This is a genomic window from Janthinobacterium sp. SUN026 (genome assembly GCF_030397625.1).
GTDB lineage: Bacteria > Pseudomonadota > Gammaproteobacteria > Burkholderiales > Burkholderiaceae_D > Janthinobacterium > Janthinobacterium kumbetense.
In genome coordinates, this window is sequence record NZ_JAPQNU010000001.1 from 1,077,801 (window position 1) to 1,127,881 (window position 50,081).

The window sequence follows — 50,081 nt, forward strand, 5'->3', positions numbered from 1 at the left end:
CTGCCTGCCTCGCGCCATGTTTCAAAGCTGTTACAAAACGCTGGCCCGGCGGGGCGCCCCATGTATTGACTTAATAAATGATAATCATTATCATTTGTTTGAAAATGAGGCATGAACTTTGATTGAAGGATGGGAATGAAGCACACTGACTTGTCGCGCCACCTGGCCCGCTCCTTGCCGGGAGCGCTCGATGGGTAATGCGGGCGCAGCAGACAAGGCCAAGAACAACGCCAGCCGCGCCGTCTGGCTGAAGAACTTGCATCAATGGCACTGGATCAGCTCAGCGCTTTGCCTGCTGGGCATGTTTCTGTTCGCCATTACCGGCATCACCTTGAACCACGCCGGCCAGATCGAAGCCAAGCCGGCGATCACGCGCCAGAAGGCGGCGTTGCCGGCACCCCTCGTCACGCAGCTGGCCGCGTATGCCGCCAAGCACGATGGCGCCAATGCGCCCATGCCGGCCGACGCCGAAGCCTGGCTCAAGCAGCAGTGGTCGCTCAATGCGGGCGGCCGTCCCGCCGAATGGTCGATCGACGAAGTCTACCTGCCGCTGCCCAGGGCGGGTGGCGACGCCTGGGTGCGCATCGGCCTGGAAGACGGGGCTGCCGAATACGAATTGACGGATCGGGGCTGGGTGTCCTGGCTCAACGATGTCCACAAGGGCCGCAACACGGGCGTGGCGTGGAGTTGGTTCATCGACATCTTTGCCGGCGCCTGCATCGTGTTTTGCCTGACGGGCTTATTGATTTTGAAGTTCCACGCGGCCAACCGGCCATTTACCTGGCCGATGGTTGGCCTCGGTATCTTGATACCCTGCGCGATCGCCTTGCTGTTTATTCACTGATCGTTTTTACTCTTACTTTTTTACAGGCACACCATGAAATTACGCTACACCCTGGCGCTTGGCCTTCCCCTGATCGGTACGTCGGCGATGGCGGCCGACCTGTCCCTCAAGCTTGAACTCCCGCAATTGAACGTGGCGGAATACCACCGTCCCTACGTGGCGGCGTGGCTGGAAACGGCGGACCAGAAGGTGGTTGGCAACCTGGCCGTGCTGTACGACGTGAAAAAGAAAGACAAGGTCGGCGAGAAGTGGCTGAAGGACATGCGCCAATGGTGGCGCAAGAGCGGCCGCGACCTGGCCATGCCCGTGGACGGCGTCAGCGGCGCCACGCGTGCGCCGGGCGAACATACCTTGACCTTCCCTGGCGCCAAGGCCTTGCTTGACAAGTTGCCGGCCGGCGAATACCAGGTGGTGGTGGAAGCGGCGCGCGAAGCGGGCGGACGCGAACTGGTGCGCGTGCCGTTCCAGTGGCCGCTGAAATCGGCCCAGTCCGTGCCAGCCAAAGGCAAGGAAGAACTCGGTAATGTCGTCGTCCAACTCAAACCATAAGGCGCACCCCATGTTCAAGCAATTCAACAAACCCCTGATCGCCCTGGCCCTGGCCGGCCTGGCCATGAACGCCCACGCCCACCGCGGCTGGATGGTGCCATCGAGCACGATGGTGGAAAGCAAGGACGCCTGGGTGACGGTGGATGCCGCCGTCTCCGACGGCCTGTTCGAGATCGACCACCAGCCGCTGCGCCTGGACGCGCTGCAAGTCATCGGCCCGGACGGTGCCAAGGTCGCGCCAGCAAATACGCTGACGGGCCGTTTGCGCAGCGTCTTCGACGTGAAAATGGAAAAGCCGGGCACGTATAAAGCGGCCATCGTGTCGCAAAACGTGATGGGCAGCTACACCGTGAACGGCGAGCAGAAGCGTTTCCGCGGCAACGAGGAAACCTTCAAGAAAGACGTGCCGGCCGACGCGAAAGACGTGAAAATCACGCGCACGGCAGCGCGCCTGGAAACTTTCTTTAGCAATGGCGAAACCAGCACGGAAGTGTTCAAACCGACGGGCGTGGGCCTGGAATTCGTGCCGGTGACGCACCCGAACGACTTGCGCGCGGGCGAGAAAGCCACCTGGCGTTTCTTGATCGACGGCAAGCCGGCGGCGAACCAGGCGTTCAGCCTGGTGCCAGGCGGCGTGCGCTATCGTGGCGTGCTCGGTGAAATCCGCCAGAGCACGGATGCCAAGGGCGAGATCACGTTCACCGTGCCGGCCGCCGGCATGTATTACCTGAGCAGCACCTGGCCAGCGGCCGCCCCAGCCGTGGCCGGCCAGCCGCCCGTGATGCCGGAGCGCCGCGCCACCTACGCGGCTTCCGTGGAAGTGCTGCCGCAGTAAGCGGCGGCATCTTCGCGAGCGAGAGCGCCGATGCGCCGGGTCCTGCTGCCGCAGCATATTTCCGATCAGGTCGCGCCGCCCGGCGCCGCGATCCGGGACTTGCGCGGCCTGTCGATGGGCACCAGCTGGTCGGTGCGCTTGCTGGAGTCCTCCATGCCGGGACGCGCGGGCAGCGCCGACCTGCAGCAGGGCTTGCAGCAGCAGCTGGATCTTGTTGTAGCGCAAATGAGCCACTGGGACGAGGACTCGGACCTGGGCCGCTTCAACCGGGCCGAGCCCGGCAGCTGGCACAGCCTGCCCGCCGCCTTTTGCGAGGTGCTGGGCTTTGCCATGCACGTGTCGCAGGCGTCCGGCGGCGCGTATGACCCGTGCGCCGGTACCCTCGTCAACCTGTGGGGCTTCGGCCCCCGCAACCGCTACGACGAGCCCGGCTTCCTGCCGCCGAAAGACGATACCGTGGCGCTGCTGCTGGCGCAGCGCCAGCGCCGCCGCCTGGAACTGGACTTGCCGGCCCGCCGCGCGCGCCAGCCGGGCGGCTTGCAGCTGGATTTGTCCGCCGTGGCCAAGGGCTATGGCGTGGACCGCCTGGCCCGCTACCTGGACAGCCAAGGCATCCATCATTACCTGGTCGAAGTGGGCGGCGAGCTGCGCGGCGCCGGCAGCAAGCCCGACGGTCAGCCGTGGTGGGTGATGCTGGAACAGGTCGATGGCGTTGCCGATAATGCACAGCATCCGCCGGAAATGCTGCTGGCGCTGCACGGCTTGTCCGTGGCGACGTCGGGCGATTACCGGCGTTTCTTCGAAGATGGCACGGTGCGTTTCTCGCACACCATCGATCCGCGCAGCGGCATGCCGATCGCCAATCAACTCGCTTCCGTCACCGTCGTGCACGCCGAATGCATGGCGGCCGATGCCTGGTCGACGGCCTTGACGGTGCTGGGCCCGGAAGCCGGCATGGCGCTGGCCGAAGAGCAGGGCCTGGCCGCGCGCTTCCTGCAGCGCGACGGCGATGGTTACCATGAAACGCTGAGCAGCCACATGCTGGCCATGCTCGACGAATGAACGATTGATTCCATGATTTTTACGCACGATACGACGCGGCTGGCCTTGCTGGCCGCCCTGTCCCTCAGTTATGCGGGCGTATGCCTGGCGCCCTGGTTGCGCGCGCGCGCCAGGCGCCGCGCGTCCGACGCCGCGAAGGCGGCGCTGGCCAACAGTCCCGCCTGGCTGGTGGCGTATGCGAGCCAGACGGGCAATGCCGAGGAACTGGCCACGCAAACGGCGCAGAGCCTGCAACTGGCCGGCATTCCCGTGCGCCTGTGTGCGCTGGCCGACCTCACGGCCATTGATCTGCAACAAGCGGAGCGGGCCTTGTTTTTGGTCAGCACCTATGGCGAAGGCGATGCGCCCGACAATGCGGCCGCCTTCATGGGCCGTTTGATGACGGGCGAACTGGCGCTGCCGCAATTGCACTACGCCGTGCTGGCCCTGGGCGACCGCAGCTATGGCCAGTTCTGCGGCTTCGGCCGCGCGCTCGATGCCTGGCTGGCGGAGCAGGGCGCCTCGCGCCTGTTCGAGCGCATCGAAGTCGACCGCAGCGCCAGCGCCACCATCGAGCAATGGTTCCAGCACCTGAGCCACCTGGCCGGTACCAGCGACGCGCCCGACTGGAGCGCGCCCGCATTCGGCGACTGGCGCCTGACACGTCGGCAGTTGCTCAATCCCGGCAGCGCCGGCGGCCCCATCTATCACGTGGAACTGGCGCCCGTGGCAGGCAGCCTGCCTGACTGGCAGTCGGGCGACCTGGTGCAGGTGGCCGCGCCGCTTGATCCTGCGCAACCGCGCGAATATTCGATCGCCTCGATTCCACACGACGGCGGCGTGCACTTGCTGGTGCGCCAGCATGCGCATCCCGACGGCAGCCTGGGCCTGGCCTCGGGCTGGCTCACGGCGCAGGCCGCTGTCGGCGACGTGGTGCAACTGCGCTTGCGCCAGCATCGGCGTTTCCGCCTGGAAGACAATGCCCAGCGTCCCCTGATTTTAATTGGCAACGGCAGCGGCATCGCCGGCTTGCGCGGCCATTTGAAAAGCCGCGTGCTGGCAGGGCAGCGGCGCAATTGGCTGATCTTTGGCGAACGCAATGCGGCCCATGATTTCCATTATCGCGAGGAAATTGAGCACTGGCATGCCAGCGGTGACTTGCCGCGCCTGGACCTGGCGTTTTCGCGCGACCAGGCCGAGCGGACCTACGTGCAGGACCGCTTGCGCGGCAATGCCGATGAAATCAAATTGTGGCTGCAGCAGGGCGCGGCCATCTACATTTGCGGCAGCCTGGCCGGCATGGCGGGCGGCGTCGACCAGGCCCTGCAGGACATGCTGGGACGGCCCGCGCTCGACGCGCTGGCAGCGGAAGGGCGCTACCGGCGCGACGTCTACTGAGTTTTTGACGCCGCCAGCGCGTTCGCGCACACACGGCTATCATGATTGTTTTATCCGCCGAGGAGATACATCATGAGCGACAGTATTTACGACATTCCCTTGCGCCGCATCAATGGCGAACCCACCAGCCTGGACGCCTATCGCGGCAAGGTCGTGCTGGTGGTCAATGTCGCCTCCGCCTGCGGTTTGACGCCGCAGTACGAAGGACTGGAAAAGCTCTACGCCGACAAGCAGGCCGAGGGCCTGGTGGTGGCCGGTTTTCCCGCGAATGAATTCGGCGCGCAGGAGCCGGGCAGCAATGCCGAGATCGCCGATTTCTGCCGCGGCACCTTTGGCGTGCAATTTCCCATGTTTGAAAAGATCGTCGTCAAGGGGCCGGGCCAGCATCCGCTGTACCAGCGCCTGGTGCAAGAGCAGCCGCGGGCGCAGGAAAAGCCGGGCAGCGATTTCCGCGCCAAGCTGGCCGGCTACGGCATCACGCAGGAGCAGCCCGGCGACGTGCTGTGGAATTTCGAGAAGTTTTTGATCAGCAAGGACGGCAAGGTGGTGGGGCGTTTCGCGCCCGACACCACGGTCGACGATGCGCTCTTGCGCGAAGCGATCGCGCGCGAGTTGCAGGCCTAGGTTTAGGCCTGGCTCAGTCGGCGGCGTCCAGCGCGGCCGGCTCCATCTCGCCACTGACTTCCTGCAAGCCCCGTGCCAGGCTGGAAATGCTGGGGTTGTCGATGAAGACGCAGCGCTTGCCCGTGCGCTTGCAATAATCCTTCACGCGCCAGTAGGCGCTGTGGCTGATGCAGCCCGTCTGGCAAATCACCAGGTCGGCCGCCGCCAGGCTCGAATCGAGCAGGTTGGCATTGTCTTCCAGGCCGCCGTCGTGGTGGGCGAATTGCGCGCCGACCCGCTCGATCAGGGCGCGGTAGGTGGCGACATTGCCGCTGCGTCCGCCCACGCACAGGACGCTTTGATCGACGAGGCGGATCGGCATTTTCAGCTTGCCGCCCGTCGGCACTTCCAGCTTCGGCGCCGGTGGCGGCACGGCCGTGCCCGGACGAGGCTGGGCTTGCTTCAAATCCGCGATTTGCTGGCGCAATTCCTTTTCGCGCTCATCCATTTGCGCCAGGCGTTCGACCAGGCGCGTGCGCGATTCCAGCGCCGGGATGGCCGCCTGCAATTGCGCCAGTTCCGCGCGCAAACCGTCGATCACGCTGTCCTTGCCGATCGCCTCGGCACGCGTGCGCAGCAGCACGGCTTCCTGGCGTTCCAGTTCGCCCGTTTTTTCCATCAGTGCGGCCTGGCTGCGCTGTTGCAGCTTGGCCAGTTCGTGCGTCAGGCGCGCATTTTCTTCCTGCAAGGCCGTAAACTTGCCCATGTCGGCGCGCACGCAGGCGCCGGCCTGGTGCTGGATCATGTGCAAGTCTCTGCACATCTGCTCTTCCAGCTCGGCGTCGCAGCGCGGGTGCGTCAGGCCGGCCCAGAAAGCGCCCGACACGTCGCCGTTGGCGACGGCCGTGCGCCACAGTTCGGCCACTTGTTCCGTCGTCTTGGCGCCGCGAAAGCGCAGGATCACGGGGGCGTAGCGGCGTTCGAGTTCCTTTTGCAGCGCTTCGGACAGGCGGTTGCGCGCGCCGCATTCCGTCACGGCGCCCACGTGCACTTCGTAATCGTCGGCCAGCACGCGCCCGCCCGTCATCTTGCCTACCAGCTTGCGCAAGTATCCCAGGGGCAAGCCCACGCCGACCAGCGGGCAATGACAGGTATGCGACAGTTCCCACAGCCGACGGCGGCGTGAAGCGAGCGCGGCCGGTTCGGCCCCGCCGCTGGAACAATTGCTGATGACGGGCAGGGACTGGTCTTTGTCACACATGGCGATATCCTGTTGGACGATGGGGATGGAAAAGAAATTATTGCGGCAGGGGCGAGGCGGGGCGCTTGGCGCTCAGCATGCGTGCCACGCGCTCAAGCCAGGTGCTCCTGGGTGGCGCGGGCCGGTGCAGCGCCACCAGGGCAGCCCATTGCTGCGACAGTTGCTGGCAGGTCGCTTGCAGCACGGGGCCCAGGCCGGGCGAGTTTGACAGCACTTGCAGATGGCGTTCGATGACACCCGCCAGTTTCTCGCAGGGACTGCCCGCATGGTAGTGCGACATCAGGTGCAGCACGGCCGACAGCAGCAATTCGGGCTGTTGGCCTTGCGGGGGAGGAAACATCGGGGAAGGTCGGTCATTCGCCATCAAACACTCCTGTGCGGTGGTTTGGCTGGCTGCGCGCACGGGGCGCGACTGGCTGGCGAGTGTGGTGACTGGCTGCCGTGCTGCTTCAGGCAGTCAGGATCAGCTTGTTCAATTGGGTGACGCGCAGGCGATAGATCTTGCCGCTGTGCTCAATCTCCACTTCGCGGCCCTGCTGCAGCAGCGCTTCGCTGGTGATGCGGCGCGCCGGCTGGGCCATGCTGACGGGAGGACGGACGTGGGCGGTAGCGGCATCCTGGATCAAGGCTGGTTTTGAGCTTTGCATGTTGGGCTTTCTTTGTCTCAGTTGAGAATGATTCGTATTTGCATTATTGTTGAATGTGGCCCGAAAAGCAAGGCTTATTTGTGCGGAATCCGCGCTTTTTTACGGTGGGATGGCAGCGTGGGAGCGAGTGCTGCGCAAAGGCGGCCGCTGGCGCGGCGTGGATGGGGGCGGCAGCAAAAAAGACCCGGCAAGGCAGTGCGCCTTGGCCGGGTCAAGCCTGTGCCAAGCTTGAGGAAATCGGGATGGGGCTAGATGGTGGCCAGCAATTGCGCCGAGGCGCTGGCGGCCGCGGTGGTATCGGCCTTGAGCTTGGCGGCGGCCAGCTGCTTGGCGCGCGAACGCGACGGCGGCAGGCGGCGCAGGGTTTTCAGGGCGTCCGGATCCTTGATGCCGATGGTGCGTTGGTCAACCGTGATCAGGCCGATTTCATTGAAGGCGGAAAGGGTGCGGCTGACCGTTTCCAGGGTCAGGCCCAGGTAGCTGCCGATTTCATGGCGCGTCATGCGCAGGTTGAACAGCTTGCTCGAATAGCCCATCTGCGCAAAGCGGTCGGCCAGCGAGACGAGGAAGCGCGCCACGCGGGCTTCGGCGCTGAGGGCGCCCAGCATGCCGATCATGGCTTGCTCGCGCACCAGTTCGCGGCTCATCACGCCGTACATGACATTTTCCAGTTCCAGGTGGACACGACCCAGCGCCGTGAGTTTCTTGAACGGCAGCAGGATCAGGTCGCAGTCGGACAGGGCCACCGCTTCCGAGGAATAGTGGCGCGAGTGGATACCGTCGACGCCCAGCATGTCGCCCTTCATGGGAAAGCTGAGCACCTGCTCATTGCCGAATTCATCGATGAGCACGGTTTTCAGGAAGCCCGAATTGACGATGTACAGGGTGTCGAACGGCTGGCCGATCGTATGCACGCGCTGGCCCGTCTTGAATTGCACGTGCTGGAACAGCAGTTCGTCGGCGGCGATGGTGCAGGCGCTGGAGATATGCAGCAGGTCGCACACCTCCTTCAGGTTCGACCAGAGCCGGCCCTGGCGCTGGCGTCCCGCTTCCATCGGAGCGGAGGGGGCCAGCGATGGTGAGGCGGCGCGGGTGTCGGGCATTTGCGTGGACAGCATGTTCATCTCCTGGTGACAGGTAGTTCAGAGTTGAATGACGGGGTGCACGGGACGGCGGGCAGGCGTGGGCCGGCGGCGCGCGTTCGGGCAGGTAATGCTCAATTCGCTGAAGACTTGCTGTGTGATGAAATAACTTTCCAGCAACTTGATTACTGGTTTCAGTATGCCAACAAGCGTATGCAATTAATATCAGCAGTGGCTGAATATGGCAGTAGGAGCTGTGGTAGATGAAGTAGGATTGTTCCTACAGTCGACGCGCGGGCGCGCGCCGCCGTATTCAGGTCTTGAAGGGGGAGAGCAGGCGGTGCGCCACGGCATACTGGACCATTTCAGACAGCGAACTCATGCCCATCTTTTGCATGATGCGCGTCTTGTGCGTACTCACCGTCTTGACGCTCAGATGCAGGTTGTTGGCAATTTCCGTGATCGACTTGCCTGCCACCAGCAGGGAAAAGACTTCGAATTCGCGGTCCGACAACTGTTTATGCAGCAAGCTTTCATTCGGCATCATGATGTTGAGCACGAGTTGCTCCGCCACCTCGGCGCTGATGTAGGGACGACCCGACGCCACCTTGTGGATGGCGCCCACGAGCTGGGTGCCCGCGCTTTCCTTGGTCAGATAGCCTTGCGCGCCGGCACGGATGGCGCGCACCGCATATTGCTCTTCCTCGTGCATGGTGAGGATCAGGATGGACAGCTTGGGCGCCTCGCTGCGGATTTGCCGGATCAGGTCGACGCCGCTGCGGCCCGGCATCGACAGGTCGAGCAGCAACAGGTCGAAGCCGCCCTGGCGCACATGGTTGAGTACTTCAAAACCGTCGATGGCTTCACCCACGATGTCGATATCCGGCGCGCCGTCAAGGATGCGCTTCAATCCTTCACGCATGATGGTGTGGTCGTCGGCAATCACAATACGTATCATAGGCGGGCAATCTGGTGGCGTGTAATCTGCTCTGTCCGTCACCGGACAATCAAATGTTGAGAAACGAGAAACGTTGTCATTTTAACTGAAGCGGCCGCACTGTGCCTTTTCTTGCGATGTGCCGGTGCGGCGGCCCCCGTGGCCATGTGACCCCTTATTTCGTCAGGGGTTCCTTGATCAGCCTATGCACCAGTACGGGCAATTTCGAGTGCGACAGCACCTTGTTGGTCACGCTGCCCAGCAGCAACTGACCCCAGCCGCTGCGGCCATGCGAACCCATGAAAATCAGGTCGCATTGCTGCAATTGCGCCACTTCCACGATTTTCAGGGCGGGGCTGTCGGAAAAGGCCGTCAATCCCGTCGCTTGCAAGCCCCGCTTGGCAGCCGCGTCGAGCACGGGTTGCCAGTGGTCGGCGCCCGCCTTGCGCATGGCGACGCGGTATTCCTCTTCGCTGGGATAGCTCGGCGGAATGATTTCGATGTACACCGGGTACTGGTACTCGGGCGCCACATACACGGCAAGGATGTCGGCGTGCATTTGTTCGGCAAAGGCAACGCCGGCACAGGCCGTCAAGTTGGAGACGGTGGAGCCGTCCGTGGCGATCAGAATTTTCTTATACATGGCAGGTCCTTTGGCAGTGACTCAGCGCGCGCAACGCCTCTTATTGTAGACGTGGCGGCAGCATTGTATTCATGTAAAGACTTGATAATTATCAATACTACTGCACCTTCAGTATAGACAACATTGGCAGAAAGATCGTGTTTAGCTGCGGCAGGGTCCGCCTGGCGCCGTTGTACAGGCGCTTGAGAGCAGGATTTCTTGTGTCGCGCGTGGTCTTGCACGCACGCCAATGGTAGTATTTCAAAATACAACAGCAGGAACACTTATTTCCTGGCGGAAAAGCTCTTGCGGACCCGCTTTGCACCAGGAAGCGCGTTTTGAGATTTACCAACAGGGCGGCGCCCTGCTACACTCGCACCATCGCAGCGGTATTGCCTCAAATCATCTTAATCGAGAAATTGTGGGTATCAGTCTGTAAAACGCACAGTTCAGGCGGAATTTTGACAAATTATGGAGAAGCAGGGATATGACCAACGCCGCTGATGATTTCGATGCATTATTCGATGAAGTATCCGCGCAAAGCGCGGCCGCAGCCACGCCGGCGCCTGCCGCCGCGCCCGCTCCCGCCGTGATCGCGGATGATGATTTTGACGCGCTGTTCGACTCCGTGTCGGCCAGCGCCGCCGTACCGGCAGCCGCAGCGGAAGCTGCCCCCGTGGCTGGCGCCGACGCGCCTGGCGAAGCGGCCGACCCGGTCGACCAGTCCGACAAGCCGATGTTCGAGCGCCTGGGTGGCATCGTGCGCCTGCTGCACGATTCGCTGCGCGAACTGGGCTACGACAAGGCGTTGACGGAAGCGTCGTCGCAGATCGTCGACGCCCAGGATCGCCTGGAATATGTCGCCACCCTGACGGAACAGGCCGCCAACAAGGTCTTGAACACGCTCGACGAAGGCATGCCGGCGCAGGACGTGCTGTCGAAGAAAGCCAAGGACATGGACGGCCGCTGGACGGCGCTGTTCGACGGCAAGCTGAGCCTGGAAGAATTCAAGGCCCTGGCCGGCGATTCGCGCCAGTTCGCGCAAGCCGTTGCCGAAGCGACGGAAGCGGAAAAAGCCCGCTTGCTGGAAATCATGATGGCCCAGGACTTCCAGGACATCACGGGCCAGCTGATCAAAAAAGTGGTCAACATCACCAAGACGGTGGAAAACGAGCTGGCTCAGCTGCTGCGCGACAACGCGCCGGCCGAGGTGCGCGAAAAACTGGCGCAAAAGCCGGTGCCGCTGATGCAGGGCCCGTCCGTGCCGTCGGTGGCGCTGGACCAGGATAATGTAGACGACCTTCTTGCGGATTTGGGATTCTAATGGACGATATGCTCAAGGATTTCGTCGTTGAGGCGATGGATCTTGCGGTTAATGTTGAAGAGCACTTATTGCGCCTCGAGCGTGATCCTGACAACAAGGAAACACTGAATGCCGTGTTTCGTTCCTTCCACACCATCAAGGGTGGCGCCGGTTTCATGGGCCTGCCTGCGCTGGTGGCGGCCTGCCACCTGACGGAAAACCTGTTCGACGCCTTGCGCACGGGCGCCGCGCCCGTGACGCCGATCGCCATCGAGGCGGCGCTGCAAGCGTCCGGTTTCGTGGCCGACCAGCTGACGGAGCTGGCGAACGGCGCCGCGCCGGAAAGCTTGCCGGCCATGCCGGAAGAGCTGGAACACATCCTGACGAACGCCATCGAAGGCAAGGGCATGGACGCGCCTGCGCCTGCCGCCGCCGTGGCGGCGGAAGCGGCCGCGCCTGTTGCCGAGGTCGCTGAAGTGGTTACAGCCGCGCCTGCCGCTGTCGCGGCCACTGCCAGCGCCGATGGCCTGGACTGGGAAGGCATGTATAACGCCGTCGTGCCCGAGGGCAGCCGCGTCGCTGCCGCACCGGTGTCCGCCGTCGCCGCTGCGCCTACCGTCGTGGCCGCCGCGCCTGCCGCTGCCGCCGCCGCCAAACCGGCCGCCAAGGCCTGGGATGGCGCCGAACGCCGCGAAGAGCGTCCGGAAGTGCGCCATGCCGCGCCCGTCAAGGAGGACAGCATCCGCGTCGACGCCGTCAAGCTCGACGCATTGCTGGAAGTGGCCGGCGAATCCGTGCAGGCCGCCAACCAGGCTGCCGTGCTGCTCGAGCGCTTGCTGCAATTCAAATTCGAAGGCCAGGCCGCTACCTTGATGGCGACCCTGGCGGAAACCCTGGAACGCGCTTCGCGTTACTCGACGGAACTGCAGCGGGCCACCCTGGCCACGCGCATGCAGCCCGTCGGCCGCCTGTTCCAGAAATTCCCGCGCCTGGTGCGCGAACTGGCCAAGGATCTGGGCAAGGATGTCGAACTGACCATCGAAGGCGCGGAGACGGAAGTCGACCGCGTGGTGGTCGACAGCCTGTACGATCCGCTCGTGCACATGCTGCGCAACTCGCTCGACCATGGCGTCGAATCGCCGGAAGCGCGCCTGGCTGCCGGCAAGCCCGCCAAATCGTATATTTCACTGAAGGCATGGCAGGAAGCCAACAGTGTCATGATCGTGCTGCAGGATGACGGCAAGGGCATGGACCCGGCCTTCCTGCGCAGCAAGGCCCAGCAAAAGGGCTTGATCAGCGAAAACGCGCAGTTGAGCAACGATGAATGCTTCCAGCTGGTGTTCCTGCCGGGCTTCTCGACCAAGGAAGTCGCGTCCAGCGTTTCCGGGCGCGGCGTCGGCATGGACGTGGTGAAAACGGCCGTGGAGAAAAACCGCGGCGCCATCCACATCGAATCGGCGCTGGGCAAGGGCACGAAATTTGCCATCCGCCTGCCGATCGAGCTGTCGATCGTGCCGACCATGCTCGTGTCGACCTCGGGCGCCGCGCTGGCGCTGCCGATGGCCGTGGTGCAGCGCGTCGTCGAATTGCCGGAAACCTTCATGGAAGTGGGCGGCGCGCCCGTGCTGAAAGACCAGGGCCGTCCATTGCCCGTGCGGTCGCTGGCCGGTTCGCTGGGCTACGAATCGTGCAGCGAGCGCGTCGGCATTGTTGTCGCTGCGCCACAGCCGTACATTCTCGCCGTGGAAGCCGTCGATGGCACGGCCGACCTCGTGATCAAGCCGATGACGGCCATCACCGTGGAAGGCATCACGGGCACGGCCCGCTCGGCCGAAGGCGAGCTGGTGCTGGTCGTCGGCCTGTCGTTCCTGATGGACGGTTGCCGCAGCAGCGTGCGTCTGGCGGCCTGAGGACACCTGACCAAACCTGCTGCGCGTCGGCATAGGCGGCCTGCGATGCTCACCGTACCAGAGTACGGTTGCGCTTCTTAGCCACCTCTCCCTTCCGCTCGCGACGGTTTTGTCAGGCGTCGTAAGTATTGCTTTATTCATTAAAAAGCCCGCTATGTGTAGCGGGCTTTTTTTATGGCGCCAGCGGCGTCAAATGTTGTCCGGGCGCAAAGTTCCGCCTTCCAGCCAGCGCTGCACGCGCACGATTTCCTGGGCGCGGCCCGCCTCGTCCTTCGGCGGCGGCAAATAGATGTCGGGCATGATGCCGCCCAGGTCCACCTGCAGCTGCGGCAAGCGGGCAGAGCGGGAGGTAGCGTATTGCAGGTGGCGCTGGCCCGACGGCAGGATGTGCAGGCGCATGTTCGAATAATCGAGCGCGCCGTAACTGTTGCGTCCGATCAATTTCACATGAAAACTTTGCCGCGCCGCCAGCAGAAATTCTTCGCAGGAACTGGCGCAGTCGCGGTCGACCAGCACCGCCACGCGCGCCGGCCGGCGCGGCTCCGGCGTATCCACGCGCGTATAGCTGACGGTGCCGCTGCTTTGCTGCGGCGCGTATTGGCCCGGCTTGACGGTGCGCATCTGCGTCACGGCCTGGGCCGCAAAGGCGGCGCACGCCTGGTCGCCGGGCGCCAGCAGCGCGCAGACTTTTTCCTGGCCGTCGATATTGGCCGGCGTGGACAGCCATTCGGCGCCCATCGTGACTATTTCGTCCGAACTGATCCAGGACAACAGCGGCGCATACGTGCTGTCGCTGCCGCCGCCGTTGCGGCGCACGTCGAGGATCCAGTTGGGACGGGCCGCCAGCGCCGTGCGGTGCGTGTCGAGCAGCTTGGCCACGGCGGCGCGGTAGCTGCCGTGAAAGCTGGGCAAGGTCAGGAGTACGGTCGAGTCCGACAATATCTGCAGCGCCGGCTCCTGCGTTAGCGCTGCCTGTCCCGGCGCGGCGGGCCGCGCCGGCGCCGGTTTGGCGATGTCGAGCGCGCTGCCTGGCTTGATATGCAGGTGGCCCTTGCGCCACATGCGTGCATAGTTTTCCAGGATTGCATCGCAGGCCTTGCCGTCGGCCGCGCCGGCCGCCGCCGTGGTGGCCGTGGCCAGCGCCAGGTCGAAATATGCCTGGCCCTTTTGCTCCAGGTGCTGGCGCGCGCCCGTGTCGTTTTCCAGCAGGAAGGGCGCTATGGCGCGCAAGTCCTGCACGCAGGTGTCTCCCGGCGTAGTAGCCGCCGCATGGCTGGCGGCCAGGGTGATGGCGGCCAGCGCCAACAAGTTCAGTTTCATCGAGGTCTCCAGGTGGGCCAGCGCGTGTGCACCGGTCATTATTGTCGAAATACAATACACGAAAGATTGAGGAAAAAATATCCATTTCGGGTGGCGCCGTGGCTCGTTCGGCAGCCCGCCTGCGGATGGGGCCGGCATGCCGCCAATATGCCGATATCGGCAATTTCCAGCTCATATCCAACAATGCGGCCAAACTTTGTATCGCCAATCCCACGTTTTTGCCTGTTTCGGTTCTGTATTCCCCGATATATGGCATAATCCTTGTGGATCACCGTATGACTTGATATCACTTGATCACTTAAACAGGCTGTGGCAACGCTGCATAAATCATGATGAAGACGCTTTACGACAAACTTTGGGAATCCCACGTTGTTCGGGCCGAAGATGATGGCACGACAATTCTGTACATCGACCGGCACCTGCTGCACGAAGTCACCAGCCCGCAAGCCTTCGATGGCCTCAGCGTGGCGGGCCGCCAGCCGTGGCGCATTTCCGCCAACCTGGCCGTGGCCGACCATAACGTGCCCACCACCAGCCGCGTCGACGGCATTGCCGACCCGGTCTCGCGCCTGCAGGTGGAAACCCTGGACAAGAACGCCCGGCACTATGGCTTGACCTACTTCAACATGAACGACAAGCGTCAGGGTATCGTGCATGTGATCGGCCCCGAGCAGGGCGCGACCTTGCCCGGCATGACGGTCGTCTGCGGCGATTCGCACACGTCCACGCACGGCGCGTTCGGCGCGCTGGCGCACGGCATCGGCACGTCCGAAGTCGAGCACGTGCTGGCCACGCAAACCTTGTTGCAAAAGAAATCCAAATCCATGCTGGTGCAGGTCGACGGCGCCTTGCCTGCTGGCGTGACGGCGAAAGATATCGTGCTGGCCATCATCGGCAAGATCGGCACGGCCGGCGGCACGGGCTACTGTATCGAGTTCGGCGGCTCGGCGATCCGCGCCCTGTCGATGGAAGGCCGCATGACGGTGTGCAACATGGCCATCGAGGCGGGCGCGCGCGCCGGCATCATCGGCGTGGACGACACCACCATCAATTACGTCAAGGGCCGCCCGTTTTCGCCGGCCGGCCCGCACTGGGAACGCGCCGTGGCCTATTGGCGCACCCTGCATTCGGACCCGGGCGCCCGCTTCGACCTCGTCGTCACCCTCAACGCGCAAGACATCGTGCCGCAGGTGACCTGGGGCACGTCGCCCGAGATGGTGATCGGCGTCGATGGCCGCGTGCCGGACCCCGACCAGGAAAAAGACAGCGTCAAGCGCGATGCGATGGAAAAGGCGCTCGTCTACATGAACCTCAAGCCGAACACGGCCATCGAAGATATCCGCATCGACAAGGTCTTCATCGGTTCCTGCACCAATTCGCGCATCGAGGATTTGCGCGCGGCAGCGGCCGTGGTGCGCGGCAAGTACCGTGCCTCGAACGTCTCGCTGGCGCTGGTGGTGCCCGGTTCCGGCCTGGTCAAGGATCAGGCGGAGCGCGAGGGACTCGACCGCATCTTCAAGGATGCCGGTTTCGAGTGGCGCGAGCCGGGCTGCTCCATGTGCCTGGCCATGAATGCGGACCGTCTGGAGCCGGGCGAGCGCTGCGCGTCCACGTCGAACCGCAACTTTGAAGGCCGGCAAGGGCAGGGCGGGCGTACCCACCTGGTGTCGCCCGCGATGGCGGCCGCGGCGGGTATCGCCGGCCACTTTGTCGACGTGCGGGGCTTGCGATGACGGCAGGGACTGGTGCCGCTGGTTTACACTAGCGTTCCCAGTCCCTTACTTATTATCAAGAAATCATCATGAAAAAACTCTTCGCCCTCCTCATCGCCACCGTCATCTTGTCTGGCTGCAACACCGTCTCCGGCATCGGCCGCGATGTGCAGAAAGTCGGCCAGGTTGTCACTGGCGCCGGCGGAAAATAAACCGCGACGTGCCGGCGCCCTGCGCCGCGCGTCTTACCGAGTAGAAACAGCATGGATAAATTTACGATTTACGAAGGCCTGGTCGCCCCGCTGGACCGCGCCAACGTCGACACCGACGCGATTATCCCGAAGCAATTCCTGAAATCGATCCACCGCAGCGGTTTCGGCCCCAACCTGTTCGACGAATGGCGCTACCTCGACCATGGCGAACCGGGCCAGGACAACAGCCGCCGCCCGCTGAACCCGGAGTTCGTGCTCAACGAGCCGCGCTACCAGGGCGCCTCGATCTTGCTGACGCGCAAGAATTTCGGCTGCGGTTCCTCGCGCGAACACGCGCCGTGGGCGCTCGATCAATATGGCTTCCGCGCCATCATCGCGCCCTCGTTCGCCGACATCTTCTTCAATAACTGCTACAAGAACGGCTTGCTGCCCATCGTGCTGTCGGAAAGCCAGGTCGAGCACCTGTTCAATGAAGTCAAGGCGTTCCCCGGCTTCAAGCTGGTGGTGGACCTGGAGCAGCAATGCGTGCGCACCAGCAATGGTTCCGTATCGTATCCGTTCGAGATCGACGCCTTCCGCAAATATTGCCTGATGAATGGGCTCGACGATATCGGCCTGACCCTGCGCCACGCGGACGATATCCGCGCCTTCGAAGAGCGTCATTTGAACAATCAGCCTTGGCTCGCCAACGTCATCTAATCGATAAAAATATGAAAATTGCAATCTTACCCGGCGACGGCATCGGTCCTGAAATCGTCGCGCAAGCCGTCAAGGTCTTGAATGTGCTGGGCGAATCGTTCGAGCTGGAAAGCGCGCCCGTGGGCGGCGCCGGCTATGCGGCCCATGGCCACCCCTTGCCGGAAGGCACGCTGGCGCTGGCCAAGGCAGCCGATGCCGTGCTGTTCGGCGCCGTCGGCGACTACCAGTACGACAATCTGGAGCGCCAGTTCCGTCCCGAGCAGGCGATTTTGGGCTTGCGCAAGAACCTGGGCCTGTTTGCCAACCTGCGTCCGGCCATTTTGTATCCGGAACTGGCGGGTGCCTCGACCCTGAAACCGGAAGTGGTGTCTGGCCTGGACATTTTGATCATCCGCGAATTGACGGGCGACATTTATTTCGGCCAGCCCCGCGGCGTGCGCGAGTGCCCGGACGGTCCGTTCAAGGGCCAGCGCGAAGGATTCGACACCATGCGCTATGCGGAAGGCGAAATCCGCCGCATCGCCCACGTGGCTTTCCAGGCGGCGCAAAAGCGCGACAAGCGCCTCACCAGCGTGGACAAGGCGAACGTGCTGGAAACCTTCCAGTTCTGGAAAGACATCGTCATCGACGTGCACAAGGAATACCCGGATGTTGCGCTCGATCATATGTATGTCGATAACGCGGCCATGCAGCTGGTGCGGGCGCCGAAGAAATTCGACGTCATGGTGACCGGCAACATGTTCGGCGACATCTTGTCGGACGCGGCCGCCATGCTGACGGGTTCGATCGGCATGCTGCCGTCGGCCTCGCTGGACGCCAACAACAAGGGCCTGTACGAGCCATCGCACGGTTCGGCGCCCGATATCGCGGGCAAGGGCATCGCCAATCCACTGGCGACGATCCTGTCGGCCGCCATGATGCTGCGCTATTCGCTTAACCGCGAAGAGCAGGCAAACCGCATCGAAACGGCCGTGAAGCAGGTGCTGGCGCAGGGCTTGCGCACGGCCGACATCCACGAAGCGGGCACGATTTTGGTCGGTACCGAGGCCATGGGTGATGCAGTTGTAAAAGCACTGGGATAAAATAGTCTAATGACGGCAGTCGCCGTCTCATCTTGAGGAATGGTAATGAAATTAGTTGGCTTGGTAGGTTGGCGCGGTATGGTCGGTTCGGTCCTGATGCAGCGCATGCAGGAAGAGGGCGATTTCGCCCACATCGAACCGGTGTTTTTCACCACCTCGAACACGGGCGGCGCGGCGCCGGCCATGGCGAAGAATGAAACCATCCTCAAGGATGCCAACAACATCGCCGAACTGTCCAAGTGCGACATCATCATTTCCTGCCAGGGCGGCGACTACACGAGCGCCGTCTTCCCGCAGCTGCGCGCAGCGGGCTGGAATGGCTACTGGATCGATGCGGCCTCGACCTTGCGCATGGAAAAAGACGCCGTCATCGTGCTCGACCCCGTCAACCTGCACGTCATCAAGGATGCGCTGGGCAAGGGCGTCAAGAACTACATCGGCGGCAATTGCACCGTGTCGTGCATGATGATGGGCCTGGGCGGCCTGTTCCAGCACGACCTGATCGACTGGATGACGTCGATGACGTACCAGGCGGCATCGGGCGGCGGCGCGCAGCACATGCGCGAACTGCTGACGCAATTTGGCACCATCAACGGTTCCGTCAAGGCGCTGCTGGACAACCCCGCTTCCGCCATCCTGGAAATCGACCGCCAGGTGCTGGCCACCCAGCACGGCTATTCCCCGGATGAAATCAAGCAATTCGGCGCGCCGCTGGCCGGCAACCTGATCCCGTGGATCGACAAGGACCTGGGCAACGGCCAGTCGAAGGAAGAGTGGAAGGCCGGCGCGGAAACGAACAAGATCCTGGGCCGCGGCGTGGACTTTGGCACGAAGGAAATCCCGGTCGACGGCCTGTGCGTGCGCATCGGCGCCATGCGCTGCCATTCGCAAGCCTTGACCATCAAGCTGAAGAAAGACGTGCCGCTCGATGAAATCAACGACATCATCGCCAGCAACAACGAATGGGTGAAATTCGTGCCGAACACGCGCGAAGCGTCCGTGCGCGACCTGTCGCCGGCCGCCGTCACGGGCAGCCTGACGATTCCCGTCGGCCGCGTGCGCAAGATGAGCATGGGCGGCGAATACCTGTCCGCGTTCACCGTGGGCGACCAATTGCTGTGGGGCGCGGCCGAGCCGCTGCGCCGCATGCTGCGTATTTTGTTGGACGCATAACGGCAATTAATTGCTGATCCAGATCAAGCCGGGGCTGTTTTCCCGGCTTTTTTTTCGTCCTGAGCCCGTCAAGGCTCAACCATGCGGAGCTTGCATAGCTCTGGGCATGATGATATGTTGATACCTCTGGAAAAGTAACAGTTTTCCCATGTCAACTAAGATGCCGCCAACTATGCCTGTACACACTCGTCCCCGGGTCGCCTCCCTTGCCATTAAAACACTCAGCAGCGCTGTCGCCTGTGCGGTGTTATTGTCACCGGCGGTATCCGCAGCCGAGCTGGGCAAGATCACGGTGCTGTCCGCCGCCGGCCAGCCGCTGCGCGCCGAGGTCGAATTATCGGCCGTCAAGCCAGGCGAGGCTTCGAGCCTGCTGGCCAAGCTGGCGCCGCCGGACGCCTACCGCCAGGCCAACGTGGAATTCAATCCCGCCCTGAACGCCTTGACGTTTGCCGTGGAAAACCGCAACGGCAAGTCCTTCATCCGCATCAGCTCGGCGCAACCGGTGGCCGAACCCATGGTCGACCTGCTGCTGGAGCTGAGCAGCAAGAGCGGCCGCCAGGTGCGCGAATATGCGTTCGTACTCGACACGCCCGAAGCGCGCCAGACGCGCGGCGCGCAAGTGACGGCGCCGGTCGAGCCGGGCAAGGCCAAGCCGGCCGCCGCGGCCGATGCTGCGCCACCAGCCGCGAAAAAGGCGGCAGGCGAATACAAGGTCAAGGCGGGCGACACCCTGAGCCGCATCGCCAGCGAACTGAAACCGTCGGGCGTGTCGCTCGACATGATGCTCGTCGCCCTGTACCGCGCCAATCCCGACGCCTTCAAGGGCGAGAACATGAACCGCATGCAGGCCGGGCGCATCCTGGCCGTGCCGGGTGCAGACACCGTGCGCGCCACCGGCGCGGCCGAAGCGAAGGGCATCGTGACGGCGCACGCCATCGATTTCGACGCCTACCGCAACAAGCTCGCTGGCCAGGTGTCGCAAAGCAAGCCGGCCAAGGCCGCGCAAGCGACGCAAAGCACGGCCGGCAAGATCGGCCCGACCAAGGTACAGGAAAAACCGACGGCCGTGAGCGAGTCGCAAGACAAGCTGAAACTGTCGAAGGCGGAGCCGGCAGCCAAGTCGGCCGGCAAGAGCGCCGTCGCCAGCGAAGAAGACAAGATCGCCAAGGCGAAGCAGGTCGATGAAGCAGCCGCCCGCGTCAAGGAACTGGAAAAGAACGTCAGTGACCTGGAAAAGTTGATGGCGGTCAAGAGCAAGGCCATGGCCGACAAGAGCGCCCCGGCGCCCGCCAAGCCGGCCGAGGCCGCTGCCAGCGCAGCGGCAAACGCAGCGGCCAGCGCCGTTGCCAGCGCACCTGCCGAAGCCCAGCCGCCCGTGCCGAAGGCGAAACCGGTGCCGCTGGTGAAAAAGCCATCGCCGCTGGAACCGACCTTCGCCGACAAGATCAGCGACCACCTGGGCGCCATCGGCATCGGCCTGGCCGCGCTGCTGGCCGCCGTGGCCGCGCTGGTGATCGCGCGCCGCCGCAAGGAGACGCCGCCGCCCGCCGAAGATATCGCCCCCGTGTTCGAGCCGGAAGCGCCAGTGGCGCCGCCGGCCGGCCTGGCGCCGGAAGACCAGCAGTCCGAAGCGAGCAACCACCTGTTCGGCACGGGCGCCGCCGCTGCCGGCGTGGCCGCCGCAGCAGGCGCCAGCATGCTCGACGCGAATGAAACGGACCCCGTCGCCGAAGCGGACGTGTATATCGCCTACGGCCGCGATGGCCAGGCGGAAGATATCCTCAAGGAAGCCTTGCGCATCCACCCCGAGCGCCATGCCGCCCGCTTGAAGTTGCTGGAAATCTATTCGGCCCGCAACGACGTGCGCGCGTTTGAAGACCAGGCCAGCGAGCTGTACAGCCTGACGCGCGGCCAGGGCGAAGAGTGGCCGCAGGCGGCCGCGCTGGGCCTGGCGCTCGACCCTTCCAATCCCCTGTATGGCGATACGGAAGACGACGCCGTCGTCAGTCTGAGCAAGGCTGCCGGCGACGACTTGCATGGCCAGAGCATGGACTTGCCTGACGATTTGTCTACTCCTGCGCCGCTGGCCGACCTGGCGCCGGCCGAACCGGTGTCCTCCGTGGCGGCCCGCGATGCGCGCGATCCCCTCGATTTTGACCTCGACAGCCTCGATTTCGAGCCCGTTTCCACCAGCGACCCGATCGTCATGCCGGGGCCGGACAGCAAGCCTGTTTCTGCCGCGCAGGATGCGCACGATGTGCACTATGACGCCAGCATGGATTTCGGCCTGGACCTGGAGCCGCCAGCCGGTCCCGTGAACGGCGTGGGTGCCGGCCTGACGCCGTTGCCTGATCCGCTGAAGGATGTCGACCTGGCCCATTTCGACCTTGACGAGCCTGTCGCGCCCGCTGCCGCGCCGGTGGTGGCGGCCGAGCCTTCCATCGACAGCCTGTTTGACGATGCGCAAACGCCCGCCACCTTGCCGGAAGCCATACCGCCGGCGCAGGAATTCGACCTGTCCGGCATCGACCTGGACCTCAACGATGGCAAGACGGCCAGCGTGGGCGTGGACGACCCCTTGTCGGCCATCCACATGGAAATGGATACCAAGCTGGACCTGGCGATCGCTTACCAGGAAATCGGCGACAAGGAAGGCGCGCGCGAGCTGATCGATGAGGTCATCAAGGGTGGCAGCGAAGAGCAGGTGAAAAAAGCTAACACGATGCGCGCCCTGCTCAGTTAGCAATACCCGCCGGCGCGGCAGGCTGCTGCGCCGGTATAATGCTTCGATGCAAAATATTACGACAGCAACGCCATTGAAGCGTATCGTCCTCGGCCTGCAGTACGACGGCACGGCCTGGCACGGATACCAGAAGCAGGAAGACGGGCAGACGGTGCAGGACCAGCTGGAAAACGCGCTGGAACAGTTTGCCCGCGTGCGCCTGGCCACCACCTGCGCCGGCCGCACGGACACGGGCGTGCATGCGCTCGAGCAAGTCGTGCATTTCGATACGGAATTGAACCGCGACGTGCACTCGTGGGTGCGCGGCGTCAACGCCTTCCTGCCGAAATCCATCGCCGTACGCTGGGCCAAGGAACTCGAAGGCGATCCGACGGTCAATGACTTCTTCCACGCCCGTTTTAGCGCGCGCGCGCGTACCTATCATTATGTGTTGTATAACAACGCTACCCGTTCGCCGCTGGTGGAAGGGCGTGCCGGTTTCTTTTTCCGTCCGCTGGACGTGGAACTGATGCGGCAAGCCGTGCAACCGCTGCTGGGCTGGCACGATTTCACGGCCTTCCGTGCCGCGCAATGCCAGGCCAAGTCGCCTGTCAAGCTGATGCATGACATCCGCATCGAGCGGCGCGGCGATTGCGTGATTTTTACGATTACGGCCAATGCCTTCCTGCACCACATGGTGCGCAACCTGGTCGGTTCGCTCGTCTACATCGGCACGGGACGCGAAAAACCGGACTGGCTCGGGCACTTGCTTGAAAGCAAGGATCGTCATGCGGCAGCGCCCACGTTCATGCCGGACGGCTTGTACCTGGCGCAGATCGATTACGATCCGAAATGGGCCTTGCCGCAAGACAGCAGCAGCGCCTTGCCCTGGTTTTGATCTGCATCAATAAAGGATAGCCATGCCTCGCACACGCATCAAGATCTGCGGCCTGACCCGCGCCGAAGACATCCAGGCTGTCGTGGCGGCGGGCGCCGACGCCATCGGCTTCGTGTTTTATCCGAAAAGCCCCCGCTATGTCACGCCCGAGCAGGCAGCCAGCCTGATCGCGACCATGCCGCCGTACGTGACGACGGTGGGCCTGTTCGTCAATGCCACGCTGGAAGAAGTGCAGGCGACAAAGGCCGTGGCGCCATTGTCTCTGCTGCAATTTCATGGCGACGAGACGCCCGAACACAGCGCCGCGCTGGCTGGCGCCGTGAATACGCCGTTTACGCAAGTGTTCCGCGTCAAACCCGACACCTCCTTTGAAGATTTGCTAGAATACGAACAGCGCTATCGCGCCGCCAGTCCCTTGTTTTCGAGTCTCTTGCTCGATACCTATGTGGATGCCTACGGTGGCGCAGGAAAGGTATTTGATTGGTCCCTCATTCCAAAAGAACTCGCGCCTCGGGTCGTTTTAAGTGGTGGCTTGAGCGTACAAAACGCGACTGACGCAGTGGTGCGCGTGCGCCCTTACGCCGTCGACATCAGCAGTGGTGTCGAAGCGTCCAAGGGCATCAAGGACGCGTCCCGTGTCCGCGCGTTTATCGCCGCGGTGCAGGATGCCGATGCCATCATTGCCAGAGGAAACAACCATGAATGACCACACCACCGCGCCCGGCGCAGCCGCCGCATTGTTCCACGCCACCGATTACCCGTTTCCCGACCTGCGCGGCCACTTCGGCCCGTACGGCGGTTCCTTCGTTGCCGAAACGCTCACGCATGCGCTGGCCGAGCTGAAGGAAGCCTACGCCCGCTACAGCGTCGATCCGGAATTCCTCGAAGAATTCCGCTACGAGCTGAAACATTTCGTCGGCCGCCCATCGCCGATCTACCACGCCAAGCGCTGGTCCGAACTGGCCGGCGGCGCGCAAATCTATTTCAAGCGCGAAGACTTGAACCACACGGGCGCGCACAAGATCAATAACGTCATCGGCCAGGCCCTGCTGGCCAAGCGCATGGGCAAGCCGCGCATCATCGCCGAGACGGGCGCCGGCCAGCACGGTGTGGCCACGGCCACCATCTGCGCCCGCTTCGGCCTTGAATGCGTGGTCTACATGGGCAGCGAAGACGTCAAGCGCCAGGCGCAGAACGTGTACCGCATGAAATTGCTGGGCGCCACCGTCGTGCCTGTCGAATCCGGCTCCAAGACCCTCAAGGATGCGCTGAACGAAGCCATGCGCGACTGGGTCACGAATATCGAAAACACCTTTTATATCATCGGCACCGTGGCCGGCCCTCATCCATATCCGATGATGGTGCGCGACTTCCAGTCCGTGATCGGCGAGGAATGCCTGGTGCAGATGCCGGAAATGACGGGCCGCCAGCCCGACTACGTGCTGGCCTGCATCGGCGGCGGCTCGAACGCCATGGGTATCTTTTACCCGTATATCGACCAGAAAGACGTGAAACTGATCGGCGTGGAAGCGGCCGGCGAAGGCCTGGACACGGGCAAGCACTCGGCCTCGCTGACAGCCGGTTTTCCGGGCGTGCTGCACGGCAACCGCACCTACCTGCTGCAGGATGAAAATGGCCAGATCATCGAGACGCATTCCGTCTCGGCCGGCCTCGACTATCCCGGCGTAGGCCCGGAACATGCGTGGCTGAAGGATTCGGGCCGCGCGCAGTATGTGTCGATCACGGATGAAGAAGCGCTGCAGGCGTTCCACGATTGCTGCCATATCGAAGGCATCATCCCGGCCCTGGAATCGTCGCACGCGCTGGCTTACGCTGCCAAGCTGGCGGCCACCTTGCCGAAAGATAAAATTGTATTGGCCAACCTGTCGGGCCGCGGCGACAAGGACATGCATACCGTGGCGGAACGCATGGGACTCAATTTCAGCTAAACAGCTGAAAGATCCCGCGCAGGTCGGATGAGCGCATAGCGCGCCATCCGACATCTCTCACCGATAACACGAAAGCTCGCCATGTCCCGTATCTCCGCCACCTTTGCCAACTTAAAATCCAACAACAAGACCGCCCTGGTCACTTTCATTACCGCTGGCGACCCCGGCCCCGACGCCACCGTGCCCCTGATGCACGCGCTCGTCGAGGGCGGCGCCGACGTGCTGGAACTGGGCGTGCCGTTTTCCGACCCCATGGCCGAAGGCCCCGTCATCCAGCGCGCCTGCGAGCGGGCCTTGAAATTCAACGTCGGCATCCACGACGTGTTCGGCTATGTGCGCCAATTCCGCGAAACGAATCAGACGACGCCCGTGGTGCTGATGGGCTATGCGAATCCCATCGAACGCATCGGCAGCGCCGCATTTATTGATGCAGCGCAAGCGGCCGGCGCCGATGGCGCCATCGTCGTCGACTATCCGCCGGAAGAGTGCGAGGAATTCGCGGCCGCCATGCGCGCAGCGGGCCTCGACCTGATTTTTCTCCTGGCGCCCACCTCGACCGAAGAGCGCATCGCGCAAGTGGCCAAGGTTGGCGGCGGCTTCAGCTATTATGTGTCGCTGAAAGGCGTCACGGGTGCCGGCAACATTGATACGGAACAAGTGGCAGAGCGCCTCGCGGCCATCCGCCAGCATGTAAAATTGCCTATCGGCGTGGGCTTCGGCATCCGCGATGGGGCCACGGCCAAGGCCGTTGCCAAGGTGGCCGATGCCGTCGTGATCGGCAGCCGCATCATCCAGGAGATTGAAAATGCCCCGGAAGGCGGCGCCGTCGACGCCGTGCGCAGCTTTACGGCAGGCATCCGCGCCGCACTGGACGCCTGAGCAAGCTTGTTGTTTACGCAAGCTCGGGTGGCGGCAAAGTTCGACAGCCCGGCGATAAACGGCTACACTTCGGCCACTGATTTGCCTGTTATTGTGCAATAGATAAAATTTTTGGTGGCGCCCTGCGGGGCGTCGCCGTTTACCGTCTGCCGGGGGCGTCCACCGACGCTACCCCTACAAGGGCCCAAGGAGAAAATATGAGTTGGTTGGAAAAACTGCTGCCACCGCGCATACAGCGTTCTGATGCTGCCGCGCGCAAGACCATGCCGGAAGGCCTGTGGGTCAAATGCCCGTCGTGCGAAGCCGTGCTGTACCGTACGGACCTGGAATCGAATTTGCACGTGTGCCCGAAATGCGATCACCACATGCGCATCCGCGCGCGTGAACGCCTCGACAGCCTGCTCGACGCGGGCGGCCGCTATGAAATCGGCCAGGAAATCCTGCCTGTCGATACCCTGAAGTTCAAGGACAGCAAGAAATATCCGGACCGCCTGAAATCCGCCATGGAAGCGACGGGCGAGACGGATGCGATGGTCGTCATGGGCGGCGCCATCATGAGCCTGCCGGTTGTCGTGGCGTGCTTCGAGTTCGAATTCATGGGCGGCTCCATGGGTTCCGTCGTGGGCGAGCGCTTCGTGCGCGGCGCGCAAATCGCGCTGGAACAGAAGGTGCCGTTCATTTGCATCACCGCCACCGGTGGCGCGCGCATGCAGGAAGGCTTGCTGTCCCTGATGCAGATGGCGAAAACCACGGCCATGCTGACCAAGCTGTCGGAAAAGAAATTGCCATTCATCAGCGTGCTGACCGACCCGACCATGGGCGGCGTGTCCGCCTCGTTCGCCTTCATGGGCGACGTGGTCATTGCCGAACCGAAAGCGCTGATCGGCTTTGCCGGCCCCCGCGTGATTGAAAACACCGTGCGCGAAAAACTGCCGGAAGGCTTCCAGCGCGCCGAGTTCCTCGTCACCAAGGGCGCCGTCGACATGATCGTCGACCGCCGCAAGATGCGCGAAGAAATCGCCCGTCTGCTGGCCTTGTTGCAAAACCAGGCCGTCGAAGTCTTGGCGTAACGCCAACGTAACAGGCCGGGCGGCGTCCGCAGGACACGCCCGGTTGCCACGCCACACCATCTCCGCGCCTCGCGCACTGTCTCCTCATCAAGAAGTCTCCCATGCTCAAGCTCCCCACCACCTTGCCGGACTGGCTCGCCATGCTGGAAACCCGCCATTCGGAAACCCAGATCAACATGGGCCTGGACCGCGTGCAAGCCGTCAAGGCGCGCATGCAGCTGGCGTTTACTTGCCCCGTGATCATGGTGGCGGGCACGAATGGCAAGGGTTCCACCTGCGCCATGCTGGAATCCGTGCTGTTGCGTGCCGGCTACAAAGTGGGGCTGTACATCAAGCCGCACTTTCTCGATTTTAACGAACGCGCCCGCGTGCTGGGCGAGATGGCCAGCGACGAACAGATCGTCGCCAGCTTCAATGCCGTCGAAGCCGTGCGGGGCGACACGCCGCTGACGTATTTCGAATTCACCACGCTGGCCATCCTGCACCTGCTGTCGCAGGCCAAGCTGGACGTGGCCATCCTGGAAGTGGGCCTGGGCGGGCGCCTCGACGCCGTCAACGTGATCGACGCGGACGTGGCCATCGTCACCAGCGTCGATATCGACCACACGGATTACCTGGGCGACACGCGCGAAGCGATCGGCTTTGAAAAGGCGGGCATCTTCCGCCCGGGCAAGGCGGCCATCTGCAGCGATCCCGTGCCGCCGCAATCCTTGATCGACCATGCCGAGGCCATCGGCGCCGACCTGTGGCTGATGGGCCGCGATTTCAATTATTCGGGCGACAAGCAGCAGTGGAACTACGGCGGACGCGAGCAGCGCCGCAATTCGCTCGCGTATCCAAGCTTGCGCGGCGCCAACCAGATCCTCAACGCGACGGCCGTGCTGGCCGCGCTGGAAGTGCTGAAGCTGAAACTGCCCGTGGGCGCGCAGGAAGTGCGCACGGGCCTCGTGACGGTGGAGCTGCCGGGCCGCTTCCAGGTCTTGCCTGGCCGCCCCAGCGTAATCCTTGATGTAGCGCATAACCCCCACGCGGCGTCGGCGCTGAACCAGAACCTGGGCAATATGGGTTTCCACCCGTACACCTATGCCGTGTTCGGCTCCATGCTGGACAAGGATATCGATGGCGTATTGGCCGCGATGAGCGAACACGTCGACCATTGGTGCCTGACGGGCTTGCCTTCGCCACGCGCGGCCACGGCGTCCGAGCTGGCCGCCAAGGTGCAGATCATGCTGGAAGATAAGCCCGACAGCAGCGAGCATACTGTATCTATTTTCGATGATCCGGCACAAGCTTTTGCAAATGCAATGAGCCGGGCCGGTGAGAATGATAGAATTGTGGTCTTTGGTTCTTTCCTCACCGTTGCCGGCGTGATGAAGGCCCGAAAATCCTCACTTCACTGAAACGCACTCGACTGAAAATCACGCATGGGCTTGTTCTCGAAACTGTTTAAAAACAAGCAAGAATCCTCTGGCGAAGACAGCGGCTTTTATGTCCCTGGCGAAGCACAGTCGCCGACCCGCAAACGCGCCGCCAACACCTCCGGTGGCGGCGGATCGCGCCGTGGCGGCAAGGAAGCGCCGGATCCGGTCTTGCCTGAAAAAAAGCGCGCACGCCGCCGCCTGGTCGGGGCCATCGCCCTGGCCCTGGGCGTGGCTGTCGGCTTGCCGATGCTGCTCGATTCCGAGCCGAAGGCGCCGTTCAACGATATCGCCATCGATATTCCTTCGAAGGAAAAGGCCGTAGCGCCTGCACCGGCACCCGTGCCGGCCATTCCGGCCCGGGCCGCATCGAATGGCCTGGACCAGTCCGAGGAAATCGTCGACGCGCCGCTGCCGCCTGCGGCCAAGCCGACGCAGGCACCGGCACCCGTGCTGGCCGCCGTCCAGCCTGCGCCGGTCAAGCCAGCCTACGTGGAACCGAAACCTGAGCCCAAGCCGGTCAAGGTGGAGCCAAAACCGGAACCGAAGCACGAAACCAAGCCGGAACCCAAGGCCGAGCCGAAACACGAGTCCAAGCCTGAACCCAAGCATGAAGTAAAACCGGAAGCCAAGCCCGAGCCGAAACCTGCCAAGCCGGCGCAATCGGCCGACGATGCCGCGCGCGCGCTGGCCATCCTGGAAGGCAAGCCGCAGGACAAGCCGCAAGAGAAGGTGCAGGACAAGGCGCACGACGCCAGCGGCAAGTTCGTGGTGCAGGTGGCGGCGCTGGCGACGCAGGACAAGGTCGACGAACTGCAGGACAAGCTGCGCGAAGCGGGCATCAAGTCGTACACGCAGAAAGTCTCGAGCCCGGCGGGCGAACGCATCCGCGTGCGCGTGGGACCGTTCGGCAGCCGCGAAGACGCCGAAAAGACCCGCGCCAAGCTGCAAAAGCTGGGCCTGGGCGGCAGCCTGGTACCGGCGTGATGTTGCAAGGCTGAACGGGCGTGACGATCTTCGATTACCTGGTGCTGTTCGTGCTGGTGACGTCCGTGCTGATCAGCATGATGCGCGGCCTGGTCAAGGAAATACTGTCATTGGTCAGCTGGGTCGTGGCTTTCGTCATTGCCAATGCCTATGGCGCCACCCTGGCGAAATTCCTGCCGGAAGCCGTGCCGGGCGAAGCCATCCGCCTGTTGCTGGCTTTCGTGGTGCTGTTCATCGGTGTGCGCATTTTGATGGGATTGCTGTCCATGACGGTCGACGCGCTGGTCAAGGTGACGGGCCTGAGCCTGGCCGACCGCACCCTGGGCAGCCTGTTCGGCGTGGCGCGGGGCCTTGTGATCGTGCTGACCGCCGTCATCTTGTGCGGCATGACGTCCATACCGCAGCAGCCATTCTGGAAAAACGCGCAGCTCAGCCCGCTCGCGGAGCAGGGCGCGCGCGCCATCAAGCCTTATCTGCCTGCCGCTTACGCGCAGCATGTGAAATTTTGAATTTTTTTAAAATCAGTAGCACAGTTTAGGAGCACACCATGTGTGGCATCGTCGGCGTCGTTTCCCATCAACCTGTCAATCAATTGCTCTATGATGCATTGTTGCTCTTGCAACATCGCGGTCAGGACGCGGCAGGGATTGCGACCAATCACAGCAGTATGTTTTCCATGCACAAGGCCAATGGCCTCGTGCGTGACGTCTTCCGTACTCGCAACATGCGTTCGCTGCAAGGCACGACGGGCATCGGCCATTGCCGCTACCCGACGGCCGGTTCGTCGAGCGAAGAGGAAGCACAGCCGTTTTATGTGAATGCGCCGTTCGGCATCACCCTGGCGCACAATGGCAACCTGACCAACTGGGAACAGTTGAAGCTGGAAATGTTCAAGAACGACCGCCGCCACATCAATACCGATTCCGATTCGGAAGTGCTGCTCAACGTGCTGGCGCATGAAATCCAGGAAGCGACGACGGGCCTGAACCTGGACCCGGAAGCCATCTTCAAGGCTGTCACCGTGCTGAACCGCCGCGTCAAGGGCGGCTACGCTGCCGTGGCGCAAATCGCCGGCGTGGGCTTGCTGGCCTTCCGCGACCCGCATGGCATCCGTCCGCTGTGCCTGGGCATCAATGAAACGGAACAGGGTCCCGAATACCTGATCGCTTCCGAATCCGTCGCCCTGGAAGGCATGGGCTTCCGTTTCGTGCGCGATATCGGTCCCGGCGAAGCCGTCTTCATCGATGCTGACAAGCAATTGCACAGCGCCCAATGCGCCGACAATGCCAGCCTGAACCCGTGCGTATTCGAGTTCGTCTACCTGGCCCGCCCCGATTCCGTCATCGACGGCGCCTCCGTGTACGCCACACGCCTGAAAATGGGCGAGTACCTGGCCGAAAAGATCCGCGCCGAATTGCCTGGCGTGCATATCGACGTGGTCATGCCGATTCCCGATTCCTCGCGTCCGGCCGCCATCCAGCTGGCCATGGCGCTGAACATCGAGTACCGCGAAGGCTTCATCAAGAACCGCTACATCGGCCGCACCTTCATCATGCCGGGCCAGGCGGCGCGCAAGAAGTCCGTGCGCCAGAAGCTCAACGCGATTCCGTCCGAATTCAAGGATAAAGTGGTGCTGCTGGTCGACGATTCCATCGTGCGCGGCACAACCAGCCGTGAAATCGTGCAGATGGCGCGCGAAGCGGGCGCGACGAAGGTCATCTTCGCTTCGGCCGCGCCACCGGTGATTTACCCGAACGTGTACGGCATCGACATGCCGACGCGCGACGAACTGATCGCCTACGGCCGCACGACGGAAGAAGTGTGCCGTGAAATCACGGCCGACTACCTCGTGTACCAGGATATCGGCGCGCTGAAACAGGCTATCGCCGACGTCAACCCGGCCCTGACCAACTTCGAGGCTTCGTGCTTCGATGGCGTGTACGTGACGGGCGACGTGTCGCAGGAATACCTGGACCGCCTGGAATATGCGCGTCACCATCCGAAGGCGGCAGCGCCCGAAGATACGCCGCGTTCCCAGCTGAACCTGAACCTGGCGACAACAGAAGCATAAGTAAGCTGCCCGGCCGATGCCGGGCATTTTTTTCTCCGCGATCATGAACGATAAAAAAAACTACGGCTTTACCACCACCATCCTGCATAACGACCGCCGCAAGGGCATCGAACATGGCTCCCTGCACAAGCCCGTGCACACTTCCGTTGCCTTTGGTTACACCGATGCGCGCCAGCTCGCTTCCGTGTTCCAGGGCAAGGAACCGGGTTTCCGCTATGGCCGTCAGGGCAATCCGACCGTTTCCGCGCTGGAAGACAAGGTCAACAAGATGGAAGACGGCGTGGCGACCCTGTGCTTCGCCACCGGCATGGGCGCCATCGGTGCCGTGGTGCAATCCTTGCTGCGCGCGGGCGACCATGTCGTGTCGTCGGCCTTTTTGTTTGGCAACACCAACAGCCTGTGGCAAACGGTGACGGGGCAGGGCATCGCCGTGTCGTTCGTCGACGCCACCGACGTGGCCAATGTGGCTGCCGCCATCACGCCGGCCACGCGGATTGTTTTCGTGGAAACTATTGCCAATCCGCGCACGCAGATCGCCGACCTGAAGAAAATCGGCGACTTGTGCCGCGAGAAGGGCATCCTGTACATCGTCGACAACACCATGACGACGCCATATCTGTTCCGCCCGAAAGCCGTGGGTGCGGGCCTGGTGGTCAATGCCTTGACGAAATCTATCGGCGGCCACGGCAATGCGCTGGGCGGCAGCTTGACGGATACGGGCGTGTTCGACTGGACGCAGTATCCGAACATCTTCGAGAATTACAGGAAGGCGGCGCCCGCGCAGTGGGGCATCGCGCAAATCCGCGCCAAGGCCTTGCGCGACTTTGGCGCCTCCCTGGGGCCGGAAGCGGCGCACCATATCGCCGTCGGCGCGGAAACCATGGCCTTGCGCATGGACCGCACCTGTTCGAACGCCCTGGCGCTGGCCACCATGCTGGCCGCCGACCCGAGAGTGGCGGCCGTGCATTACCCGGGCCTGGCGTCGCACCCGCAGCACGCGCTGGCGACGGACTTGTTCCGCAGCTATGGCTCGCTGTTCAGCTTTGAATTAAAGGACGGCATCGACTGCTTCGATTTCCTCAACCGTCTCAATCTTGCCATTCCAGCGAGCAATCTCGGCGACACGCGCACCCTCGTCATTCCCGTCGCCCACACGATTTTCTATGAGATGGGCGCCGAGCGTCGCGCCAGCATGGGCATCGCCGAGTCGCTGATCCGCGTCTCCGTCGGCATCGAGGATGAGGCCGATTTGCTGGACGACTTCAAAAATGCGCTGGACGCCTAAACAGCCGCGCAGCATGTAAAAAGGGCCGCAACAGCCATGCTGTTGCGGCCCTTTCTTTAGCTGCAGCGATTTAATGCCAGCTGCGCATCAGGCCGACAGCCAGCCCTTCCAGGGCAAACTCATCTTCCGGCGACACGGTAATCACCTTGAAGTCCGGGTTTTCCGGCAGCAATTCGATGACGGAACCCGTCTTCTTGTAGCGCTTGACTGTGACTTCGTCGCCGATGCGGGCCACGACGATCTGGCCGTTCTTGGCGCTGTCGACTTTCTTGACGGCCAGCAAATCGCCATCCATGATGCCGGCGTCGCGCATGGACCAGCCGCGCACCTTCAGCAGGAAGTCGGGCTTGGCCGAAAACAGGGCCGGGTCCACGTTGTAGCTCGCTTCCAGGTTTTCCTGCGCCAGGATGGGCGAACCGGCCGCTACCCGGCCGATCAGGGGCAGCGACATCAGCAGCGCTGCCGGCACCTTCGACGGCAGCGCTTCGGCGGCGGCGCCGATCAGGCGGATGCCGCGCGAGGTGCCGGGCGAAATCTCGATCGCGCCCTTGCGAGCTAGGGCCTGTAAATGCTCTTCGGCCGCATTGGCCGATTTAAAACCCAGTTCATTGGCGATTTCGGCACGGGTGGGAGGAAAGCCCGTGTTTTCAATCGCGTCCTTGATCAGGTTCAGGATTTGTTCTTGTCGTGCTGTCAGCTTGATCATGAGCGGTGGGTGCATACTAAAATGCTGTCTATATGAACAGTCTGTATTTTTGTACAGTATCGCCCACTATGCAAGGGGATTTCCGTGTTTTAGGCGAATTTCGCAAGAAATACTTGTCCACGGGCGGAAAGCACGGCGGCGCGCGGGCTTTTCGGGCCCATGTGGAAGGAATGATTGAAACGTTTGCAAAAGGCGGTTATAATCTTCGGCTGACCTTCCCACACCCGTCTTGACGCCGGGGTGGGCGATTATCAATCCGACCTGAAGGAGTTTGCATGCGTCATTATGAAATAGTCTTTATCGTCCATCCGGACCAAAGCGAGCAAGTGCCCGCGATGATCGAACGCTACAAAGCCAGCGTAACCACCCGCGGCGGTTCGGTTCACCGCGTGGAAGATTGGGGCCGCCGTCAAATGGCTTACTCGATCCAAAAGCTGCCTAAAGCACACTACATCTGCCTGAACATCGAATGCGACAACGAGACCCTGGTCGAGTTGGAAACAGCATTCAAATTCAATGATGCCGTGTTGCGTCACCTGACCGTTAAAATGAAGAAAGCTGAAACAGCTCCTTCGCCGATGATGAAATCGGTACAACGCGAAGACGCGGCCAAAAGCCACCGCACCGAAGCACCAGCAGCCGCTCCAGCCGCAGCAGCAGCTTAATTCTTGACCAGGATCGTGCGCTGAACCAGCTACAAGTAACCGCCATCATTGCCGAGCGCGAAATATTGCGCTATACCCCGGCAGGGCTGCCGATTGTGAATGCAGTATTGCAACACAGTTCGCAGCAGATGGAAGCCGGGATTGCCCGTTTGACCGAGTTTGATGTTGCCGCGCTAGCCGCTGGCGAAATCTCAGGCCGGTTCAGTCAGGCAAGCTTGGGCGGGGTGTATCAGTTCACGGGTTTCCTGGCCAGGAAGAGCCGCAACAGCAAGAGTTTGGTGTTTCACATCATTGATTTTAGTGCAGTCAATTCTGACTAGCGCATTTTAGATACAGGAGCCTGACATGGCATTCGGTAAAAAGTTCGACAAAAATAAGCTCAAGCTTAAAGAAAAACGCAAACAGCAAAACCCGTTGTTCAAACGCAAGAAGTTCTGCCGCTTCACCGCAGCTCACGTTGAGCAAGTCGACTACAAAGACGTCGACACGCTGAAAGACTTCGTCCAAGAAAACGGCAAGATCATGCCAGCACGCCTGACCGGTACCAAAGCGCACTACCAGCGCCAAGTTGACACCGCAATCAAGCGCGCTCGCTTCCTCGCGCTGCTGCCATACACCGATCTGCACCACGCTTAATCGGTCAGATATTCCTGGAGAAGAACTATGCAAATCATTCTGTTAGAAAAAGTTGTTAACGTCGGTAACCTCGGCGAAGTCGTCAAAGTCAAAGACGGTTACGCACGTAACTTCCTGATCCCGCAACGCCTGGCACGTCGTGCTACGGCAACCGCTGTGGCTGAATTCGAAGTCAAGCGCGCCGAACTGGAAAAAGCTGCTGCCGCTAAACTGGCCGCATCGCAAGCCCAGGGCGAAAAACTGAGCGGCCTGACCGTTCAAGTTGCTCAAAAAGCTGGTGTTGATGGCCGCCTGTTCGGTTCCGTCACCAACTTCGACATCGCTGAAGCGCTGACCAAGCAAGGTTTTGCTGTTGAAAAAGCACAAATCCGCATGCCTACCGGCCCGCTGAAGATCGTTGGCGAGCACAACGTTTCGGTTGCTCTGCATACCGACGTGGTTGTGGAAGTTGTTATCGCTGTCGTTCCAGACGCGAACGCGTAATCGTCTGCGGGCCTGGCCCGCAAGCGTTGCCGCACTATGAAAAGCCGGGTTCGCCCGGCTTTTTTGTGGCCTTTTTTTCGCTCAATTTCAGCCCTTTATTTTTGCCAGCACGCCGAAGCGGGTATAATTCGCGCCATGAACGCCCCCTCTGATCCGCAACTGGATTCCCTCCGTATTCCGCCGCATTCGATCGAAGCAGAACAATCCGTTATCGGTGGTCTGCTGCGCGACAATGCCGCATATGACCGCATCGCCGACTTCATGCATGCGGAGGATTTCTATCGCTATGACCATCGCATCATCTTCGAGCAAATCGTCAAGATGGTTAACGCTTCCAAGCCAGCCGATGTCATTACTGTTTTTGAAACCCTGACCCAGCTCGGCAAGGCCGATGATGTGGGCGGACTCGCTTACCTGAACGCCATGGCGCAAAACACGCCATCGGCCGCGAACATCCGGCGCTACGCCGAGATCGTGCGCGACCGCGGCGTGCTGCGTAAACTCATTACCGTCGCCGACGATATCTCCGGCACGGCCTTCAGCCCGCAGGGCAAGGAAGTCAAGCAGATGCTTGACGAGGCCGAATCGAAGATTTTCGCCATCGCCGAAGAGGGCGCGCGCGGCGCCCAGGGCTGGACCGCCATCCAGCCCCTGCTGACGCAAGTAGTCGAGCGCATCGACGAACTGTACAGCCGCGACAACCAGAGTGAAATCACGGGCGTGCCCACCGGTTTCATCGACCTCGACCGCATGACCTCGGGTCTGCAGCCGGGCGACCTGGTGATCGTGGCGGGACGTCCATCGATGGGCAAGACGGCGTTTTCCGTCAACATCGGCGAAAACGTGGCCATCGACAGCGGCTTGCCCGTGGCCGTGTTCTCGATGGAGATGGGCGGCGCCCAGCTGGCCATGCGTATGCTGGGCTCCGTCGGACAGCTCGACCAGCATCGCCTGCGCACGGGCCGCCTGAATGACGAAGACTGGCCGCGCCTGACGAATGCGATCCAGAAGATGAACGACGCGCAGTTGTACATCGATGAAACGCCGGCCTTGAATTCCATCGAGTTGCGCGCCCGCTCGCGCCGTTTGTCGCGTCAATGCGGCAAGCTGGGCCTGATCATCGTCGATTACTTGCAGCTGATGTCGGCCAATACGCCGGGCGACAACCGCGCCACGGAAATTTCCGAGATTTCACGGGGCTTGAAAGGCCTGGCGAAAGAACTCGGTTGCCCCGTGATTGCGCTGTCCCAGCTGAACCGCTCGCTGGAGCAACGCCCGAACAAACGTCCTGTCATGTCCGACTTGCGCGAATCGGGCGCTATTGAGCAGGATGCCGACGTGATCCTGTTCATTTACCGCGACGAGGTGTATAACCCCGACTCGCCGGACAAGGGAACGGCCGAAATCATCATCGGTAAACAACGTAACGGTCCAATCGGCAGCATCCGCCTCACCTTCATGGGGCAGTACACCAAATTTGGCAATTACAGTGGTGGCCTGGCGCTTTACCAAGGCGACTAACACAGCAGCACTGATATTCCATTGGCCGCCCCTTCATCAAAAGGGGCGGCTTTCTGTAGTAAATAACACGACTCAATGCTTAACGGAGAATGACATGTTTGGACGCTTGATGCCCACTGAGGGCAAGTTTTTTGAATTGTTTAACCAGCACGCGGAATTGTGCGTCAAGGGCGCCAAAGAGATGCTCGGCCTGATGACCAATTTCGATGACCTGGAAAACCGCGTGCATGCGATCGAAAGCATCGAGAAACAGGCGGACAAAGTCACCTACGCCACCGTGGAAATGCTGCACAAGACCTTCATCACGCCGATCGACCGCGATGACATCCATCAGCTGATCACGCGCCAGGACGACATCCTCGACCTGCTGGAAGATGCGGCGCAAACCGTCTCGCTGTACGACCTGAAGGCCGTCACGCCGGAAGCCAAGCGCTTGGCCGAACTGGTGCTGGCCTGTACCGAAAAAGTGCGCGACGCCGTCGCCATGCTGCACAACATGGATAACTCGCGCAAGATCGTCGCCATCTGCGAAGAGATCGACCGCCTGGAATCGGACGCCGACCACGTGATGCGCGCCGCCATGTCCAAGCTGTTCCGCGACGAGCCGGACGTGCGCAACCTGATCAAGCTGAAAGCGATCTACGAAATTCTGGAAACCGTGACCGACCGTTGCGAAGATGTGTCCAATATTATCGAAGGCATCATCGTCGAAAACGCGTAAGCGTTGGGCCTGTCCTGAACCAGAATCAGAAAAGAAACTACAATGACCATACAAATCAGCATCTACGTGCTAGGCCTGTTGATCGTCCTCGCACTGCTGTTTGACTTCATGAACGGCTTCCACGATGCCGCCAACGCGATCGCCACGGTGGTCTCGACGGGCGTATTGAAACCGCAGACCGCGGTTGCCATGGCCGCCACGTTCAACTTCGTCGCCATCTTCGTGTTCCACCAGCTGACCGTGGCCGCCACGGTGGGAAAGGGAACCATCGACCCGGCGGTGATCGACCAGTACGTGATCTTCGGCGCGCTGATGGGCGCCATCTTCTGGAACTTGTTTACTTGGTACTACGGGATTCCTTCGTCGTCCTCGCATGCGCTGATCGGCGGCCTGGTGGGCGCCGCCGTCGCCAAGTCCGGCACGGGCGCGCTGGTCGCGGCCGGCCTGTGGAAAACGGTGGCCTTCATCGTGATCGCACCGGTGCTGGGCTTTGTATTCGGTTCCATCATGATGCTGCTCGTGTCGTGGATCTTCGTGCGTTCGACGCCGCGCAAGGTCGACAAGTGGTTCCGCCGCCTGCAGCTGGTCTCGGCAGCCGCCTACAGCCTGGGCCACGGCGGCAACGATGCGCAAAAAACCATCGGCATCATCTGGATGCTGCTGATCGCCGCCGGCTACTCGAGCGCGGCCGATGCCATGCCGCCGATGTGGGTCATCATCTCGTGCTACACGGCCATCAGCTTCGGCACCCTGTTCGGTGGCTGGCGCATCGTCAAGACCATGGGCCAGAAGATCACCAAGTTGAAACCCGTCGGCGGCTTCTGCGCCGAAACGGGCGGCGCCATCACCCTGTTCGTCTCGACGGCGCTGGGCATTCCCGTGTCGACCACGCACACCATCACGGGCGCCATCGTCGGCGTCGGCTCGTCGCAAAAAATGTCGGCCGTGCGCTGGGGTGTGGCGGGCAATATCGTCTGGGCCTGGATCTTCACGATTCCCGCGTCGGCCTTCGTCGCAGCAGTCGCGTGGTGGATTGGCCACCACATCATGTAATGGATAGCCAACGCCAGTAAAAAGGGAGCCTTGCGGCTCCCTTTTTTTTATGCGCCGGCCAGTTCCACCGTCAGCCCCTCGTAGGCGAGGAACACTTGCAGGCCATTGAGGCGGCTGCTGTAGCGCCCCATCACGTCGGCAAACACGGCTTCGAGCTGCTCGTCGCTGCGCGTCGGTTCGTGGTGGGTGCAGTACAGGCGCCGGGCGCCGCAGCGCAGGGCCAGGTCGAAGGCGGCGTCGAAGGTGCCGTGGCCCCAGCCCTGCTTGCCCGGGTATTCCTCGCGCGTGTACGAGCAATCCATGATCAGCGCATCGACGCCGGCGACCAGCGCATCGATGCCGGCCTGGCGCTGCGCATTGCGCGCCGCGCAGGCAGCATGCTCGGCATGGCCGGGCGGATGCAGGTTGTAGAACGGTTCATGGTCGCCGCTGAAAAACAGCGCGGTGCCGCCGCAGTCGATGCGGTAGCCGAGATTGACGACAGGGTGATTCATTTCCGCGCCGCGCACGCGCGCGCCACCGACCTCGACGGCTTCGCCGGGCGCCAGGGTGCGGTACTCGATGCTGGCCGCCATGGCCGCTTCGCTGACAGGAAAATAGCTGCCTTGCAGCTGCACCGCCATCACGTGCTCGATGCCGCGTCCGCTGATGGCGTCAAAGGCGCCATGCAGGCGCATGCGGTTGCCGGCCACGAACAGGGGCGAAAACATGGGTAGGCCGTGGATGTGGTCCCAGTGGCTGTGCGTGATGAAGACGTGCGCGTCGACGGGCTCGCCCGGCGGCAGTTGCTGCGCCAGCGAGAAGATGCCGCTGCCCGCATCGAGGATGATCAGGCTATCGTTGTCGGTGCGTACTTCGATGCACGTGGTGTTGCCGCCATAGCGCGCCGTGCGCGGGCCGGGAGAGGGGATGGAGCCGCGCACGCCCCTGAACGTGAATTTCATTCAGTACCTTGTTACGGTGTAATTATTGTTGATTCTATTCTAATTAATGAGATTAGCGGCAACATTTATGCGTGTTGCAATACGGCAAGTTATTTCAGTTTGTTGCAACTAAGTAATGTACAGTGCGCAGGGTGGCCGTTACACTGGCGCTTGCCGACTTCCCCTTTTTTGCTTGCCCATTACCTGATTGCCACCAACATGCCTCAGTTGCACCCTGAGAAAATCGCCCACAGACTGGAGCAATTGACCGAACTCAGTGTCGCGCTTGGCCATGGCCTGGGCGGCGAAGGGCACGATATCGGCGCGCTGTTGCAGCGCATCGTGCTGCTGGCAAAAAGCATGAGCGGCGCCGACGGCGCCACCCTGTACCGGCCCATGGCCGGGGGCCGCCAGCTGGCGTTCGACATCAGCGTCAACGACAGCCTGGGCATCGCGCAGGGCGCCGACATGGGTTTGCCTGGCGTGCCCCTGTTTGACGATGTCGGCCAGCCGAACCTGGCGTCGGTGGCCGCGTATGCGGCGAACCTGCGCCGCAGCGTGAACATCGCCGACGTCTACCGCGACGAGGGCTTCAATTTTTCCGGCATGCGCGACTTCGACCGCCACCACGGCTACCACACGCAATCGATCCTGACGGTGCCCATGAGCGACCACGAGGGCGACCTGATCGGCGTGCTGCAACTGGTCAATGCCAAGGATGGCGAGACGGGCCAGGTGCGCGCCTTTTCCTCCACCGACCAGCGCTTCATTGAGGCGCTGGCCGCCCAGGCGGGCGTGGCGCTGACGAATCAGCTGCTCATTTCGCAGCTGGAAGAGCTGCTCGAATCGCTCGTTACGCTGATCAATATCGGCATCGATGAAAAGTCGCCATACACGGGCCGTCACTGCCAGTTCGTGCCCGAGCTGACGATGCTGCTTGCCGACGCCGCGCACGCCACGCAAACGGGGCCGCTGGCTGATTTCCGGCTCAGCGACAACGAGCGCAAGCAGCTGTGGCTGGCCGGCTTGCTGCACGACTGCGGCAAGATCACCACGCCCGTGCACGTGGTCGACAAGGCCACCAAGCTGGAAACCATTTTTGATCGCATCGCCCTGATCGACACGCGCTACGAAGTGCTGCTGCGCGACGCCGAGATCGCGGCCCTGCGCCAGCAGGCGGCTCAGCCGCAGCAAAAGGACGCCATCGCCCGCGCGCTGGCGCAGGAGCAGGCGGCGCTGCGCGAAGAGCGCGACTTCATCCGCACGGTGAATGTCGGCGGCGAGAGCATGGCGCAGGCCGACCAGGAGCGCGTGCGGCAGATCGCCAGGCGCCGCTGGCGCGCGGCCGATGGCGAACTGCGCGATTTCCTCGACGCCGATGAGACGGAAAACCTGACCATCCGCGCCGGCACCCTGACGGCGGCCGAGCGAGCCATCGTCAACAACCATATCAGCGTGTCGATCCGCATGCTCGAAGCGCTGCCGTGGCCCAAACACCTGCAGAAGGTGCCGGAATACGCGGGCGGGCACCACGAGCGCATGGATGGCAAGGGCTATCCGCGCGGGCTGACGAAAGAGCAGATGTCGGTGCCGGCGCGGCTGATGGCGATTGCCGATATTTTTGAGGCGCTGACGGCGCGCGACCGGCCGTATAAAAAGGGCAAGCCGCTGTCGGAATCCCTGCGCATCCTCGGCAATTTCAGCCTGAACGGGCATATTGACCCGGAGCTGTTCGACGTTTTCATCCGCAGCAAGGTCTATCTGACCTTCGCTGAAAAGCACATGCATCCGAGCCAGATCGATGCCGTCGACGAGGCGGCCATTCCGGGCTATACCCCTTGAAGCTTTCGCTGGCCTTGCGCAAGCATGGGGCGCGGTTGCTGCTGGGCATACTGCTGACCTTGGCGGCGGCCGTCCTGTGCCTGGCCGGCAACGACACTGTCGCGCGGCTCGACGCCATGCTGGGCGACTGGCGCATGCGTGCCGAGACGCCGCAGCTGGACCGCCGCATCGTCATCGTCGACATCGACGAGCAAAGCCTGGCCCGGGTGGGCCGCTTCCCCTGGAGCCGCGACATCCAGGCGCGCCTGGTGCGCCAGCTCACCGGCCATTACGGCGTGGCCGCGCTGGGCTTCGATATCTCGTTTCCCGAAGCGGACACCAGTTCCGGCTACGCCGTGCTGCAGGGCCTGGCGCGGGGCGAACTGGCGGGCGTGGCCGGCTTGCCGGCGCAGCTGGAAAAACTGCGCCCGGCGATGGATTACGATGGCCTGTTCGCCGAGGCCATGCGCGGCCAGCCCGTGGTGCTGGGCTACAGCGTATCGGAGCAGCAAAGAAAGGGCGTGCTGCCCAAGCCGGCTTTTACCGTTGCCGATTTGAACGGGCGCAGCGTCACGGCCTACGTGGCGCGCGGCTACGAAGCCAATATCGCGCCCCTGCAGGCGGCCGCGCAGGGCGCCGGCATCTTCACGGCGCTGACCGATGCCGACGGCGTGGTGCGCTCCTCGACCCTGTTGCAGCGCATCGGCGACGGCTATTATCCTTCGCTGTCGCTGGCCACGGTGGCCGTCTACCTGCAGGCGCGCGCCATCGCCCCCCGTTTCACGGGCACGGCCGATACCCTGTCGACGCGCGAACTGGCCAGCGGCGGACTCGAACACATCATGCTGTTTACGCCGCGCGGCGCGCTGGCGATCCCCGTGGGCGAAGCCCTGACCACCACGGTGCAGTACCGCGGCGCGGGCGGCCCCGATGGCGGCGCCTTCCGCTATGTGTCGGCGTCCGACGTGCTGGCCGGCGCGGTGCCGCCCGCGCTGCTCAAGGGCGCCCTCGTACTGGTGGGGACCACGGCGCCCGGCTTGAACGACATCCGCGCCACGCCCGTGAATGCCGAGTATCCGGGGGTGGAAGTGCATGCCAACCTGATCAAGTCCATGCTCGACGGGCGCTTCAAGGCGCGGCCCGACTATGCGCTGGCGTTCGAACTGGTGCAGATCGTGCTGTTTGGCCTGCTGCTGGCGGGTGCCCTGGCCATGCTGCCGCCGGCCGGCGTGATGCTGGCGACCGTGGGCGCGCTGGCGGCCGGCATCGCCATCAATCTGTACCTGTATGCTGCGCACGACCTGGTGCTGGGCGGCGCCGTGCTGCTGTTGCTGATCGTCGCGCTGTTCATCGCCAACCTGGCGTGGGGCTATTTTTTCGAGGTGCGCAAGGGACGCGCGCTGGTGGCCCGTTTCGGCGAATATGTGGCGCCCGAACTGGTCGCCGAAATGGCCGACGATCCGCAGCGCTACACCATGGAGGGCGAGAACCGCGAACTGACGGTGCTGTTTGCCGACGTGCGCGGTTTCACTGCCATTTCCGAGCAGCTGGCGCCGGCCACCCTGCGCGAATACATCAACGAATACCTGACGGCCATGTCGGAAGATATCCGCGACAGCCATGGCGGCACCCTGGACAAATACATCGGCGACGCCGTGATGGCGTTCTGGGGCGCGCCCGTCGCCTTTGCCGATCACGCCAGCCGGGCCGTGGCCAGCGCCCTGCTGATGCAGGGCAGCGCGGCGCGGCTGAACCAGCAGTTTTGCGCGCGCGGCTGGCCGGCGCTGCGCATCGGCATCGGCCTCAATACGGGACCCATGCATGTGGGCGACATGGGCTCGCGCATCCGCCGCGCCTATACCGTCATGGGCGACAGCGTCAACCTGGCCGCGCGCCTGGAAGGCGCCAGCAAGCTGTATGGCGTGGGCATCGTGGTGGGCGAGGCCACGCGCGGGGCCGCCGCCGCATTCCTGTACCGCGAACTGGATCGGGTCAGAGTGCAGGGCAAGCAGGAAGCCGTGGCCATCTTCGAGCCGCGCGGCCTGCGGGCTGATGCTACGGCCGCGGAACTGGCGCAGCTGGAACGCTGGCACGCGGTGCTGGCCTTGTTGCGCGCGCGCGACTGGGCGGCGGCCGGCGCGCAGCTGGCCCGCTTGCAGGCGGACTTTCCCGACGATGGCTTGTACCGGTTGTACGCGGCGCGCCTGGAACGCTATCGCAGCGTGTCGCCGCCAGCCGACTGGGATGGCGTGACAGAATTGCACAGTAAATAAGGCTGCCAGCGCGCCGGAAAATGCCCGTTATTGCGGCATTTTTATCACTGTGCGCGCACTGTTTGTTGCGTTGCGATAAAAATCAGGGAGAAATGTTAGAAATTTCTGACTGGAAACAAAAAGCCGTCTAAAATTTGTCTTCAATCCATTGCCGGACACGCTGGCGCCTGCGGGCCGCGCGCTTGTCCGGTTACACAAGAAATCCTTCACATGACATATCGTTTGGTGCACCTGCTTGCGGGTTCCGCGCTGCTGTTCGCCGTCGGCGCCGCCGGCGCTGCCGTTTCCATGGATGAAGCTGCTCCTGCCCTGCAGGAAGACGGCGTGCCGCGCTTTGAGATCCGCCGCTTCGACGTCCAGGGCAATACCCTGCTCACGTCGGCGCAGGTGCAAGCCTTGCTGGCGCCCTTTACGGGAGTGCAGCGCGATTTTTCCGACATCGCGCGCGCCGTCGAGGCGCTGGAGGCGGCTTACCGCGAGCGCGGTTACAGCGCCGTCCAGGTGCAGCTGCCGGAACAGGAACTGGAACGGGGCGTGGTGCGCCTGAGCGTGCTGCAAACGCCGCTGGGCAAGCTCGCCATCAGCGGCAATACCCATGTCGACGAAGCCAACGTGCGGCGCGCCTTGCCGTCGCTGCGCGAAGGCGAGACGCCGAACTTGCCGGCCTTGTCGCAAAGCCTGAAGCTGGCCAATGAAAACCCGGCGCGCAAGATCGAAGTGCGCCTGCAGGCCGACGAGCCGGCGGGCGCCATCGACGCCATCGTCACGGTGGCCGATGAACAGCCCTGGAAAGCCATGCTCAACGTGGACAATACGGGCAATGCGCAAACGGGCAAGACGCACGTGGGCGTGGTGCTGCAGCATGCCAACCTGTTCGGCCGCGACCATGTGGCCAGCCTGCAATACACGAGCAGCCTGGAAAAGCCGGACAAGGTGGGCGTGTATGGCGCCGGCTACCACTTGCCGCTGTATGCGCTGGGCGACTCGATGGATTTTTTCGCCAGCTACTCGAACGTCGATTCGGGCAGCGTCTCGGCCGGCATCTTCGACCTGGCCGTCAGCGGCCAGGGCAGCATGGCCGGCATCCGCTACAACCAGAACTTTGCCCGCAGCGGCGATTTCGAACCCAAGCTCGTGTACGGCATCGATTACAAGGCTTACCGCAACAGCGTGCAGCTGTTCGGCATGGAGCTGGGCGCCGACGTCACCGTGCACCCGCTCAGCGTCAGCTACATCGGCAACTGGACCTTGCCCACGGGCGAGACCAGCGTGGCCGTCACGTTCGCGCATAACATTCCTGGCGGCAAGCATGGCGCGCAAGCCGATTTCGACCGCGTGCGCGCGCATGCGAAGGCCGCCTACAACACGGTGCGCCTGAGCGCCAGCTCGGGACGCGTGCTGGCCGGCGACTGGCAATGGCGCGCGCTCGTCAATGCGCAAGTCACGCCGGACGCGCTGGTGCCGGGCGAGCAGTTCGGCGCCGGCGGCGCCGCGTCCGTGCGCGGCTTTGCCGAGCGCGAGGTGTCGAATGACTCGGGCGCCAGCCTGAACCTGGAGCTGTACACGCCGAACTGGTGCGGCCAGGCCCTCGGTTACCAATGCCGCGCGCTGGCCTTCTATGACACGGCCTGGCTGCGCCGCAACCATGCGCTGCCCGGCGAAAGCGCTTCGCAAGGCATAGCCAGCGGCGGACTCGGCCTGCGTTTGCTGCTGAGCCGCTACGCCAATCTGCAACTCGATTATGCCCATGTCGTCAATGGCGGCGACACGGGACAGCGCGATGCCAACCGCCTGCATTTCCGACTCGCCTTGGCTTACTAGTATCAGGATGAACACCATGCAAAACCACGCCCAGCACGCCTCCGTTTTCATCCTGACGCCATCATTTGCTCCGCCTTGTGCGCTACCCCTGCGCCGCACGGCGCTGGCTCTGCTGCTGGCCGCCTGCTTCGGCGCAGCGCAGGCCAACCCCGCCTTGCCGCAGGTGGTCCATGGACAGGCGACGTTCAACCAGCAGGGCAATGTGTTCTCGATCACGAACACGCCCAACACCATCATCAACTGGCAGAGCTTTTCCATCCATGCGGGCGAAATCACGCGCTTCATCCAGCAAAACGGCAATAGCGCCGTACTCAACCGCATCACGGGACAAGACCCCAGCAAGATCCTGGGCGCGCTCGAATCGAACGGCAAGGTCTTCCTGATCAATCCGAACGGCATCGTCTTCGGCCAGGGCGCGAAAGTGGACGTGAATGGACTGGTGGCGTCCAGCCTGGGCATGACGAACGAGGATTTCCTGGCCGGCAAGCGCCAGTTCACGGCGGGCGGCGTGGCCGGTGCCGTCGGCAATGCGGGCACCATCAACGCGGGCAAGGGCGGACAAGTGCTGCTGATCGCGCCGAACGTGGAAAACACGGGCATCATCACGGCGCCGAACGGCGAAGTGATCCTGGCGGCCGGGCGCAGCGTGCAGCTGGCCGACCCCGGCAATCCGCAATTGCGCGTGCTGGTGTCGGCGCCCGCCGACCAGGCGCTGAACCTGGGCCAGATCATCGCCCAGGGCGGCAGCATCGGCATGGCCGGCGCACTGGTCAGCCAGCGCGGCGTGCTCAACGCGAACAGCGCCGTCGTCGGCGACAATGGCAGGATCGTCCTCAAGGCCAGCGGTAAGGTGTTGCTCGAAGGGGACAGCGTGACCAGCGCCACGGGCGCGTCGGGCAAGGGCGGAGACATCCAGGTGCTGGGCGAGCAGGTGGGCTTGCTGGGCAATGCGGCGATCGACGCCAGCGGCGCCACGGGCGGCGGCACGGTCTTGCTGGGCGGCGATTACCAGGGCAAGAACGCGGCCGTGCAGAATGCGCGGCAAGTGCTCGTCGGCAAGGATGCCAGCGTCAAGGCCGATGCCATCGACAGCGGCAACGGCGGCAAGGTCATCGCCTGGGGCAATGAATCGGCGCAGGTGCACGGCAGCATTTCCGCGCGCGGCGGCGCGCAAGGCGGCGACGGCGGCTTCGTGGAAACCTCGGGCCATTCCCTGGCCGTGGGCGGCATCCGTGTCGATACGAGCGCACGCCGCGGCAAGCGCGGCAGCTGGCTGCTCGACCCCTACGATATCGATGTGGTGCAGGGCGGCGGCGGCAGCCTCGGTGACGTGGACGAGTTTGCCGAAGGTCCGCCCTCCAGCAGCACCAGCATCGGCGCCGATGTGATTTCCAACGCCAACAGCAACGTGACCTTGCAGGCCCAGCACCGCATCAATTTCAGCAGCGCCGTCAATATGCTCCATCCCGGCATCGGCCTGAGCGCCACGGCGGGCGAGACGATCAATGTGTATGCGGCCATCAGCACCAACGGCGGCAATGTGATCTTGTCGGCCAACGACGCCAGCAGCGGCGCCGCGTATGGTTCCGGCGCGAATATCCACCTTAACGCGCCGATCACGACGAACGGCGGCAATGTGTCGCTGTCCGGCGCCAGCGTGGCGGGCAGTGGCGTGGTCAGCGTCGGCAGCGGCAACCTGTCCCTGCGCGCCAATTTCGCGGGCGGCGAAATCAACCTGACGGGCGGCGGCGCGCGGCTGACGGGCAGCGGCACCGGCGGCCAGACGGTGACCTTGCAGGCCGACAGCATCAGCCTCGGCGGCACCCTGAATTTCGGCGGCACCGGCGGGCGCGCCAGCGTGGCGATCAAGCCCCTGAGCAGCTCGCGCCTCATCGACCTAGGCAGCAAGTCCGGCGGCGCCCTGGGCCTGGACGCGGCCGAACTGGGCGGCATCTCGGCATCCTCGCTGACCATCGGCGACGGCAGCAACACGGGCGGCATGCGCATCTCGAATGCGATCAATCTGGCGGGCGACCTGCGCCTCAATTCAGCTTCCCCCATCACGGCCACGGGCGCCGTCACGGTAGGCGGCCTGTTTGCCCTCGACGGCGGCGCGTGGATGCAAAATGCGCCTGGCCTGGCCGCTTTCTCGGCCAGCCGCTTCGCCATCGCGCCGGGCGCCAGCTTCCTGCGCGTGAGCGGCGGCGACGGCAGCACGGTCGCGCCTTACCAGATCGTCGATATCTACGGCTTGCAAGGCATCGGCAGCCTGGGGCTGGGCAACAACTATCGGCTGATGGGCAATATCGACGCCAGCGGCACGACCAGCTGGAACCAGGGCGCCGGTTTTGCGCCCATCGCCGGCGGCGATGGCGCAGGGTATGCGGGCATGTTCGACGGCGGCGGTTTTGTCATCAACGGTCTGTACATCAATGCCCTGAACCCGACCGTCAGCTCCGGCGTGGGCTTGTTCGGCAAGGTGCAGGGGGGGACGGTACGCAACCTCGCCCTGCAAAATGGCAGCGTGGCGGGGGTGAACAATGTCGGCGCGCTGGTCGGCCTGAATATCGGCGGGACGCTGGACACGGTGCACAGCAGCGCCGCGGTCAGCGGCGCCAGTGCCGTCGGCGGCCTGGTCGGCAGCAACGGCGGCACGCTGCGCAATGCCAGCGCCAGCGGCAGCGTCGCGGGCATCAATGCGGCCAATGGCGGCAGCATCGGCGGGCTGGTGGGGGCAAACCTGGCCGGCGCCAGTATCGATGCTGCCTACGCCACGGGCGACGTGACGGGAGCGCGCGACAAGGTCGGCGGCCTGGTGGGGAACAATGACGGCGCCATTTCCCAGTCCTACGCCACGGGCGCCGCCCGCGGCGCGGCCAATATCGGTGGCCTGGCGGGACGCAATGGCGGCAGCATCAGCGACGCCTACGCCACCGGCGCCGTCGGCGTGTCGGCCGATGGTGACATGGCGGTGCCCCGCGCAAACCTGGGCGGGCTGATCGGCTGGAGCGTGGCGGGCAGCAGCGCCAGCCACGTCTACAGCAGCGGCGCCGTAACCGGCAGTGGCTTTGCGGGCGGCACGGTGGGCGGGCTGGTGGGCCGCGCCGATGTGGGCGCGGGCATCGCGTTCGGTTTCTGGAACTATGAGACGGCCGGCATCCTGATGGACCAGGGCGGCGCCAGCGGCCGCACCACGGCGCAGATGCAGCAGCAGGGCAGCTTCAACGATTTCAATTTCAGCAGCGTCTGGCGCATCTACGATGGCTATACGACGCCGATGCTGAAGGCGCTCCTGAAACCGCTGCAAGTGAATGTCACGGACAATGCCAGCGGCAAGGTCTACGATGGCCAGCTGGCCGCCTTCCTGGGCACGATAGGCTACGTGGGACTGCTCGACGGCGACGCAGGCGTGAATGGCAGCCTCGGCTATGGGAGCAATGCACGCAATGTGGGCACCTACGGCCTGACGGGGCTGTGGTCGACCAAGTACGACATCACCCTGGGCGGCACGACCACCTATGCCATCACGCCGCGCATCCTGACGGTCGGCATCGGCGGCAATGGCAAGGTGTATGACGGCAACCTGGGCTATGACGGCGCCACCTTCGTGCTGGGCAATGTGGTAACGGGCGACAATATCAGCATCAGCGGCAGCGCCGCCTTCCTCGACAAGAACGCGGGCGGCAGCAAGGCCGTCCACGCCAGCGGCCTGACCCTGGATGGCAATGAGCTGGGCAACTACAGCCTGGCCGCGACGACGGCGGACGGCACGGCGGCCATCACGGCGCGCATCCTGAATTATGGCGTCTCGGGCGCGCAAAGCCGCGTCTACGACGGCACGTTGCAAGCGGCACTGAATGGCTATTTTGAAGGCCTGGTGGCGGGCGACCAGGTCGGCATGGCCGGTTTGCTGGGCAGCTTCCGCGACAAGAACGTGGGCAGCGGCAAGAGCGTCGACTACCAGGTGGCGACGGGTCGCCTGACGGGCGCCGATGCGGGCAACTATGTGCTCAACGATTACACGGGCAGCACGACGGCCGATATCACGGCGCGCGTCCTGAACGTGAGCTTTAACGGCATCAACAAGACGTATGACGGCACGACGACCGCGCAAGTCGGCTTCGGCGACGACCGCATCCAGGGCGACGCCTTGAGCGTGAGCGGAAATGGCTCATTTGGCAATAAGAGCGCGGGTGCGGGAAAAACCGTCACCGTGACGAATGTGGGGCTCGATGGCGTGGATGCGGGCAACTATGTGCTGAGCGCGAATGCAGGCAGCACCACGGCCGATATCGGCGCGCGCACCTTGCACGTGAACTTTAACGGCGTCAACAAGACGTATGACGGCACGACGACCGCGCAAGTCGGCTTTGGCGATGACCGCGTCCAGGGCGACGCCTTGAGCGTGAGCGGCAATGGCTCATTTGGCAACAAGAACGCGGGCACGGGAAAAACCGTCACCGTGACGAATGTGGGGCTCGATGGCGTGGATGCGGGCAACTATGTGCTGAGCGCGAATGCAGGCAGCACCACGGCCGACATCGGCGTGCGCACCTTGAACGTGAACTTTAACGGCGTCAACAAGACCTATGACGGCACGACGGCCGCGCAAGTCGGCTTCGGCGATGACCGCATTCAGGGCGATGCCTTGAGCGTGAGCGGCAATGGCTCATTTGGCAACAAGAACGCGGGTGTAGGAAAAACCGTCGCCGTGACGAATGTGGGGCTCGATGGCGTGGATGCGGGCAACTATGTGCTGAGCGCGAATGCAGGCAGCACCACGGCCGACATCGGCGCGCGCACCTTGCACGTGAGCTTTAACGGCATCAACAAGACGTATGACGGCACGACGGCAGCACAGGTCGGCTTTGGCGACGACCGCGTCCAGGGCGACGCCTTGAGCGTAAGCGGTAATGGCTCGTTTGGCAACAAGAACGCGGGCACGGGAA

Annotated in this window: 44 protein-coding genes; 35 read left to right on the top strand and 9 right to left on the bottom strand. The window is 63.0% G+C overall.

All coding sequences use genetic code 11. The annotated features are described in order from the left end of the window. Positions 1–190: 190 nt before the first annotated feature. The 6 genes from OX459_RS04920 to OX459_RS04945 all read left to right on the top strand — a co-directional run bounded on the left by OX459_RS04920 (position 191) and on the right by OX459_RS04945 (position 5,291). Positions 191–844 (top strand): PepSY-associated TM helix domain-containing protein, encoded by a 654-nt coding sequence (locus OX459_RS04920; protein ID WP_077407567.1) that lies wholly within the window; start codon positions 191–193, stop codon positions 842–844. Between the two features lie 33 nt (positions 845–877). Beyond that, entirely contained in the window at positions 878–1,393 is a 516-nt protein-coding gene (locus OX459_RS04925; RefSeq protein ID WP_077407565.1) for a DUF2271 domain-containing protein, read from the top strand. Positions 1,394–1,403: 10 nt separating this feature from the next. Beyond that, positions 1,404–2,228, top strand: a complete 825-nt coding sequence (locus OX459_RS04930; RefSeq protein ID WP_099666981.1) for a DUF4198 domain-containing protein — start codon at positions 1,404–1,406, stop codon at positions 2,226–2,228. Between the two features lie 30 nt (positions 2,229–2,258). Further along, positions 2,259–3,290: an FAD:protein FMN transferase gene (locus OX459_RS04935; protein WP_289904058.1), complete on the top strand. Its 1,032-nt coding sequence runs from the start codon at positions 2,259–2,261 to the stop codon at positions 3,288–3,290. 12 nt (positions 3,291–3,302) lie between these two features. Continuing rightward, entirely contained in the window at positions 3,303–4,667 is a 1,365-nt protein-coding gene (locus OX459_RS04940) for a sulfite reductase subunit alpha (RefSeq protein ID WP_289904060.1), read from the top strand. A gap of 72 nt (positions 4,668–4,739) precedes the next feature. After that, the gene (locus OX459_RS04945) at positions 4,740–5,291 is read left to right on the top strand and encodes a glutathione peroxidase (RefSeq protein ID WP_289904062.1); all 552 of its coding nucleotides are present in this window, start codon (positions 4,740–4,742) and stop codon (positions 5,289–5,291) included. A 13-nt stretch (positions 5,292–5,304) separates the two neighbouring features. Here the strand turns inward: OX459_RS04945 and OX459_RS04950 are convergent, their stop codons facing one another. The 6 genes from OX459_RS04950 to OX459_RS04975 all read right to left on the bottom strand — a co-directional run bounded on the left by OX459_RS04950 (position 5,305) and on the right by OX459_RS04975 (position 9,840). Beyond that, positions 5,305–6,531, bottom strand: coding sequence for a DUF2325 domain-containing protein (locus OX459_RS04950; RefSeq protein ID WP_289904064.1), 1,227 nt, complete (start codon positions 6,529–6,531; stop codon positions 5,305–5,307). 37 nt (positions 6,532–6,568) lie between these two features. Continuing rightward, positions 6,569–6,895, bottom strand: a complete 327-nt coding sequence (locus OX459_RS04955; RefSeq protein WP_289904065.1) for a hypothetical protein — start codon at positions 6,893–6,895, stop codon at positions 6,569–6,571. A gap of 85 nt (positions 6,896–6,980) precedes the next feature. Then, positions 6,981–7,178 (bottom strand): hemin uptake protein HemP, encoded by a 198-nt coding sequence (locus OX459_RS04960; protein ID WP_034750559.1) that lies wholly within the window; start codon positions 7,176–7,178, stop codon positions 6,981–6,983. Between the two features lie 248 nt (positions 7,179–7,426). Continuing rightward, positions 7,427–8,233: a helix-turn-helix domain-containing protein gene (locus tag OX459_RS04965; protein WP_035821063.1), complete on the bottom strand. Its 807-nt coding sequence runs from the start codon at positions 8,231–8,233 to the stop codon at positions 7,427–7,429. Positions 8,234–8,573: 340 nt separating this feature from the next. Continuing rightward, entirely contained in the window at positions 8,574–9,218 is a 645-nt protein-coding gene (locus tag OX459_RS04970; protein WP_034783426.1) for a response regulator transcription factor, read from the bottom strand. 154 nt (positions 9,219–9,372) lie between these two features. After that, positions 9,373–9,840: a universal stress protein gene (locus OX459_RS04975; protein WP_289904066.1), complete on the bottom strand. Its 468-nt coding sequence runs from the start codon at positions 9,838–9,840 to the stop codon at positions 9,373–9,375. 466 nt (positions 9,841–10,306) lie between these two features. Between OX459_RS04975 and OX459_RS04980 the strand changes: the two genes are divergently transcribed. Together OX459_RS04980 and OX459_RS04985 are read left to right on the top strand one after the other, a co-directional pair. Next, positions 10,307–11,143: a protein phosphatase CheZ gene (locus OX459_RS04980; protein WP_289904067.1), complete on the top strand. Its 837-nt coding sequence runs from the start codon at positions 10,307–10,309 to the stop codon at positions 11,141–11,143. Next, on the top strand, positions 11,143–13,032 hold the full coding sequence (locus tag OX459_RS04985; RefSeq protein WP_289904068.1) for a chemotaxis protein CheA: 1,890 nt from the start codon (positions 11,143–11,145) through the stop codon (positions 13,030–13,032). Before OX459_RS04980 ends, OX459_RS04985 begins: the two co-directional genes overlap by 1 nt. A 189-nt stretch (positions 13,033–13,221) precedes the next feature. On the opposite strand, the gene OX459_RS04990 is transcribed toward OX459_RS04985, so the two are convergent. Continuing rightward, entirely contained in the window at positions 13,222–14,352 is a 1,131-nt protein-coding gene (locus tag OX459_RS04990; RefSeq protein WP_289904069.1) for a S41 family peptidase, read from the bottom strand. Positions 14,353–14,681: 329 nt separating this feature from the next. Between OX459_RS04990 and leuC the strand changes: the two genes are divergently transcribed. The 16 genes from leuC (at position 14,682) to OX459_RS05070 (ending at position 32,509) form a co-directional block, all read left to right on the top strand. Further along, positions 14,682–16,085 (top strand): 3-isopropylmalate dehydratase large subunit, encoded by a 1,404-nt coding sequence (gene leuC, locus OX459_RS04995; RefSeq protein WP_289904070.1) that lies wholly within the window; start codon positions 14,682–14,684, stop codon positions 16,083–16,085. Between the two features lie 68 nt (positions 16,086–16,153). Beyond that, entirely contained in the window at positions 16,154–16,276 is a 123-nt protein-coding gene (locus tag OX459_RS05000) for an entericidin A/B family lipoprotein (protein ID WP_010400408.1), read from the top strand. 51 nt (positions 16,277–16,327) lie between these two features. Then, positions 16,328–16,975 (top strand): 3-isopropylmalate dehydratase small subunit, encoded by a 648-nt coding sequence (leuD, locus tag OX459_RS05005; protein ID WP_251350427.1) that lies wholly within the window; start codon positions 16,328–16,330, stop codon positions 16,973–16,975. Between the two features lie 11 nt (positions 16,976–16,986). Then, complete coding sequence (leuB, locus tag OX459_RS05010) at positions 16,987–18,057, top strand: 3-isopropylmalate dehydrogenase (RefSeq protein ID WP_289904071.1); 1,071 nt, start codon at positions 16,987–16,989, stop codon at positions 18,055–18,057. Positions 18,058–18,102: 45 nt separating this feature from the next. Further along, positions 18,103–19,230: an aspartate-semialdehyde dehydrogenase gene (gene asd / locus OX459_RS05015; protein ID WP_289904072.1), complete on the top strand. Its 1,128-nt coding sequence runs from the start codon at positions 18,103–18,105 to the stop codon at positions 19,228–19,230. A gap of 244 nt (positions 19,231–19,474) precedes the next feature. After that, positions 19,475–21,973, top strand: coding sequence for a FimV/HubP family polar landmark protein (locus tag OX459_RS05020; protein ID WP_289904073.1), 2,499 nt, complete (start codon positions 19,475–19,477; stop codon positions 21,971–21,973). Between the two features lie 73 nt (positions 21,974–22,046). Continuing rightward, a complete protein-coding gene (truA, locus tag OX459_RS05025) occupies positions 22,047–22,850 on the top strand; it encodes a tRNA pseudouridine(38-40) synthase TruA (RefSeq protein WP_070260513.1) in 804 nt (267 codons plus the stop codon). Between the two features lie 22 nt (positions 22,851–22,872). Then, entirely contained in the window at positions 22,873–23,556 is a 684-nt protein-coding gene (locus OX459_RS05030; RefSeq protein ID WP_289904074.1) for a phosphoribosylanthranilate isomerase, read from the top strand. Continuing rightward, positions 23,549–24,799, top strand: coding sequence for a tryptophan synthase subunit beta (gene trpB / locus OX459_RS05035; protein WP_289898564.1), 1,251 nt, complete (start codon positions 23,549–23,551; stop codon positions 24,797–24,799). Before OX459_RS05030 ends, trpB begins: the two co-directional genes overlap by 8 nt. 81 nt (positions 24,800–24,880) lie before the next feature. After that, positions 24,881–25,678 (top strand): tryptophan synthase subunit alpha, encoded by a 798-nt coding sequence (gene trpA, locus OX459_RS05040; RefSeq protein WP_251350432.1) that lies wholly within the window; start codon positions 24,881–24,883, stop codon positions 25,676–25,678. Positions 25,679–25,875: 197 nt separating this feature from the next. Next, the gene (accD, locus tag OX459_RS05045) at positions 25,876–26,748 is read left to right on the top strand and encodes an acetyl-CoA carboxylase, carboxyltransferase subunit beta (RefSeq protein ID WP_010400390.1); all 873 of its coding nucleotides are present in this window, start codon (positions 25,876–25,878) and stop codon (positions 26,746–26,748) included. Positions 26,749–26,849: 101 nt separating this feature from the next. Then, on the top strand, positions 26,850–28,148 hold the full coding sequence (gene folC / locus OX459_RS05050; protein ID WP_289904076.1) for a bifunctional tetrahydrofolate synthase/dihydrofolate synthase: 1,299 nt from the start codon (positions 26,850–26,852) through the stop codon (positions 28,146–28,148). 24 nt (positions 28,149–28,172) lie between these two features. Next, a complete protein-coding gene (locus OX459_RS05055; RefSeq protein ID WP_289904078.1) occupies positions 28,173–29,153 on the top strand; it encodes an SPOR domain-containing protein in 981 nt (326 codons plus the stop codon). A 20-nt stretch (positions 29,154–29,173) separates the two neighbouring features. Beyond that, positions 29,174–29,662 (top strand): CvpA family protein, encoded by a 489-nt coding sequence (locus OX459_RS05060; protein WP_251350435.1) that lies wholly within the window; start codon positions 29,174–29,176, stop codon positions 29,660–29,662. 38 nt (positions 29,663–29,700) lie between these two features. After that, positions 29,701–31,224, top strand: coding sequence for an amidophosphoribosyltransferase (gene purF / locus OX459_RS05065; RefSeq protein WP_034783451.1), 1,524 nt, complete (start codon positions 29,701–29,703; stop codon positions 31,222–31,224). Between the two features lie 43 nt (positions 31,225–31,267). After that, positions 31,268–32,509 (top strand): cystathionine gamma-synthase family protein, encoded by a 1,242-nt coding sequence (locus OX459_RS05070; protein WP_289904080.1) that lies wholly within the window; start codon positions 31,268–31,270, stop codon positions 32,507–32,509. A 70-nt stretch (positions 32,510–32,579) separates the two neighbouring features. On the opposite strand, the gene lexA is transcribed toward OX459_RS05070, so the two are convergent. After that, positions 32,580–33,215: a transcriptional repressor LexA gene (lexA, locus tag OX459_RS05075; RefSeq protein ID WP_034783454.1), complete on the bottom strand. Its 636-nt coding sequence runs from the start codon at positions 33,213–33,215 to the stop codon at positions 32,580–32,582. A 275-nt stretch (positions 33,216–33,490) separates the two neighbouring features. On the opposite strand from lexA, the gene rpsF reads away from it, so the two are divergent. The 7 genes from rpsF to OX459_RS05110 all read left to right on the top strand — a co-directional run bounded on the left by rpsF (position 33,491) and on the right by OX459_RS05110 (position 38,294). Continuing rightward, positions 33,491–33,880 carry a 30S ribosomal protein S6 gene (rpsF, locus tag OX459_RS05080; RefSeq protein ID WP_034750499.1) on the top strand — a complete coding sequence of 130 codons (390 nt, stop codon included), beginning with the start codon at positions 33,491–33,493 and terminating at the stop codon, positions 33,878–33,880. Positions 33,881–33,900: 20 nt separating this feature from the next. After that, the gene (priB, locus tag OX459_RS05085) at positions 33,901–34,200 is read left to right on the top strand and encodes a primosomal replication protein N (protein WP_034783455.1); all 300 of its coding nucleotides are present in this window, start codon (positions 33,901–33,903) and stop codon (positions 34,198–34,200) included. Between the two features lie 25 nt (positions 34,201–34,225). Continuing rightward, positions 34,226–34,516, top strand: a complete 291-nt coding sequence (gene rpsR, locus OX459_RS05090) for a 30S ribosomal protein S18 (RefSeq protein ID WP_010400024.1) — start codon at positions 34,226–34,228, stop codon at positions 34,514–34,516. A 27-nt stretch (positions 34,517–34,543) separates the two neighbouring features. Further along, a complete protein-coding gene (rplI, locus tag OX459_RS05095; RefSeq protein WP_034783456.1) occupies positions 34,544–34,999 on the top strand; it encodes a 50S ribosomal protein L9 in 456 nt (151 codons plus the stop codon). A gap of 135 nt (positions 35,000–35,134) precedes the next feature. Next, positions 35,135–36,520: a replicative DNA helicase gene (locus OX459_RS05100; protein WP_034750488.1), complete on the top strand. Its 1,386-nt coding sequence runs from the start codon at positions 35,135–35,137 to the stop codon at positions 36,518–36,520. 94 nt (positions 36,521–36,614) lie between these two features. Then, entirely contained in the window at positions 36,615–37,241 is a 627-nt protein-coding gene (locus tag OX459_RS05105; protein ID WP_010400015.1) for a DUF47 domain-containing protein, read from the top strand. 42 nt (positions 37,242–37,283) lie between these two features. Continuing rightward, complete coding sequence (locus OX459_RS05110; protein WP_034783457.1) at positions 37,284–38,294, top strand: inorganic phosphate transporter; 1,011 nt, start codon at positions 37,284–37,286, stop codon at positions 38,292–38,294. A 47-nt stretch (positions 38,295–38,341) separates the two neighbouring features. Here the strand turns inward: OX459_RS05110 and OX459_RS05115 are convergent, their stop codons facing one another. Continuing rightward, positions 38,342–39,238: an MBL fold metallo-hydrolase gene (locus tag OX459_RS05115; protein ID WP_289904081.1), complete on the bottom strand. Its 897-nt coding sequence runs from the start codon at positions 39,236–39,238 to the stop codon at positions 38,342–38,344. A gap of 198 nt (positions 39,239–39,436) precedes the next feature. Here OX459_RS05115 and OX459_RS05120 point away from each other — a divergent pair, with 198 nt between their 5' ends. From OX459_RS05120 to OX459_RS05135, 4 genes are all read left to right on the top strand, one after another. Next, positions 39,437–41,059 (top strand): HD family phosphohydrolase, encoded by a 1,623-nt coding sequence (locus tag OX459_RS05120; protein ID WP_289904082.1) that lies wholly within the window; start codon positions 39,437–39,439, stop codon positions 41,057–41,059. Next, a complete protein-coding gene (locus OX459_RS05125) occupies positions 41,056–43,311 on the top strand; it encodes an adenylate/guanylate cyclase domain-containing protein (protein ID WP_289904083.1) in 2,256 nt (751 codons plus the stop codon). The genes OX459_RS05120 and OX459_RS05125 overlap by 4 nt, the downstream gene beginning before the upstream one ends. A 210-nt stretch (positions 43,312–43,521) precedes the next feature. Further along, positions 43,522–45,132, top strand: coding sequence for a ShlB/FhaC/HecB family hemolysin secretion/activation protein (locus tag OX459_RS05130; RefSeq protein WP_289904084.1), 1,611 nt, complete (start codon positions 43,522–43,524; stop codon positions 45,130–45,132). 16 nt (positions 45,133–45,148) lie between these two features. Further along, the coding region (locus tag OX459_RS05135) for a YDG domain-containing protein (RefSeq protein ID WP_289904085.1) at positions 45,149–50,081 on the top strand (4,933 nt) is incomplete at its 3' end.

Bases quoted from the DNA above. Each gene is read 5' to 3' on its own strand.
- OX459_RS04920 (WP_077407567.1), top strand. From the start codon at position 191: ATGGGTAATGCGGGCGCAGCAGACAAGGCCAAGAACAACGCCAGCCGC.
- OX459_RS04925 (WP_077407565.1), top strand. From the start codon at position 878: ATGAAATTACGCTACACCCTGGCGCTTGGCCTTCCCCTGATCGGTACG.
- OX459_RS04930 (WP_099666981.1), top strand. From the start codon at position 1,404: ATGTTCAAGCAATTCAACAAACCCCTGATCGCCCTGGCCCTGGCCGGC.
- OX459_RS04935 (WP_289904058.1), top strand. From the start codon at position 2,259: ATGCGCCGGGTCCTGCTGCCGCAGCATATTTCCGATCAGGTCGCGCCG.
- OX459_RS04940 (WP_289904060.1), top strand. From the start codon at position 3,303: ATGATTTTTACGCACGATACGACGCGGCTGGCCTTGCTGGCCGCCCTG.
- OX459_RS04945 (WP_289904062.1), top strand. From the start codon at position 4,740: ATGAGCGACAGTATTTACGACATTCCCTTGCGCCGCATCAATGGCGAA.
- OX459_RS04950 (WP_289904064.1), bottom strand. From the start codon at position 6,531: ATGTGTGACAAAGACCAGTCCCTGCCCGTCATCAGCAATTGTTCCAGC.
- OX459_RS04955 (WP_289904065.1), bottom strand. From the start codon at position 6,895: ATGGCGAATGACCGACCTTCCCCGATGTTTCCTCCCCCGCAAGGCCAA.
- OX459_RS04960 (WP_034750559.1), bottom strand. From the start codon at position 7,178: ATGCAAAGCTCAAAACCAGCCTTGATCCAGGATGCCGCTACCGCCCAC.
- OX459_RS04965 (WP_035821063.1), bottom strand. From the start codon at position 8,233: ATGGAAGCGGGACGCCAGCGCCAGGGCCGGCTCTGGTCGAACCTGAAG.
- OX459_RS04970 (WP_034783426.1), bottom strand. From the start codon at position 9,218: ATGATACGTATTGTGATTGCCGACGACCACACCATCATGCGTGAAGGA.
- OX459_RS04975 (WP_289904066.1), bottom strand. From the start codon at position 9,840: ATGTATAAGAAAATTCTGATCGCCACGGACGGCTCCACCGTCTCCAAC.
- OX459_RS04980 (WP_289904067.1), top strand. From the start codon at position 10,307: ATGACCAACGCCGCTGATGATTTCGATGCATTATTCGATGAAGTATCC.
- OX459_RS04985 (WP_289904068.1), top strand. From the start codon at position 11,143: ATGGACGATATGCTCAAGGATTTCGTCGTTGAGGCGATGGATCTTGCG.
- OX459_RS04990 (WP_289904069.1), bottom strand. From the start codon at position 14,352: ATGAAACTGAACTTGTTGGCGCTGGCCGCCATCACCCTGGCCGCCAGC.
- leuC (WP_289904070.1), top strand. From the start codon at position 14,682: ATGATGAAGACGCTTTACGACAAACTTTGGGAATCCCACGTTGTTCGG.
- OX459_RS05000 (WP_010400408.1), top strand. From the start codon at position 16,154: ATGAAAAAACTCTTCGCCCTCCTCATCGCCACCGTCATCTTGTCTGGC.
- leuD (WP_251350427.1), top strand. From the start codon at position 16,328: ATGGATAAATTTACGATTTACGAAGGCCTGGTCGCCCCGCTGGACCGC.
- leuB (WP_289904071.1), top strand. From the start codon at position 16,987: ATGAAAATTGCAATCTTACCCGGCGACGGCATCGGTCCTGAAATCGTC.
- asd (WP_289904072.1), top strand. From the start codon at position 18,103: ATGAAATTAGTTGGCTTGGTAGGTTGGCGCGGTATGGTCGGTTCGGTC.
- OX459_RS05030 (WP_289904074.1), top strand. From the start codon at position 22,873: ATGCCTCGCACACGCATCAAGATCTGCGGCCTGACCCGCGCCGAAGAC.
- trpB (WP_289898564.1), top strand. From the start codon at position 23,549: ATGAATGACCACACCACCGCGCCCGGCGCAGCCGCCGCATTGTTCCAC.
- trpA (WP_251350432.1), top strand. From the start codon at position 24,881: ATGTCCCGTATCTCCGCCACCTTTGCCAACTTAAAATCCAACAACAAG.
- accD (WP_010400390.1), top strand. From the start codon at position 25,876: ATGAGTTGGTTGGAAAAACTGCTGCCACCGCGCATACAGCGTTCTGAT.
- folC (WP_289904076.1), top strand. From the start codon at position 26,850: ATGCTCAAGCTCCCCACCACCTTGCCGGACTGGCTCGCCATGCTGGAA.
- OX459_RS05055 (WP_289904078.1), top strand. From the start codon at position 28,173: ATGGGCTTGTTCTCGAAACTGTTTAAAAACAAGCAAGAATCCTCTGGC.
- purF (WP_034783451.1), top strand. From the start codon at position 29,701: ATGTGTGGCATCGTCGGCGTCGTTTCCCATCAACCTGTCAATCAATTG.
- OX459_RS05070 (WP_289904080.1), top strand. From the start codon at position 31,268: ATGAACGATAAAAAAAACTACGGCTTTACCACCACCATCCTGCATAAC.
- lexA (WP_034783454.1), bottom strand. From the start codon at position 33,215: ATGATCAAGCTGACAGCACGACAAGAACAAATCCTGAACCTGATCAAG.
- rpsF (WP_034750499.1), top strand. From the start codon at position 33,491: ATGCGTCATTATGAAATAGTCTTTATCGTCCATCCGGACCAAAGCGAG.
- rpsR (WP_010400024.1), top strand. From the start codon at position 34,226: ATGGCATTCGGTAAAAAGTTCGACAAAAATAAGCTCAAGCTTAAAGAA.
- rplI (WP_034783456.1), top strand. From the start codon at position 34,544: ATGCAAATCATTCTGTTAGAAAAAGTTGTTAACGTCGGTAACCTCGGC.
- OX459_RS05100 (WP_034750488.1), top strand. From the start codon at position 35,135: ATGAACGCCCCCTCTGATCCGCAACTGGATTCCCTCCGTATTCCGCCG.
- OX459_RS05105 (WP_010400015.1), top strand. From the start codon at position 36,615: ATGTTTGGACGCTTGATGCCCACTGAGGGCAAGTTTTTTGAATTGTTT.
- OX459_RS05110 (WP_034783457.1), top strand. From the start codon at position 37,284: ATGACCATACAAATCAGCATCTACGTGCTAGGCCTGTTGATCGTCCTC.
- OX459_RS05115 (WP_289904081.1), bottom strand. From the start codon at position 39,238: ATGAAATTCACGTTCAGGGGCGTGCGCGGCTCCATCCCCTCTCCCGGC.
- OX459_RS05120 (WP_289904082.1), top strand. From the start codon at position 39,437: ATGCCTCAGTTGCACCCTGAGAAAATCGCCCACAGACTGGAGCAATTG.
- OX459_RS05130 (WP_289904084.1), top strand. From the start codon at position 43,522: ATGACATATCGTTTGGTGCACCTGCTTGCGGGTTCCGCGCTGCTGTTC.